The organism is Mameliella sp. AT18 (assembly GCF_028807275.1).
Lineage (GTDB): Bacteria > Pseudomonadota > Alphaproteobacteria > Rhodobacterales > Rhodobacteraceae > Antarctobacter > Antarctobacter albus.
The window spans coordinates 1-57,671 of record NZ_JARAMO010000086.1 but is presented as its reverse complement, the minus strand read 5'-3'; the positions used below and the strand labels follow the sequence as shown (position 1 = coordinate 57,671).

Here is a 57,671-nt window from a genome sequence, read left to right as displayed (position 1 = left end):
GTCCGTGCGATGGGCCGAGGAAAAGACATAGCCCGTGCCGATGCGGTTGAAGAGCGGCACCGCCCAGCTCCACCCGGCGCCCAGCGCGGTGGATTGCGTCGCGGCCCGGATCTTTTCGGGATCGGGATGCGGCACCTGCAGCGCCATCGCACGATCGTTGCCCAGGTAGTCCGCATAGCTGTCAAAGGGTTCGCCCAGCGCCTTCTGGATGACCAGCCCGCGAAAGCCGGTGCAATCGAGGACCAGCTGCACCGGGTGCCGGCCCGTTTCCCGCAAAACCAGCGCGGCGACAAATCCGCGCTCGTCCAGTTCGACATCGTCGACATCGTCCAGGATGTGTTCGATACCGTGGTCACGGCCCCGCTCTGCCAGGAGCCCTGCGAACTTGACCGCGTCGAGGTGATAGGCATAGCCCGCCCGGGGCATGGGATCCTCACCCTGCTTGTTCAGGGAAAAGGGGCATTTCCAGGATTCAAAGAGATCCATGAGCGGCGAAAAGGACCGGATGTAATCCCGGTTGCCCGCGCCGTAGGCCTGAAAATAGTGACCGGCCTCGACGCCCTCGATCCGGGGCGGGCTGGCAAAGGGGTTCATGTAGCGGATGAACCTGCCTTTGCGGTCGACGTTCCAGTCGTTGAACATCACCCCCATCTTGAACGAGGCGTTGCAGCGCCGCATGAACTCCTGGTCGTCTATGCCCATCTCGCGCAGTGTGACGGGCATGTGCGGCACCGTCGCCTCGCCGACGCCCACGGTGGGCACGTTGGGCGACTCGATCAGGGTGATCTTGATCTTTGGGGCGCATTTCGTCCGCAGGAAACAGGCCGCCAGCCAACCGGCCGTGCCGCCCCCCACGATGGTGATGGATGTGACCGGATCGCCCATGCCGCTGCCCTCCACGCAACTTACGCGGGGTCAGCCTAACGGCAGGCGGCGAAATGGCAAAGGGTCAGGTGAATTCCGGCCCGTGGACCCAAGTGGTCAGAGAATAGCGCTGGCCCCGCGATACCGGTGTCACCCGGTGCAACGTGAAGCTGGGGAACAGGATGGCGCTGCCGCGTGTCGCATCCGCTGTTTCCACCTGCCCGTTGCCGTTGAGCTCCAGCCGCCCGCCCTCGTAGGCGTTGCCTTCGCTCAGCTGTGCGACAAGCGTCAGCTTGCGCTTCTGGGCAAAGGTGCCGGCACCGATGTCGGAATGCCAGTCAAAATGCCCGCCCGCGTCCGAGGCATAGAGCGCCACCTGCGCCCGCTCGGCGAACTCGGTCAGGGCAAAGTTGAAATGCGCACGGTTCACGTCGCGAACGACTTCCATCACCCGGCGAAAGACCCAGGCGCCCTCGCCCTCTTCGTCCAGCCAGGTGATGCGGGCGACGCGGATGTTCTCATTCTGGCGCCCGCGCACCAGGCCGGCGTCGCTGAAGTCCTGCGCCTGGGTCAGGCGGATGATCTGGTCGCACTCGGTGTCGGAAAACATCCGGTCGAGAGAATAGGGTGACAGCATGCAGATGCCCCGATGGAAAGGATCTGAGCCGCATGCCACCGGCCCACGACGGATACCGGTCTGTTTGCGACATGAAAGGCCGAAAACGTCACATTTCTTTTGCAGGGCGTTTTGGAGTCCGGAATTCCGGACCGCACATTCGAACAAATAGCTTGACCAATGAGACACGCCCGCCTATTTGTCCCGGCATGACCACGCAAATGACATATCGCAGTTGTTGCTAACCTCCCTCCGGTAGGTAAACCCGCAAGGTGCGGGGCACGACTGCTAATCGTTGCGTTCTTTCCCAAGAATTTGGTTCGAGACCAATGCCTACCGCCATTGGATGCAGTGGCTGAATTGGTTATGGCGCCGGATTGCAAATCCGGAGCATGCGGGTTCGAGTCCCGTCTGCATCTCCAAACATCACCCCAACAAAACATGAGCTTAACAACCACATGACAGCTTCACGGTCCGGCCCGCAGCGGTGAGTAGGAGAAACAGGTTCGGGCTCTGCGTCGGGCGAGTTGACCATTGAACCTTTCCGAATCCCTGATCCGGGTGTTGAAACAACACGTTTCGAAACCCTGAAATCCGGAAAAATAACTCGGAAAACTCTGGAATATAAAACGGCGACAGATTCCCCTGCCGCCGCTCAAATAATTCACGCCTGAACCCCGCAGAATTACCGCCTATCGCCAATCACGGCTTTCAGCATCTCGCGCTCTTCACCGGTCAGGTCGGTCAGCGGCGATCTCACCGGGCCGGTGTCGAACCCGCGCAGGGCCACACCCGCCTTGATGGCGGACACCGCGTAGCCGGTCTTGCGGTCGCGGACCCTGGCGAAGGGATAGTAGAAGTCGGTCAGCATCCGTTCGCACTTGGCATCGTCGCCCGCCTGGAAGGCCGCGTGGAATTCCAGCGCGGTTTCGGGGACAAAGTTGAAGACGGCAGAGGAATAGGTATCCACGCCCGCCCCCCGGAACGCCTGCGCGAACAGTTCATGCGTGGGCATCCCGCCGACATAGGCCAGCCTGTCGCCCAGCCCGATTGTGATCCGGCGGACCGTGTCGATGTCGCCGGTGCCGTCCTTGAAACCGATCAGGTTGGGGCACTCCTCGGCCAGGCGTGCAAGCGTATCGGCAGAGACAACCGACTGGCCCCGATTGTAGACGATCACGCCCATGTTGGTGGCGTTGCAGACGGTGCGGATATGCGCCTCGATCCCGTCCTGCGGCGCACCGATCAGGTAATGCGGCAAAAGCAGGATGCCGTCACCACCCGCCGCCTCGATGCCCTGCGCCATGTCGCAGGCCATGCGAGTGCCATAGCCGCAGCCGGCGATCACCGGCTGGCCGGGCTGGGCGGCGCGGGCGGTCTTGACCACCTCAACCACCTCGGCAGGGGTCAGCGAAAACAGTTCACCCGTGCCGCCGGCGACGATCAGCCCGGCGATCTTGTGCGGGCTGAGCCATTCGAGATGGGCAGAAAAGGCACTGGGGTTGAACCTGTCATCGGCATCGAAGGGCGTTACCGGAAAGGACAGCAGGCCGGAACGGATGATGTCGCGCAGGGCGATAGGGTCGATCATGTCTTTGAATCCTCGTGCATTCAGTCTTCGTGGATGCCATCGCCGCAAAAGGCGCCGCCCTGGTAGAGCGCGTTGACATCGTCGGCGGGCGGCGGGTCCATTTCGGCGTCGATCTTGGCGCGGAACTGCTCGGCATTGTCTTTCGGCTGCCAGCCCAGGTAGGCCACTTCGCGGTTGTCCCACCAGGAGGCCCCGTTGGCCGAGGCGCCATAGACGATGGGACAGCCCAGCCGCGGCACCATGAAGACGCGTTCGATCAACTGCATGAAATCGTCAAAGCTCATCCAGGTGGACAACATTCGGTGGTTCTTGGGCTCCGGAAAGCAGGACCCGATGCGCACGCTTGCGGTCTCGATACCGTATTTGTCGTGGTACATGCTGGCCATCGCCTCGCCGAACACCTTGGACACGCCGTAAAGGCCGTCGGGCCGGGGCGTGCTGTTGGCGTCCAGCCGCTGGGTCTGCTTGTAGTAACCGATGGCATGGTTCGAACTGGCAAAGATGATGCGCGGCTTGACCGAGGATTTGCGCGCGCCTTCGTACAGGTGAAAGACCCCGTCGATATTGGCGTTGCGCACGGTGTCCCAGTTGGCCTCGACCGACTGGCCGCCCATGTGGACGATGCCATCGCAGCCCTCGACCAGCGCCTCGACCGCTGCCTTGTCGCCCAGGTCACAGGGCACGAGTTCCTCGTGCGGGGCGGCCTGCCCCAAGTCGGCGCCGGGGCGGTCGGACAGGCGGATGGTTTCTGCGATGGGCTTCAGCCGCTCGCGGCAGACGGCGCCGAGGTTGCCCGTAGCGCCGGTGATCAGCAGTTTCTTCAGCATGGTGTCCTCTTGGTCAGTGCGCGGTCCAGGAACTGCAGGACCGCATGGTGAATGGCCGGGGTTTCCTTGTGGCCGGTCTCCTGGTCGATCCAGGTCACCAGCTGGTCGGTCTGCCCGGTGGCGTCATAAGCAAGGCGCAGGTCCAGCGTCGCCTGCGCCCCGGCGGGGATGGCGGTAAAGGGATCCTCGCGGCCATGAGCCACGAATTGCGGACGCGGCGCAATCAGGCCGGCGACCTGTCCCATGTCCGTGTGGCGCAGCACCCCCGGCACGATCAGGTACAGGCCGTGACGGTCGTGGACTCCGGTTTCGATCAACCCCTCTATGCTGGCCAGCATGCACAATTGCGCCACCGCCGCCACCCGGGACTCAAGCGCCCCCACCCACATGGCCAGCGCGGCCCCCATCGACATGCCCAACACGGCGATGCGGGTGCTGTCGATCCGGGCATGACCGGCCAGCCAGTCGAAGGCCGCCAGTTGATCCCCGACCATCTGGCCGAACAGCGGCTGGCCCCGCCAGAACCCGGCCTTGGCCAGGGCGCTTTCGCTGCCTTCGGACCGGCGGTCGCCAAAGCCGGGCATGTCCATCGCCAGCACCGCGTAACCTGTGGCCAGAAGGTCGGGACCATAAGGGGACGCCAACCAACTTGCGCCCTCTGCCACTTCACGACGCCCCAGATCGAATTGCCCGCCGTGGGCGTGGCAATAAAGAACGGCGGGAACGGGCCCCTCTCCCTCCGGCAGCCAGAGCGTCGCGGGCTTTCCGTCCAGCCGCAGCTCGATCCGCGACCCGGTATCGGTCACCACGGCCCCTTGTACTTCGGCCACGGGTTCGGGCCGAACCTCGGGCAGCGCCAGCAAGTCGCGCAGCGTGGCGCGCAGGGTTTCGGGGTCGCCGCTCATCCTAGGTATAGGCCGTCGATCCGTCCGGGCGGATGGGCAGCTTGCGCTCCCAATGTATGTAGCGATCCGTCTTCAGGTAATCCTCGTCGATCTCGACACCCCAGCCGGGTCGGTCCGGGCGCAATTCCAGGTAGCCGTCCACCGGCATGTAGGGATCCCGGACATAGCCTGCCGCCTCATCGACCGGGGCAAGGTCGCGGCCGAGGAAGGCCGAAGTGCCGGGCAGCCGGTATTCGAGGATCTTGAAGTTCGGACAGGCGGCGGCGAAATGCAGGTTCACCGCCGTCGCAAGCGGCCCCATCGGGTTGTGCGGCGCGACAGGGACGTAAAAGGCCTCGGCGATGGCGGCGATCTTGCGCATCTCCAAAAGGCCACCGACTGCGCAGATGTCTGGCTGGATGATGTCTGCCCCGCCCGCCTGCAAAAGGCGCAGGAACTCGAACCGGGAATAAAGGCTTTCGCCCGTGGCCAACGGCACCCGCAGCTGCGATTTCAATGTGCCCCAGGCCTCGATATTCTCAGGCCGCATAGGTTCCTCGAAGAACAGCGGATGGAAGGGCGCCAGCGCGTTGCCCAGTTCCGCCGCCTGCCAGGGCTCGAAGATGCGCGCATGGGCGTCAAAGGCGAACTCGTAATCGGGGCAAAGCGCGGTCAGCTCTGCCACCCAGTCCGTGGTCGCCCGGATCACCTTGCCCCAGGGCTCGGCATGGATGTCGTTGCGATAGGGTGACAGCTTGAAGGCGGTGAAGCCGTGCGCCTCTTGCATGGCGGCGCAATGGTCGTGGATCTCACCCGCGTCCGGCGCGGAGTAGACACCGAGATAGACCCGCACCCGATCACGCACATGCCCCCCCAGCATCATGTAGACCGGCAGGCCCACGGCCTTGGCCGAGATGTCCCAGAGCGCGTGGTCGATGGCCGAGATCGCCGCCAGCCCCAGTGCGCCCGGGGGAAACCGGCTGTGCTGGTAGAGCTTGAGGATCAGACGTTCGATCCGGCGCGGGTCCTCGCCCTCGATCTGGGTATAGAGATAGTCCAGCAGCGGCGGCAGGGCCCGGTCGGGGCCGTGGTTATAGCACTCCCCCCAGCCGGTGATCCCCTCGTCGGTGTCGATGGCCACGACGACGCGCGGACGGTTGCCGTCGCGGGACATGAAACTGCGCAGGCCGGTGATCTTCATCGGGTCATCCCTGGAAACGAGGTTGCGGCAGGCCGGTGACGCCAAGGCCGGTAATCGCGAAAAGGCCACCGGCGTCTGGCTGGGCGGGATCGTCCGACAGCCCGGCACCGATGGAGGTGACGTAAATCGTGGCCAGATCCGGGCCGCCAAACATCGGCTTGGTGGGCTTTTCCACCGGCATCTCGATGGTCATCAGCACCTCGCCCTGAGGGGAAAGGCGATAGAGCTGCCAGCCGGAAACGCCCGCCTGCCAGTAACACCCCTCGGCGTCCACGGTGCCGCCGTCGGGGCGCCCCGGCACCGAACGCGTATCGAAAAATACCTCTGGTTCACCCGGTGTTCCGGTCGTCGTGTCATAATCGCAGGCCCAGATGGTGCGCACGCCCGGATTGCTGTCAGAGAAATACATCCGGCGCCCATCGGGCGAAAAGGCCAGCCCGTTGGTCGTAAAGATCCCATCGCGCCAGGCCGTCACCGCCCCGTCCGGGTCCAGCCGATAGAAGGCGCCCAGCGCCTCGGGTTCCCCGCCGTCCTTCATGGTTCCTGCCCAGAACCGGCCCTGGGCATCGGTCGCACCGTCGTTGAAACGGTTGTCCGGCAGATGTGCTTCCGGGTCGTGGATCGCCTCGCGTGCCCCCGTCTCCGGATCGAAGAGCCAGAAGCCGGATTTCGTCGCCAGCACCAGCCCGCCCTGCTCCCGCACCGCAAGGCACCCGACAGGTTCGCCGTATTCGATGGTTCGGTTCTCGCCCGTGACCGGGTCATAGCGATAGATGACGCCCGCCGGGATATCGACCCACCAGAGACATTGCGCCCGGTCGTCCCAGACCGCGCCCTCGCCAACCCCGGCGCCCACCGGCGCAACGCATGTGATCTCGATCCCCATCTACTCCCTCTTGAAGACCCGGTTTTCCGAGCCGTCGATATGCGCGCTCATGGCGGCGCGGGCGGCCGCCGCGTCACCAGCCTCCAGCGCATCCACGATGGCCTGGTGTTCGCTGCTCATGTCGCGCTTGCCCTTTGCATAGCCTGTCCGCCCCATCGAGCGGACGAACTTGCCGATGAACAGCATGTGCGGGCGTAGCATCTTCATGGTTTCAAGCAGGAAGCGGTTGTCAGACAACTTGGCAATCCTGAAGTGAAACGCAAGGTCGGGCTCGACCGTTGCCGTGCCCGCCTCGGCCAAGTCCTGCATATCGGCGATATAACCACGCAACTCGGCGATATCCGCCGCCGTGGCCCGCGCCGCCGCCAGCGCCGCCGTCTCGGTCTCGACAAAGCGCCGAAACCGGAAATAGGCGGCAATGTCGTCGATACTGCCCAGCGGCTCATACCCCGCACCCTCTCTGGGCGGGCCGACACTGACGAAAGATCCGGCCCCCTGCTTCGACACGATCAACCCATCCTCGCGCAAGCGGGCAAGGGCCGTGCGCACCACCGGGCGCGATACGCCATAGTCACTCGCCAGCTCGTTTTCGCTGGGCAGACGCTGCCCCAGCGAAAAGGTCCCGTTCCGGATCGCGTCAAGCAATTCGGAATAAACGCTTTCCTCAAGCCGCGTCCCGCCGCGTGTCGGTCTTGCCCCCTGTGCCTCAGCCATCTTCTTCTCCAGCAGCAGCGCCCCTCGGCACCTTACAACATTTAAAAATTAGTTTGACAAGTTGTCAACGTGATGCAGAGTCGGGTCACTGAAAAAGCGCGATTCACGCGTTCAGGGAGGAGAGACATGACCCAACACTGGCGAATTGCATCGCTGGCCTCTGCGGCTATCGGCGCCTTGCTGATGCCGCTGGCCGCCGCCGCATATACCGACGCGCCGATGCTGGCCGACAAGGTCGCCGCCGGCGACCTGCCCGAGGTGGACGCCCGCCTGCCCGACCAGCCCGAGGTGATCGAGCCACTGAACGAGATCGGCACATATGGCGGCACCATCCGCCGTTTCCTGTCCGGCTCGAACGACCACAACTCGATCTTGCGGTTCGTCATGCCCCAGGGCCTGACCCGGTGGAAACCGGACTTCTCGGGCGTGGTGCCCAACATCGCCGAAAGCTGGGAGGTCAACGAGGACAGTTCCGAATTCACCTTTCACCTCCGCGAGGGCCTGAAATGGTCGGACGGCGAACCTTTTACCGCCGATGACATCATGTTCTTCGTCGAGGATCTGCTGCAGAACAAGGAGTTCTATCCCAACGCCCCGGCCCGGTTCGTCGTCGGCGGCGAGGTGATGACGGCGGAAAAGATCGACGATTACACCGTCACCCTGAAATTCGCCGCCCCCTACGGCACCTTCCTGACCGAGCTGGCCACGCCGCTGGCGCAGGAACCGGTGCTCTGGGCCAAGCATTACTGCCAGCAGTTCCACCCGAAATACAACGCCGACGTCCAGCAGATGGTCGACGCGACAGAGGCGGTCGAGGACTGGCCCAGCCTCTACCGCCTGAAATGCGGCGAGGTCGAGGCGCCGAACCGCTGGGCCAATGCCGAACGCCCGACGCTGGACCCCTGGATCGTCACCGGCGACGGCTATACCGCCGGGTCCACCCAGGTCATCATGGAGCGCAACCCCTACTTCTGGCAGGTCGATACCGAGGGCAACCAACTGCCCTACGTCGACCGGCTGCAATGGGGCGTGTCGCAGGACGCGCAGGCGATCCTGCTGGAAGCGATTGCCGGCAACGTCGACATGCAGGCCCGCCGGATCGCGACGCTGGCCAACCAGCCGGTGCTGTACCAGAACCAGGACAAGGGCGGGTACAAGCTGTACCAGCGCACCGCGGCGGATTCCAACGACATGGCGATCCACTTCAACCACACGCACAAGGACCCCGAGATGCGGGCCTTCCTGACCAACAAGGACGTGCGGATCGCGCTGTCGCTGGGCATCGACCGCGAAGAGATCATCGACATCGTCTACCAGGGCGTCGGTGAACCCTGGCAGATCGGCCCCCTGCCCCAGCACATCCTCTACAACGAGAAACTGGGCCGCCAGCACACCGACTTTGACCCGGACCAGGCCAACGAACTGCTGGACGCCGCAGGCTATACCGAGCGCAACGACGACGGCATCCGCCTGTTCCCGTCCGGAGAGCCGATCATCTTCAACGTCAACTATCCGGGCGTCGAGGTGCCGCATTGGGGGGACAGCCTTGAGATCATCAAGGATCAGTGGTCGCAGATCGGCATCGGCCTGAACTCCAGCAGCGTGGAACGGTCGATCTATTACAACCGGGGCGAGGCCAACGAGCATGACTTCATGGTCTGGGGCGCGCCCGGTGGCCTGGACCCGACGCTGAGCCCGCGCGACGTGCTGGCGATCCACCCGCAGGCCTCTTGGTTTGCCATCCCATGGGCGCGCTGGCACCTGTCGGGCGGCGCGGACGGACAGGAACCCAGCGAGTCCATGAAAAAGCGCTTCCAGCTTTACGATGACTTCAAGGCCGAGGCCGACCAGGACAAGGCGCTGGACATCTTCCGCGAGATCCACCGCATCGCGGCGGATGAGTTCGAGATCATCGGCATCACCACCCGGCCCAGCGTCTACGGCGTCGTGAACGCCAAGCTGCGCAACGTGCCGGAGGCCCTGCCGGGGTCGTGGATGTACCCCGATCCGGGTCCGACCCTGCCGCAGACGTACTTTTACGCGGAGTGATCCGCCGCCGGGGTGCGCGGCATCTGCGCACCCCACCCACCCGACGCAGGCCGCGCGACCGTCACGGGCCTGACGCAAGAGGTTCCCCATGATCTGGCGCTATATCCTCAAACGGATCATCTGGATGATCCCGTTCATGTTCGCTGTCTCCGTCGTGGCCTTCCTGCTGATCCAGGCGCCACCGGGCGACTACCTGACCACCTATATCGCCAAGCTGGGCGAATCGAACGAACTGCTGGACCAGGCCTCCATCGACAACCTGCGTGCGCGCTTCGGGCTCGATCAGCCGCTCTATGTCCAGTATTTCAAATGGGTTGCGAACCTGCTGCAGGGCGATTTCGGCATGTCCTTCGAATGGCGCCAGCCGGTGTCCGACCTGGTGTGGGAGCGGATGGGCCTGACGCTCTGCCTCAGCTTCGCGACGCTGCTGTTCACCTGGGCCGTGGCCTTTCCCATCGGCGTCTATTCCGCCGTCCACAAGTATTCCATCGGTGACTACATCGCCACGACCATCGGCTTCATCGGCCTGGCAACCCCCAACTTCCTGCTGGCGCTGATCCTGATGTATATCGGCGTGGTCCACTTCGGCACGGACGTCGGCGGGCTGTTCAGCCCCGAGTACCAGAATGCCCCGTGGTCGGCCGCCAAGGTCTGGAACCTGGTCGAACATCTCTGGCTGCCGGTCATCGTTCTGGGCACCTCGGCCACCGCCAGCCTGATCCGCATCATGCGCGCCAACCTGCTGGACGAGTTGAACAAACCCTATGTCGACACCGCCCGCGCCAAGGGCCTGTCGGAATTTGCCCTCATCATGAAATACCCGGTGCGCGTGGCGCTGAACCCCTTCATCTCGACCATCGGCTGGGTGCTGCCCAACCTGGTGTCCGGCGCCGTGGTAACGGCCATCGTCCTGTCGCTGCCCACCGCGGGGCCGCTGATGCTGCAGGCGCTTCTGTCCCAGGACATGTACCTCGCCGGCGCCTTTGTCCTGCTGCTGTCTTCGCTGACCGTGATCGGCATGCTGATCTCGGACATCCTCCTTGTCCTTCTCGACCCGCGGGTGCGCTATGAGTGACACGACCACGAACACCACCCCCGAGGACGACCCGCACAGCGCGGCGCTGCCGGCGGAAAGCCATGTGCACGACGCCCCGGCCATCGACCCGGACAAGGCGCCCGACAAGGTCGCCATCGCCTCGCAGTGGCAACTGACCTGGTGGGCGTTCAAGCGGCACCGGCTGGCGGTTTTCGCGCTCTGGATCATCGGGCTCCTGTACCTGGTCTCAATCTTTGCCGAGTTCGTGGCCCCCGACGACCCGACGAAACAGAACCGGCGCGCGGTCTATCACCCGCCACAGATGATCCACCTGATCGATCGCACGGACGAGGGCATCCGCATCCGTCCCTACGTCTGGAAGATGGACCGCCAGCGCGATCCCGCCTCGCTGGCCGTCAGCTACGTCAAATCAGAAGAGAAGATCTACCTGACGCTGTTCGGACGTGGTGCCGACTACAAGTTCTGGGGCCTGTGGGAGACCGATCGCCACCTCTTTGCCACGCAGGACCCGCGCGAAAAATTCTTCATCTTCGGCGCAGACAGGCTGGGCCGCGACATGTTCAGCCGCATCCTCTATGGCACCCGGATTTCCATGTCGATCGGCCTGGTGGGTGTGGCAATCAGCCTGGTGCTGGGGATCACGCTGGGGGGTCTCTCGGGCTACTACGGCGGCCGCGTCGACGCGGTGAGCCAGCGCATGATCGAGTTCGTGCTCAGCCTGCCGACGATCCCGATCTGGCTGGCGCTGGCCGCCTCCCTGCCGCCTGACTGGCCGATCTACCAGCAGTATTTCGTGATCACCCTCATCGTCAGTCTCGTCGGCTGGACAGAACTGGGCCGCGTGGTGCGGGGGCGCTTCCTGGCGATGAAGAACGACGATTTCGTCATCGCGGCCCGGCTGGATGGCGCGTCAGAGGGGCGGATCATCTTCCGCCACATGCTGCCGTCGCTGTCGTCGCACATCATCGCCTCGCTGACGCTGGCCATCCCGCTGATGATTCTTGCGGAAACCGGGCTGTCCTTTCTCGGCCTCGGCCTGCAACCCCCGGCGATTTCCTGGGGTGTTCTGCTGAAAGAGGCGCAGAACATCATCTCGATCAGCCAGGCGCCCTGGCTCTTCATTCCGGGCGGCTTTGTCGTCGTCGCGGTCCTTGCCTTCAACTTTCTCGGGGACGGCATGCGCGATGCCGCGGATCCTTATGGCCACTGACATGCAACCCATCCTGCAGATCCAGGACGTGAACCTGGGGTTTTCCATGCGGCAGGGCGTCTTTGACGTTCTGCACGGGATCAGCTTTGACCTGCACCGGGGCAAGACAACCTGCGTCGTGGGCGAGTCCGGATCGGGCAAATCCGTGACCGCGCGGACGATCCTGAACATGGTCCCGCCGCCGGGCAAGATCAACGGCGGGCGCATCCTGTTCAACCCCGACGGGACAGAGATCGACCTGACCGCGCTGGACCCGCGCGGCCCCGCGATCCGCCAGATCCGCGGCGGAAGGATCGCGATGATCTTTCAGGAGCCGATGTCGTCGCTCAGCCCGGTCCACACCATCGGCAGCCAGATCATCGAGGCCATCCGCCTGCACCGCGACGTGTCGAAAAAAGAGGCCCGCGACCTGGCCATCGAGGTCCTGAAACAGGTTGAGATCCCCAACCCGGACAAGGCGGTGGACCGATACGCCTTTGAATTCTCGGGCGGGATGCGGCAGCGGGCGATGATCGCGATGGCGCTGTCCTGCCGCCCCGACGTGCTGATCGCGGATGAGCCGACCACCGCGCTGGACGTCACCACCCAGGCCGAGATCCTGGACCTGATGAAAAACCTCCAGACCGAACTTGGCATGGCGATCATGTTCATCACCCACGACATGGGCGTGGTGGCCGAGATCGCCGACGAGGTCGTGGTGATGGAAAAGGGCCACGTCGTCGAACAGGGCGACATCCACCAGATCTTTGACACTCCGCAGCACCCCTACACGCAGAAACTTCTCAACGCCGTGCGGCGACTGGAGGAACCGGCGGCGGCCAAGGTCCGCCCGGCGGGCGACAGCGGCAACATCCTGCGGGTCGAGAACCTGCAACTGCGTTTCGAGAAGAAAGAGGGCTTTTTCCAGCGCGTGACGGATGTGACCAAGGCCGTCGATGGCGTCAGTTTCGACCTCAAGCAGGGCGAGGCGCTTGGGATCGTAGGTGAAAGCGGATCGGGCAAAACCACCGTGGGCCGCTGCATCGCGCGTGTCTACGATCCGAACGCCGGTGTGATCGACTATGCCGGGCGCGACCTCATGGCTGCGAACAAGAACCAGCTGCGCGACACGCGCAAGCAGATCCGCATGATCTTCCAGGACCCTTTCGCCTCGCTGAACCCGCGCATGACGGTCAAGCAGATCATCGCCGAACCGCTGATCGTGAACGGCATCGCAAGGGGGCAGGAGCTTGAGGATCGCGTGGCAAAACTGCTGACCGAAGTCGGGCTGGACCCGGGCATGATGGAACGCTACCCGCATGCTTTCTCGGGCGGGCAACGACAGAGGATCGTCGTCGCCCGGGCCATCGCGCTGGAACCCCGGCTGGTGATCGCGGACGAACCGACCTCGGCACTGGACGTGTCGATCCGTACGCAGGTGCTGGACCTGCTGCTGAAACTCCAGGCCGAGATGGGGCTGTCCTTCATCTTCATCAGCCATGACATGGCGGTGATCCGCTATTTCTGCGACCGGGTGGCGGTGATGTACCGTGGCAAGATCGTCGAGATCGGCGAGACTGAGGAGATCATCACCAACCCGCAGCACCCCTATACCAAAGCGCTACTGTCCTCGGTCCCGATCCCCGATCCGAAACTGCGCGGCACCCGCCAGCGCCACCGCTACGTGGCCGAAGCATGACCGAAAAGGACCAGCTTGCCCCCGGCATGGCCGAGGCGATCCGGACGCATGAAAACTTGTCCGACTCCGAGGCCGCGAGCTTTTGGGCCGAGGGCGCCGACTGGGCGCCAACCGAAGACACCGACTATACCGGAGCAGCGGGCCAGTCGCAGGCGGCGCGTGTCTACAACGGCGCCGCCTCCGGCCCGGTGATGCTGTATATCCACGGCGGCGGCTGGACCGGCGGCTCCATCGCGCTGAATGAACGCGCCTGCCAGATCATGGCGCGCGACAGCGGCTGCACGGTGATCTCGATCTCTTACCGGCTGGCACCCGAACACCCCTTTCCCGCCGGGCTGGAGGATTGCCGCGCGGCGCTGGACCAGTTTCGCGACCGCTATCCCGACCGCCCCTTCGTGCTGTCCGGGGCCTCTGCCGGGGGCAACCTGGCGCTGGCCCTGGCCTTCGACGCCCCCGTTCAGGGCCTTGTCCTGTTCTATGGCGTCTTCGGCGACGATTTCGAAACCCCCAGCTATCGCCGCTATGCCGAGGGGTTCGGCCTGACCCGCGCCCGGATGCAGGAGTTGTTCTCGCTCTACGACCCGCAGGGCGCCCATGCCACCGACCCGCGCCTGTGCCCGCTCAAGGCGAGTGACGGCCAGTTGCGCCTGCTGCCGCCCAGCTGCCTGATCGCCGCCGGGATCGACGTGCTGCGCGATGACACGACCACGCTGGCCGAACGGCTGACCCTGCTTTCCATCCCCCACAACCTGCACGTCGAACCCGGCGTGACACATGGTTTCATCAACCGCGGGCGCCTTGTGCCCGCCGCCGACGCCTGCCTGACGCGGGCGGCGCGCTTTCTTGCCGATCCGGAGCAGCCATGAAAATCGAGACGATCACCGCCAGGACCTTCCGCCACAAGACCAGCATGGTCCGCGACAGTGACGGCCACGGCCACCCCGGACCCGAAAGCGACACCACCTCGGGCCTGCTGACCATCACCACCGATGACGGCCACCAGGGCCATGTCGTCACCAGGCCGCAGGACATAGCAAAACCGCTGCTTGACCGTTTCGTGCGGCCCAACCTGATCGGACAGGACCCGCTCTGCACCGAACAGCTCTGGTACAAGGTCTACAAGTGGCAGCGGCTGGGGGGCGGGTTGTTGACCGACCGCGTGCTGGCAGCGGTCGACCTCGCGCTTTGGGATCTCAAGGGCAAGGTATCGGGCCAGCCGGTCTGGAAGCTGCTGGGCGGCGCGCGGCCCAGGATCCTCGCCTATGGCTCGACCATGTGCGGCGACGACCTGGAAAACGGGCTGGCAACGCCCGAGGATTACGCCCGCTTTGCCGACTGGATGGTGAATACCCGCGGCTACAAGGCGGTCAAGCTGCATGGCTGGATGCCCCCAATGCCCGGCGCGCCCGATCCGAAAAAGGACTACCAGGCCTGCGCCGCCGTGCGCGAGGCGGTGGGACCGGATGTTCCCCTGATGCTGGACCCCCATCACTTCTATTCGCGAACAGAGGTCCTCTGGCTGGCCAACAAGCTGGCAGAGCTCGATTTTCGCTGGATGGAAGAGCCGATGGAAGAGGCATCCATGTCCTCTTACAAGTGGCTGACGCAGAACACGCCCCTGAACATTCTCGGCCCCGAGACCATGACCGGCAAGCACTGGACCCGCGCCGAATGGGTCAAGCACGATGCCTGCGACATCGTCCGCGCCGGCGTCTGGGACGTGGGCGGGATCAGCCCGGCGATGAAGATCGCCAACATGGCAGAGTGTTTCCACATGTCGACCGAGATGCACGGCACCGGCGCCGGCAACCTGTCGGTCGCGCTGGCGATCCACAATACCAGCTTCTATGAACGCGGGCTGCTGCATCCGTTCATCGACTACGACGAGCCCAAGGAATACCAGAACCGCATCGACGACGAGATGGACGCCGAGGGCTATGTCCACGGGCGCGAGGATCCGGGCCTGGGTCAGGATCTGAACATGGATTACATCGAGGGGAACCTCGTGAATGCCTGACACCCGCATCGCCGAGCTTCGCGTCACCCCGATCGCATTCTACGACCCGCCGCTCCTGAACAACGCGGGCTGTCACCAGCCCTTTGCCCTGCGCTCGATCATCGAGGTCGAAACCGAAGGCGGCGTGATCGGCCTTGGCGAAAGCTATGGCACCCGTGCCGTGCTGGACGGGCTGGCGGCGTTGGCCCCCTTGCTGCCTGGTCTGGAGGTGACCGACCTGAACGGCCTCTGGGCGCACGCCCGGCAGGCCGTGAGAGGCGGCCAGGAGGGCTATTCCGGCGATGAACGGCTTTTGCCGCGCGTCGTCGGCGCGGTCGAGGTCGCCCTGTGGGACGCGCTGGGGAAAACCACCGGGCGGCGGGTCTGCGACCTGCTGGGCGGGCAGGTGCGGGACGAAGTACCCTTTTCGGCCTACCTCTTTTACAAGTTCGCCGGCCATTCCGGCGCCGATCCCGACGATTGGGGAGAGGTGCTGACACCGGAACAGCTTGTCGATGAGGCGCGCCGTTTCAAGGAATTGCATGGTTTCGACGCCATCAAGCTCAAGGCCGGCATCCTGCCGCCCGAGGAGGAAATCGAAGGCTTGCGCGCCCTGCGCGCCGCCTTCCCCGAGGCGCCGCTGCGGATCGACCCGAACGGCGGCTGGACGGTCGAGACCACCCTGCGGCTCTTGCCCCAACTCGAGGGGCTGATCGAGTACCTGGAGGATCCGACCGTCGGGATCGAGGGCAACGCGCGCGTGCAGGCCGCCACGGATATTCCGCTGGCGACCAACATGTATGTCGTCCATCCCAGCCACCTGCCCGCCAACATGGCGCAGGACGCCTTTCGCGCGATCCTCAGCGATCACCATTACTGGGGCGGGTTGCAGGCCAGCCGCGAGCTGGCGAAGATCTGCGAAATCTGGGGGCTGGGCCTGTCGATGCATTCGAACTCTCACCTGGGCATCAGCCTGGCGGCGATGACCCACCTCGCCGCAGCCACCCCGAACCTGACCTATGATTGCGACACGCATTCGCCCTGGCAGACGGACGAGGTGATCGAGGGTGGCAAGCTGGCCTTTCGCAACGGGCGGCTGCGCGTCCCCGATGGCCCCGGCCTTGGCGTCACGCTGGACCGGACCGCTTTGGCCCGCCTGCACCAGAATTACCTGGACGCCGGGATCACCGAACGCGACGATGCCACCGAGATGCGCAAGCACTGGCCGGACTGGCAATTCGGTCGGCCAAAGTTCTGAGTCCGGGCCGGCCGAAACACGCCACTCACATTTTTTTCATTCTGCAGGTTTCGCCGAATCGCCTTTTAGGCGACTCTAGTGGTTGATTTTCAATCGGAGTTGATCATGCGGCGTCCTGGAATTTTCGCTTTGGTTCTGTGCCTGTGCCAGGTTCTGGCCCCCCTGACCGCCGCCCAGCAGGCGGCCGATCCGGTATATGACCTGGGAGGGACCGCCAAACCCGCGGACCTGCCCCTGCCCGGCAGCCTGCCGCTGATCGACTACGAAAAGGTCCTCTTTCCCTGGATCGCCCGTCGCGAATACGTCGGGCTGAACTGGAAGCGAGACAAGCGGTGGCGCGACACCGGGCCCTTTGTCTTCAACATGAGCTTTGGCATCCACCCGGCGGTGCGCATGTACTACTCGCCCGAGCTCATCACCTGGCTGGAAGGCGGACGGACCGGGGCCATTCCGGACGGCGCCATCGTCATCAAGGAGATGGTGACCCCACCCGCCGCCCGCTACAACGAGTACCGCGCCGCGCTGGTGGCGCAGTACCCGGACGATCCCGCCAAGGTCGACGCCGAACTGACCGATTACGCCTATGACACCGGCGGCCTGAACTGGACCGTCATGGTCAAGGACAGCTCCCTGTCGCACGGCGGCTGGTTCTTTGCCTCGGTCTATTTCGCAGACAAGGACGACATGGCCGCGCGCAAGCCCGTGATCGACAGTTTTGAACCGCCCTACAGCCCGCCCCTCGGCGCCGGGGGCGACGGGATGTGCATGCGCTGCCATGCCTCCGCCGCCGAGGAGCTGATCTTTTCCGCGCTGGAAAACGTCGAGGGCTATCCCGACGATCCGCTGATCTTTCGTGTCGATGATAGCTGGCGCGACCTGCCCAAGCCGCAGAAACCGGCCTTTGGGGCCGACCTGTCGGCAATGATCACGTCCTACCTGAGTGACGCCCATGATCCGGGCGCGATGCGCGCCGCGCATGTGGCGGCGGCCAAGGCCTCGCCGGTCGAGGTAAACAAAGAATTCACCGCCATGTTCCCGCCCACAGACGGGATCGACATCGCGCGGGCGCAGTTGCAGACCCTGCCCAGCGAATGGCTGGACCACGTCCCTGCCCGCCCGAACGACACCCAGCATTTCCTGACCTCGGACAATTGCGTCGGTTGCCACGGCGGTCTCGGCGGGGCGCCCTCGGGCGTGACCATGTTCATCAAGACCGGGTCGGAATATGGCAAGGGCTACAACATCTCGGAATACGGCGAATGGCGCTGGTCACCGATGGGCCTCGCCGGGCGTGACCCGATCTTCTACGCCCAGTTGGAATCCGAATTCGCCCTGTTGAAACAGGCCGGCGCGGGCGAACTGTCGGATAACCTTGGCACCACCTGCCTGTCCTGCCACGGCGCGATGGGCCAGCGACAGCTGGAAATCGACGCCCATGACAACCCCGATCTGGGGCTGGACGGCAATGTCTTCAAACCCGACTACGCGCTGCTGCACACACCCCTGACGACCGAGCAAAAGGACAAGCAGATCGCCGACGGGACCTATGAGTATCACGTCTATGGCAACCTGGCGCGCGAGGGTATTTCCTGTTCGGTTTGCCACCACATCGCCCCCCCGGAACGGGCCGAGGGACAGCCGGACTACAACCCCCTGGACACCTACCTGATGAACGGCACAACCGGCGTTTTCCGCATGACCCCGGCGGACAAGCTGATCGGCCCCTTTGCCGATGTCCGCCAGAAGCCGATGGAAAACGCGATGGGCATCACCCCGGTGCATGACGACTACATCAAGGACAGCGAGATGTGCGGCGCCTGCCACACCATCAACCTGCCCAACGTGGACGCCCCCACCGATGCCCCTCTGCCCGGGTTCACCGCCGCCGAACAGGCGGTTCTGAACAAGGCCGCGCAGAACGCCGTCAGCTTTCTGTCCGATCAATACGGCGCCACCTACCGCGAACCGCTGGTCAAGTTCCAGCACTCGGTCGAACAGGCCACCTTCCTCGAATGGAAGAACAGCCAATACGCCGACGCGGGCACAGCCCGGTCCTGCCAAGATTGCCACATGAAGGGCAATTTCGAAACGCTGGACGGCAAGATCAAGATCGACGGCCTCACCACGCAGATCGCCTCGATCCAGGACACGAACCTGCCCGACGTGCCGCATGCCCTGCCGCAGGACGAGATCGAGGTGCCCTTCCGCGACAATTTCAAGCGCCACAGTTTCGTGGGGCTCAACGCCTTCATGGTCGCCATGCTATCGCAGTTCGACGAGGAAATGGGGCTGGGGCCGAAAGACCCCATGACCTACGCCACGAACGGCGCCCGGTTGTCGATGGACACGATGGCCCTGCAGGCGCGGGACGAAACGGCGGATGTGAAGATCCAGAGCCTGACCGGCAGCGGCGGCACCCTGACGGCACTTGTCACCGTCGACAACAAGACCGGGCACCGCCTGCCCTCGGGCGTCGGTTTCCGCCGCGCCTTCCTCGAGCTCCGCGTGACCGATGCCACGGGCAAACAAGTCTGGTGTTCGGGGTGCACAAATGGCGCCGGAGTCATCATCGGGCCGGACGGCGATCCACTGAATACAGAGTTCCTGGATTTTGTCCCGGAGGGCGCGACAGAGGCTTTGTATCAACCGCATCACGACCTGATCGACGACCAGACACAGGTGCAGATCTACGAAGAGTTGACCCAGAACGCGAACAAGCAGTTCACCACCAGCTTTGTCCACCGGGTCTATCACCCCAAGGACAACCGCCTGCTGCCCTGGGGCGCCGCGAAACCGGGGACAGAGGCCTTTGAGAAACGGTTCGGAACGTCAGACGTGACTGCCGCCTTCATGAAGGCCACGATGCCCGAAGGCCGCGCAGCAGAGGACCCGGGCGTGATGGCGGGCAAGGACGAGCTGACCTACAAGATCGCCCTGCCCGATGGTGTTGACCCCAAGAGCGTGACCGTACATGCCACGCTCTATTCGCAGGCGATCCCGCCCTACTACCTCAAGCAGCGCTTCGAGACCGCCCCAGACGGGCCGGCGACGCAGCGACTGTATTACCTTGCCAGCCGGCTCAAGACCGAGGGCACGCTGATCGAGAACTGGAAACTGAAGATCCAGGGCGACACGGCGCAACTGCCCTGACGCCCGGTTCCGCCGGGCGGATCTTTGGGCCATGATGAAAGAACCCCGGCCGGGATGCTGGCCGGGGCCGTGGTCATGGATGGATTGGCACATTGGATTTCAAGAACTTCGGGGGGCTGGCCGCCCTTCTGGCCGTGATCTGGGGCGTGGAGGCAGTCAACCTGCTGACCGGCTACGCTCTTAATGGCTGGCTGGGCCTCAAACCAAGGTCGCTGGGCGGGCTGGACGGCATCGTCTTCATGCCGCTGCTGCACGGCTCCCTCACCCATGCAGCGGCCAATACCGCGCCGCTGGCGGTGCTGGGCGCGCTTCTGATCTTGACGGCCCGTTCGGTGGCGCTCATGGCTTCGCTGCTCATCGTCCTCCTTGGCGGCCTGGGCGTCTGGGTATTCGGCACCGCGGCGATCCATGTCGGCGCCTCGGGGCTGATATTCGGCTGGTTCGGCTTTCTCGTGGCGCGTGGACTTGTCGAAAGACGCCTTGTGCCGTTGCTGGTGGCGGTCGGCGTTGCCGTGATCTATGGCACGATGGCCTGGGGCGTTCTGCCGGGACAGCCCGGAGTCAGCTGGGAATCCCATTTCTTCGGCGCGCTGGCCGGAGTCGTCGCAGCAAGGGCCTTGCGCGGGACGGGCTGAACGGGCGGCGGGCACGGCAAGACGGAATTTGGCCGACCCGCATGTTTTGAAACTGCAATCTGTCCGGCGATGGACGGACCCCAAAAGTCTCGCCAGTCAAATAGTGTATTCCGGGCACCACATTTAGCGTCTATACGCAGCCCTCTGGAATCGAAGACCTGCCATGTCTATATCAGAATTGCCTGAGACATCGTGAACATGTTTCACAAATTTATAACAGGAACCAGTTGACCCTGGGTATTGTAGAAGTGGCGAGGGGCCTATGTCAGACGCATCCACACCAAAGGCAAAAAAGATTACGACTGCCCAGGAATTTGTCTCGCAAAATGCGCAGACCAGGCAGACAGAGGTCGCGAAGGCCAAGGATGAGCCTTCTGGTGCGGAGCGCTCCTTTGCAGCCATCCAGGACAACACTTTCTACAAGATCATGCTTGACGAAGGCCTGGCGCCACAAGACAAGCTGGCGCGGGTAACACAGGCACTGACCTTCACCGACGATCGGTCCGAAGCGCGCGAAAACTTGAATGAATTCAATGCCTTCAAAGAATATCTCCAGTTCGAACGCAAGCGCATGGCGCAGGAAATCATCGCGCTCACCGACACCGAGGCTTTCGGCGAACTGAAGGACGTCTTCGAACAGATCAATACCGCCCTTTTGACATTCGAAGACCAGATCGCGCCGCTGACGGATATCGTCGATGCGGTTTACACGTTGCGCATGAACGGAGTGACTTACGACATCTTCGAGGAATTGTTGCGCGAACGCGAACTGGAAAAGGAGCGCACAACCAAAAAGGCAGACCTCAAGCAAACGCTGAGCCAGTTGGAGTCCAAAGTCCGTGGATTGAAGACTGACAATGGCATGCTGCGCGAGGACAAGGGTTTTTTCGGACTTGGCGGCACCAAGAAAAGCGCGCTGGAAAAGATTGCAGCCAACGACGCGCTGATCGACGAACATACCGACGCGATGCAAAGCCTGCACGACGAGATCAAGATACTGGAGACGCAGGGCCCGGCCAATTCGGAATTCGCGGAATTCGCCGCGGAAAAGGAGAAACTGCGCGAACTCCTGGACATCACTTCGGATGAACACAAGGCCCGGCAAGAGGCGCTGGTCGGCTCGGCCCAGGATTTCATCGACACCACCGAAAACAGGGTGTCCTCGGTTCTGGGGCATTTCACCAAGATGAACGGCCAGATCGACAACCTCGACGAGGCCAATTTCACCATGCGCTCGATGTACGCGATCCTGTCCGACGCGACCAAGCAGGTCGATGGCGCCAACGAAACCCGCCGGCAGCAAATCCGCTCTGCCATCGACGCCGCGGAAAGCGATCTGGAACGTCTGGGACAGGAACGGCTGGAACGCGACATCAACGACTACATCTCGAACCTCGGTCGCTCGAACGTGGACACCACTTCGGTCCTGGCTGAACTGACCGCGTCGGGACACCGGATACACTCGATGAAGGATGCGAACGCGCAGCAGGTGGCCAAGACCCGGCAACTCCACACCTCTGGTGTCGCGGGCGTCGCAGACCAGCTTTCGACGGTTCTGCAGGCGGTTTCGGCTGCGGCGCTTGGTGAAAGCTCGGAGGCTGCCAAGATGTCGCTCGAACGGATGAACCGCACGACGTCCGAGCTTGGCCAGCGTGAGGTGATCCGCGTCGCCCTAGGGACGAAAGAGATCAACCAGGACCTGACGAATGCCCTGTCCGAACTCTCGGAATACGGCGAGACGATCAAGGCCGCGACCCATATCACCCGAGAAGGGCTGACCGAGACCAAGGACCTCCTGGCCCAGATCGAACGGCAGACCGCCGAGACGCAGGCCGCGGTCAAGGAATCCCTGTCGGTGGCGGCAGACGTGGCCGGCGGCAAGGGCGGCACGCGCAGCCCTTCGCCGGCAGACGTCGCGCAAGAAGCCGAAGAGCGGAACGCACCGCCCAACCCCTTTGGACTGGGCAAGTCCTGACCTGTTCCGCATCCCGCCCTGGTCTGCCCCTCGTCATCTGTCCTGCCGGAGCCGAGCATGCCTGACACCGTCAAAGATTTCCTGATCCGCGGCGCCGATCTGCTTGGCCGCCGCAGGAATTTCCGCCTGGTCGGGCGCGGTTCCGAACTGCGCCAGATCTGCGGGATGCTCATGCGAAAACATGCATCCAACGTGCTGATGGTCGGGCCTGGCGGCGTGGGCGCCTCGTCGATCTGCCTGGGGCTCGAGGCCGCCAAGGCCGATGCCTCCTTGCCGTTCGACATCCTGTCCAAGCGGTTTTTCTGGCTCGATACGGACGGCCTGTTTTCCTCGGGGTCGCACGCACGCATCACTGAAGGCTTCGACAAGCTGCGGCGCACCCTGCTGCGTACGGCGCAATCGGTCCTGGTCATCGACGATTTCCGCGATTTCATCGACGCCGCCCGCAACAACGGCTGCACCCATCTGATCAACGCCATCATGCGCGATGTGATGCAGGGACGCTATCAGAGCATTCTTGAGGCACGGGACGAAGACCTTGAAATCGTCCTCAAGTGCCATTCGAACATGCGCGAAGTCTTTACCCTGATGGAGGTACGGGAACCCGCCGGCGACGCACTGCGCGAGATCATTCGCGTCGGATCCGAACGGTTGACCGCGCACCACCGCGTGCCGGTGTCCGAAGATGCCATAACCGCCGCGCTTGACCTGACGGCCAAGTACCACGTTTCCGACCTGTCTCTGTCGCGCGCCCAACCCGAACGGACACTCAACCTGATCGACCGCGCCCTGACCGCTTATCGCCAGTCGGCCCATGACACGCCGCCGCATCTGGCCAGGCTGCAGGCCACTCTCTCGGAGCTTGACACCGCGCTGGCCAAGGGGGCAACGCCCCAACTCCAGGCGCAGCGCGCCACTCTTGTCGCTACGCAGGCAGAGGCCAGGGCCGACTGGACCGCCAAGATCGACAAACTGTCTGCGCTGCGGCGCGCCCAGAAGTCCGGCGAGGAACTCTTGCTGGCTCTCGAGGAACAGCTTTCGGAGGAACGCGCACGAGCCGAAAAATCTCCTGAACCCGTTGCTGCAGAGCCGCCCGCCTTTTCCGCCCGGCTGACCGGAGCAGGCTTCGGGTCACGCGAAGAGGCACGCATTCAAGGAGAAATCCGCGAAGCCTCCCAAGCGATCGAAGGCAATAAATCCGCCTTCGAGGCGCTGGAAGCCGAAATGAACGCCGGACTCGAGCTATCGGCACAGGCCGTGACACTGGAGTTTTCAGCGATTTCGGGCATCCCCGCGGACAAGCTCAATCAGGACGAACGTGAAAAACTGCTGTCCCTCGACGCCACCCTGAAAGCCCGGGTCTTTGGCCAGGATCACGCGGTCGACACGCTTGTCGGTGCCGTTCTGATGGCCAATGCCGGGCTCAAGGAGCCGGACAAGCCACAAGGCTCGTTCATGTTCTGCGGCCCCTCGGGCGTCGGCAAGACCGAAATCGCCAAGGCGATGGCGATGGCTCTGAAGGACAGCGAAAAGGCCATGCTGCGCTTCGACATGTCCGAATACATGGAAAAGCACGCCCTCGCCAAGCTGATCGGGGCCCCTCCGGGCTACGAGGGATACGAGGCCGGGGGCATCCTGACCAACTCGGTGCGCCGGAATCCGCATGCGATCATCCTCTTCGACGAGATCGAGAAGGCGCATCCCGACGTCTTCAATGTCTTCCTGCAGGTGTTGGACGATGGCCGCCTGACGGACAACCGCGGGTTGACCGTCAGCTTTGCGAACACGCTGATCCTGATGACGACAAACATCGGCCAACCGTACTTTCTGGATCAGACCCTGACCTACGAAAGCGCCATGTCCGAAACGATGCTGGAGCTGGAAAAGACCTTTCGCCCGGAATTCCTCAACCGTTTCAACGGGCGCCAGAACATCATCGGGTTCAAGGCCTTGCCGTTGGCATTGATCGAAAAGATCGCCGCACGTGAGATCTCCAAGGTCAATACGCGCATCCAGTCCTCTGGCCATGCAGTCTCAATCAAGATGGCGCCCGAGCAGGTCTCGGCCCTGTGCGCCGATCAGTACAACCCTGTCCACGGCGCGCGTGGCATCCCCGGTTTTTTTGCGTCCCAAGTCTATCCGCAAGTGGCCCGCAAGATCCTGTCGAGTCCCGACACCGAAGGCACGCTCGTCATCGGTTATTCTGCGGAAGACGGCGGCCGCGTGGAGCTGACATATGGCTGACGACGATCCGGTAACCCGTGCAGAGCAACTGATCCGCGAACGCAAAGCGGAAAAAGCCGCGCAGCAAGACCGTGGGACGCGGGGTCTTGGCCCCATCGGCGTATTCCTGGATCGTTTCATCGGCACGGCACGGATCGTCTGGCAACGCTACCTTCGACCGACTTGGCACGTCTTCAACCGTCCGTTCCGCTGGTATTGGCGCCTGTGCCGCTGGATGTTCCGAAAGTTCTCTTTCCGAGGCGAGCAATACAGCAAGCCGCGCGGCGCCGCGGCCTTTGTCGCCTTGTCGCTGTTCACGATCTTCCTGGGGTTTCACCTGGTCGTGCATGCTATTCCCATAGGCGCACGCCTGGCCTATGACGCGGCCGCAATCACGCTGTTTTCGCGCGAAGAGGTGCTGATCTTCAGCCAGCCCGACCCTGTCGAGGGCCGCCCGGGTGAATTGACCGTCTATGCCTGCCGCAAGTACCCCTGCGAGGCGCAATTCGACTCGGTCGAGTTTCGGATGCGAGACAGCCTCTTTCTGGATGTCCGGTCGTACCTCAAGTACTTCCAGCCACATGACCCCGGCGAACTGGCCGGTGCCTTCGTATCCGAGGAAAACGGGTGCAAGGTCAGGTACTACGGGCGGCGCGTCAAATCGCTTGATATCTACCCGATGATTTTTCGGGCCGTCTGCCAGCCCATCAACGGGACAAACGCTACGGACGTCCTGGACGGGCTGGCCTCTGCGCGCCTGCGCTGAACCACGCGGCGGAATTGTCCTGAATTGGCCATCTTCCACCTCTCTTGCCGCTCCAGCGGGCGCAACAGGTTTCAATCGGATACCTGGCAAGCGACTGCGCTTAGCCCGGACGCCGTGATCACCCCTGCAGTGGGCACCCAGGGGCCGCCTCGCGGACCAACAGCCCCCTGGGATCGGCGGCAAGCGGCTCGTACCAGCGTTCGTTCGGCGTCCCGCCTTCGAGAGTGTTCAACGCCTCGATTAGCTCTTCAGGACCATAGCCGTGTGACGTCAATTGGCGGACCGCCTTCTCGAACCCGGCGCGCGTAATCGCGGCGCCTTCGTCCTGACTGTGCAGCAAGGCAAAGCACAACACTTTGTCGCTATCCCAGGTCAAGACGTATCGGACCTTGTCCTGAGCCGGGTCAGACGCGGGACTGAACCACAAGGCGCGGCGCCCGATCCCCGGACGCAGTTGATGGCCGACATATTCCGCCACTTTGGTGTTCGTGGCCATGCCGGCGATGACTTGCCGGGGCGTCTCCGTCAGGTCAAGCGGGTACCATGCCTGGTCAACATGCGGGCGGTTGCCGCGAAACGTCCACGGCGGAGACTTGTCGCTGTAGATCACCAAACCCGGCGGGGTCATGTCCACACGCCCGGACCTGGCACAGGCCGTATCCGGGCGTTGAGCTACCAGGGTCACCGCCCCCCAGGGACCAAGAAGAGACTGCGTTTGCACCTGGAGATGCCGGGGCGTGCTTCCCGGCAATCCGGGCTCCAGCAATCTGGCCAGCTCATCCACCCCTGTTGTCCCGGCCAAGGTCACCCAGGCACAGCCCCGCGACCCAAGCAAGAGAACTTCCGAGGCTTTGGGATCGTCGAAAATGGCAACCACGGTCCGACGCGTCTGGTAAGGAAAGTCCAGCCAAAACGGTGCCGCTTCGCCCGGTTTTGCCGAAGTGGCCAGGACGGTGGCGAGGCGCTCAAGCAAAGCGGCATTAAGCGGGTCTACGCCGGGCCGTGCCCGCGTCACCAAGGGCCGAAAGCTCGGGTCCGCGGTCGTGGCAATCGCCAGTGAACCGCAGGGATCGTCGATGATGCGCGCCCCCGTCGCCAGCGGGCCTGACAGGGAAAGCCTCGCAGCGCAGGCTTTTAGCCCGGCCTCGCTGAACCATGTCAGGGTGGAAAGCCGATGTTCATCTGCCAGCGCAGTCGCCTCGACAGACCGGGAACGATTGCCGGCGATCACCGCCAGCTCTCCCTGACCTGACACAAGAGCGGTCTTACCCGCCGCATCGTGAATCGCCCAGTCACAGGGCGCCTTGCCCGACAACAACCAGTCAGCCAAGCCGCCGATGACCTCGGCCTCCGGGTCAAGCCTGGCACGACAGAGGAACTCCTGATCGGTGACGCCCCCCCAGAGCTCCTGCACCGGATCCGACTTTGCCTGTTGGGCAATAACAAGGTTTGGCACTGTCGGGCTTCGCCCGGGGCGCAGGTGCAGCGCATGGTAGTCCGGTTTCGCGCGCACGGTGCGCACTGCATACCCCAGGTGGCGCCTTGCGGTGTCACAGCTGCGACCGGCCAGGCTGACCAAGACCTGCTCTCCTTGGCGGGTCACGTCCAAAGGCCCCGGTTGCCCCAAATCCAGGCTCAGACTGGTCGGTGACGCACGACTACAGGCGGCAAAGACCCCAGCTTCGGGACCGATAAAGGCCCGCAGGTCTTTACCACGTTCCAGCACGCCCAACAGAAACCCGGCAACCCAGTCGACCTCACCCGCAGGGACTTGCTCCGGCCAAGCCTCCGGCGTCACCAGCAATCGCGAGTCTCCTTGCGCGGGCTGAACCCACCCCCGCACCAGCAGGTCCGCCGCCTGGTCAAGAATGACAAGCGGCCCCGACGAACGGGCAATATGGCTTTGGTCGGGAACAGACGCGTCGGCGTTGTTCTCAAGGTATTTCGCGATCCGGTGCAGATCATCTTCCGGACTCACGGGATCTGTTCCGAGATAGGCAAACCGGCGAATGACCTCCTGTTGCCCCGGCACGTTCAGATGCCTGCCGTCAAAGAAAACGCCCTGTCGTGCCCCAACCGTCAGAAACGCGCCACGCGGCTTGAAATCTGCCACCCCGGGAAGGTCGACCAGCAGAAGCTGGTGGTCGGCGTCTTCAAGGTCGGCCCCGACAAAGCCGCCAAGACGCTCGACCGTCAGATCCGGCGCTTGCCGCCAGATCAGCCGCTCGGCCCCGACCGGCGGGCGGCTGGCGGCTATCAGTGTGCCATCCCCTGTCGCCACGACCTCGAAGGTCCCGATCCCGGCGTCAAGCGCCGGGCCCGACATCTGCGCCAGTCGTGCGGCACGGTCGGCGGCACCCGCGGCAATGTCTTCGGCCGGGCCCGACATGGTCACTTGCGCCGCCCCCCGGAATGACACGACGACGGCCTCTGGCATTTCAGTGGCCAGAAAGACCAGTCCCGGGCTGACCGGGTGACAGGATACGGCGGACACCGACGCCCCGAAACGATCCAACCCCGCCACGGTCATCGCCCCCAGCTCCACAGGGATGCGGCAAGGAGTTTCGAATGTCATTGCGGGGGCGAGATCGGCATCAAGACGGTTCAGCACCGACAGAAGATCGCGTTCAGGCTCCCCTTCCAGCGAAAAGAGAACGGGCGCCCCAGAGGGCGCCCCGATCATCCAGAACTGGTGATCCGATGCCCCCCAATCGACGCCATCGGCCATGAGGCTCTGCCGTGCGGTTCGAATGAAAGGAGACGGCAACGATGTCTCGGACACGTGAAAGGCAGGACCGTTTTCGCCATTGGCAAAGACCGCCTGATGACGGGTCAGGGACGCGCCGCCGACAGGGAAGGCCAGCAGCACCGGCGCGACCGGCTCTGCCCATTCGCCCCCCACCAGCGGCGTCACGGAAAACGCCGCCCCGCGGGCCGCGATCCGCCCCAGAAGCACCGAGCGCATCGCCCCTTCGACCTCGGAAAGGTCACCGGTGACCTGCGTCAACGGCAGGACACCGAGAGAGCGCAGGTCCGTACCGCTGGCAGACCGCGCATAGACCTTGCCTTGGGGCAACTCTCCCGCCGCGATGGCACCGCCCGCAACCCCAAGGCTGAACCGGGCAAGACACAGGGCGTCTGCGCAGTCCGCGAAATGGACCCTTGCAAGCCCTGCCGACAAGCCGTCTACATGGTCGGGATACTGGCGTGGCGCGTCCTCCAGCACCACGATCCGCACTCCCTGCCCGTCCTGCGGCGCCAAGACCGCCATGCCGTCACCGTGCGACGTCACACCGACAAGCTGGCGGCAATCGGGCCGGCAATAAAGCGTCGCGTCCGGAATCCGATCGTCGCCCGCCACCTTGGCCAGCTCCAGCAAGGCACGTTGTACCCCGTCCCTCACCGCGCGCGCTCTCGGCTCTTCCAGCTGGTCGAACAGGCGCGTGTCCAGTCGCAGGCTCGCATTGCCTCCGAACAGGTCGAACTGCCGGTAGGAAATGCGGACCGGCGGCGGCGATACCGGAGAGGCCACCTGCGCGTGGCGGCTGCGTTGCAACATGCTCTTGATCTCGGGGCCGGGCGATTTTCGATCCGGGTACTCGATCCAAATCTGCGGTCCCCCAGACCCGTCGACAAGGTTGATGCTGCGCCGTTCGACCGTCGGGCAGGCGGTCTGATCCGGTTGATCGATGACACCGACCACCAGGTCGACCATCATCCGTTTTTCCTCCTCGGTCAGGGGGCGACTGACCTCGGCGGAAACCTCACCCAGCACGCAGTTCAGCGGCTCTGGCACCGTCGGATCGGAGTTTGGCAGGTGAAAGCCCGCAACCCAGGCCAGTTTTCCGCCCGGCCGTGTCACCTGAAGGACGACAAGCCCAACCGGATCGATATGTGTCGGAGCCGTGCCGGGGGTGACGACAGACAGGTCATCCCGCTGTCCGATCCGGTCGCGCAAGGCCTCGACCAGCGCGCCTTTCATCGCATCGCGAACCGGGGCGGGCGTTGTTACGCGCGGGGCCGTCTCGCTCAGCGCCAGCAGATCCAGCGGCTGATCAGCACCCAGGCGATAGAGCAGCCCCACCCCGGACGCCTTGCGGGCGGCGGCGATGCGCCAGGTCACCGCCTGCGGATCATCGCAGGGCGCGGCCGTCTGCGCCGGCAAAAGCTGGGCCGACGGCCAGTTGGCAAGCGCGCCGCGCACCTGCGGCGCGGTCGCAAGCGCCCCGTCGAGATCGAGGCAGGCCCAGCGTCCATCGTCGGCGATGACATGCGCTGGCCCGTCCCGGGTCAGGCGCAGAACGCGGGCGCCGGGCTGCGCCCAGGGGTCGCCGGTTGGCAACCTATCGTTCAGCCTGTCCGGGCTTTCCTCTGCCAACCGGGCAAAGATCGAAACCACACTCTCCATACCCGCCCCGCGCGGCTCTTGCAGGACCAGGGGCAAGGTGACGGCGGTTTGCCCGCCCAGAGCAAGCCGCACCAGTTCGGCGGCACAGGCCCCGCCGGGGCCGCACAGCTGCTGGCGCACTTCGGCAACCGGCGGCTCGTTGCGCAGCAGCGTCAGGCGACGCGCCCCGGTTTCCAAAAGGTAGCGCACGGCCGCCGCGATGTTGCGATCATTGGCGAATGCGCCGTCAAGCTCGACCGAACGGCTCTTGCCGTCGCTCAGGAAATACACGATGCGCCCGTTGCCCTCGTGACGCGGCAACGGCGTTTGCCAGGCCTTGTCGACCTCGACACCGGGGATCGTGACCGCGCTGCCGGTGATCGTCGGCGCGGGGGCGTCGGACGTATCCAGCTCTTTCGCAAGCGCCGGCCAAGCATGGCGCGGCGGCGGTGTCGCTGCAAACCGCGCGATGGCGCCGATCTCATCGACCCCATCCTTGCCAGGCATGAACCTGTGAAACAGCAGTGCGTCACCGGTCGTTTCCGCAAGATACAGGCTGCGGGCAACAGCTGCGCCGCCGCGATCGACAGTGACCCATTCAAACAGCTCAGGCCCGCTCTTGTCCGGGCTTTCGAGCATATCCCCGGCCAGCGCCAGCAAGGCCCCCTCCCGTTGCAGCGCCAATGCAAGACCCGTGATTTCCGTCACCTGCGGGTCAGGGCCGAAGTATTCGGGAACCGACAATAGTTCCGGCGTCTGGCATTTCCGGAACGCGGACGTCCTGACGCCGACAGCCTGATCTGTCACGAAACGCACCCGTACGCCGGGCGCAGCACCGCCCCGGAAGTTCCTGACCTCTAGTACGTAACTGGGGTCTCGTCCGGAAGTTTCCCAGACAACACGTGAATAGCGGCCGTCGGCGTCATCGTTACTGGCAATCAGATTTCCATCGGGCGTGTAGACACATATGTAGGGATCGGCTCTCACTGCGAATTCGGACAAAGAAACCTGGACACGATGACTTCCGCGGGGAACATCAAGGTCAACCCAAAGCGACTCTTCACCTGTTTCCTGGACGGCAGCTTCGGGGGCATCAGCGGTCAAGCCAGCATGCCGCTTCTCTCCGATCACCATTTCTTTTCCGACCGCTCTCCGAATGACCATTCGCCCGGGCACACCATTGGCATCACCGATGGCATAGGCCCAGGCACTGATGGCCGGGTCGTAGTCGACGATCCGCACCTTGTGATAGGTCTCGGGCGACTGCGGGATCCGGTCATAGAGTTCCAGCGCCACGTCCCGTTCCAGCATCGCGGTGCCCGGTCGACGCAATACCTCTGCAAGCGCTTCCCAACGCTCGCCCGTCCAGCGGTACGGCCACAAGCCCGTAGGCCGTTCCACGAGCATCCGGGCGTCATCCAGCACCTCGACCGCCCGCACGTCCTTCGTCAGAACGCCGACCGCCGCCGTCGCCCGGGCGTCGTCCATCCGGTTCCCCGCCTGGCGGATCGTCCAGGCAGCGTGTTCGGAGCGCAGGGACCAAAGCCGCCCGCCCGAGGGGTGCGGCCCCTCCAGCGCCTCGATCTGCGCGGAAATCGACAACAGCCGCGCGCTCTTAAGACCGGAGGGGTCCGCCCGCCCGTAGACCCGCAGAAACCCGTTCATCATGTCGGACTGGGCGGGGACAAAATCCATGCCGGTGACAAAAGCCATTTCCGATGCGGTGACATGGAACCCACTTTCCACATGCGCCAGCGCCAATCGCGCCTTGTTCTCTGCGCCCGGCAGGACAAGGGGATAGTACCCGCCCGGCACGGCGCTCAGGGCGCGCGCGCTCTCTCCTGGCGCACAGCCCTCTCCCCCAAGATTGCCCGGTGCAAACCGGCCCGAGAGGCGGTCGTCGATCCAGACACCGCAACCGAACTCGGACTCAGGCCCAAAGCGCACGCCAGAGGTGCAGCCGGTCTCGCAAGGTATGATCGGAGGAATGGGTGTCGGCGTTGGCGGAACCGGGGTCGGCTCGGGGTCTTCGCCCCCGCAGCACCAGGGTGGCGGCGTCACCGGCGGGTCAATGGGCGGGTCCATCTTGGACACCCGCTCGAATCCCTTTTCGCCGCTCTTGGACAGGATCTCCGCCGTGGCGAGGCGCTTGCTCTCGGGGTCGAACCGCGCAAGCGTGCCCTCGTCGCAATTCCACAGCGCCCGCACCGATTGCAGGACCGTTTCAGGATTGTCGATGTCCCCTTTGCGCATCCCGGTCAGCCAGAAGATCTTGGACTTCATTTCTCCCCCGGGAACCGGGGCGGCGGAGGTACCACACGCGGCCTCCGGGTCCAGCGCGCCGCGCATGGCGATCAGCAATTCGTCCACCCGCTGAAACCCGATCATGCCACGCAGGCCGTGGTCGGCCTGTGCATCCACAATGCGGGCCCGCAGCATCAGCCGGCCGTAATCGCCGTCAGGCTCTTCGGGGCGCACGCCCATCTCGCTGATCAGCGCCCCATGAAAGCCAATGATATCCCGGCGCAATTCGGCATCCAGGTTCGACAGGCCCGACAGCGGGCGCCCATCCGGCCCGGTGATACGGCAGGGTTCATAGAACCCGCGACGGGCGACTTTATCGCCGCTGTACAGGTAGACGATATCGCCCCGACCGGCGGCACAGCCGCCACCTTCGGCGATGGTCCCGCCCTGCAACTGGCTGTAACCCGCTGGCAAGAGCGACAAGGTACGCCCCAGCGGTTTGCCGTCGGGGGCGAAATGGCCATCAGCAATTCGCGCCACAGCGACCTTCTCCTCGTCCGGCGTGCCGCGCGGACCGGTGCCGATCTGGACCAGTCCGGCAGCGTCGCCCTGCAACGGCAGGAACCACAGTTCGGCGGTCTTGACGCCCAGGATGCCGGGGGTTCCACCCGGGGGAACCACTGCCGGCACCCCCTGATCGGGGGCAGGCGCATCGGCAGAGTCGCCCAGACCATCGCCCGGGTCGCTCGCCCCTGTGCCCTCGGCGCTTTCGCCCATGTCGCCGTCACCATCGCCGCCCATGCCATCGCCACCGGACCCGAAATCGCCAAAGGGATTGATGGTCACATTGCCGCTCAGCAGTGCGGCCAGGGCCTTGTCCAGGTTTTCGAAATTCGGCGTCAGCAGATCCTTGATGAGATCGGCGATCTTGTCGGGGTTCAACGCGTCGAGGCCCGGAAAGACTACGGTCAGCCGCAGTCCCAGCACGCTGAGCCGCGTCCGCAGAAGGTTGGTGCGCGCCATCAGATCCGCGGCAAATGCATCGAAACCTGCCACGGACATGCTGGTCTTTGCCATCGCCTCGGGCCGTGAAAAACCGGACTGGGTGCGCACGGCGCCGTCGCCCTTGGCGAACCCGACATCGAACATCAGCGTGCTGTCGAGAATGCCCTCGTCCAGGTCCAGCAGGAAGGTCCCTGCGCCCACCGGCGCACGGAACACCTTGACGTCGCCATCGGCCTCGACCGTCAGGGTCCGGCCGTCCATCTTGAATTCCGATCGCATGGCAAAGATGTCGGACACAGCGCCGCCGATCTCGGCGCGCTGCTCGATCAGGGGGATACCGAGGTCCATCAAGCCCTCGTTGCTGCCCAGCGGGATGATGCTGAGCAGGGTCAAAGAGCCTTCGGTCTCGACCCTCAGTGGCCGTTCGATATCCACCGTCACGCTGCCGCGGTAATTCAGCAGGTAGCTGGCACTGCATTCGCCCACGGTGATGGCGGCAAAGATCGACAGCTTGGTGTCCTCGATGGCGCCCCCGTTCGGACAGATCGCAATCGGAGGTATCGGGATCGAAATGCCGTCGGGAAAGGCAATTGCGAACCGGTTGGGACCTTCGACGTTCAGGCCGTTGTCCGACAGAACGACCGTCGGCGCGCTGATCGCGAAGAAACCGGCAATGTTTGCCTGGCTTTCTATCACCAATTCGGTGGGCAACCCTCCGCTGAGCGGACGCGGATACAGTTTGATGATCTCGATACCATAATCACCGACAAGATCGTTGATGGCCGAGGCCAGTTGCTCGGTGACCTTGCTCGCCAGGACCTCTGCGTCGACATCCACGTCGACCTTCAGGTTACGGTCCAGCGTGATCCTTGCGGGAACCGTTTCACTCAGGCCGAGATTGGCAAAACCGGCCTCGGCGGTGACGGCGATCTTGCGCGTGACCGGGTCATAGGCTGGCCGGGTCACGATTGTCAGTTCAAGAATTGCCAGGTCGATCCGGTCCCCGGCATTCAGAACGCCGGACTGTCCCAGAGCATTGGCAAGGGCCTGCATGACCAGGTCTTCGGGATTGGCGCCCTTGGTGTCACACTCCGGCGCGCCGACCTTCGGGAATGCCTTGACGTCCAGGGTGCAGCGCAGGACGAAATTCGCCCGCAGGTCCAGCAGGTCCAGTTGCGCGATAAAGGGCAGCGACAGCACGAATGTAGTGTCATTCTGGGACAGGGTCGCCCCTCCCTCGTAGCGAAGGACCTCGCCGGACAGGCTGCGCGCAAGTTTGCGCGCCAACTCGTTCAGGCAATCGTCATCCTGCGTACCGGGACAGGACAGGGACAGCCTTGCATCGGCGGGATCCGCCCAATGCCGCCATTGCCGTTCGGCCCATTTCACGGCCTGGGTCCTTACCTGGTCCGCCGGGTCGTCACCGTCCGAAAAATCAAGGCTCAGGTCACCCGCGTCGATCAGGGTCGAATTCCACCCGAAATCCGCCTTCAGCGCCAGACGTTGATCCAGCCAGTCGAACTGGGCGACCATTTCCGCCCCGGTCACGGTGCCGTCGCGGACGTCGGGCCCGGTCAGGGCACCGCAGTCCGCATCGCGGCCCTTCAACCGGCAGGCGACATCCCCGCCCAGCGTGGCATCCAGCGTATGCCGGGTGCCATCCAGCACCGTCCCGCCCCCCTGGGCCAGGGCATCGTAAAGCTCGTCCAGCGAGAGCGCGCTGCCCAGCTCTTTGCTGACCTCATTCAGCGCAACCTCGGCCGCTGCTGCGGCCAGGGCCTGCGCGCAGGCGCGGAACTGGCTTTCCAGAGCGTCCAGCCCCGCATCGCCGCTGCCAAAGCGCACCATCCCGTCCAGTGAGACCACGCCCGTCGCCCAGAGCGTCCCCCCGGTCAGTTGACACGCCCCGTCGTCACCGCCGATCCGCCCAAGCAGGTCGGCCCCCATGACCTCGTAATCCGCGATCAGCTCCTCCAGCGAGACCTCGATCCGGGCGATCACGGCACAATCGGCCAGGTCCATCGAGCTGGCACAGGTTCCCTCGAAGCCAAGCTCGACGCCTTCAACCGATACCACCTCCTCGGGCAAAAGGGCCTCGACCTGGTCTTCGAGACAATCCCTGAGTTCACGAGAGGTCACCTCGCGGTTGCCCCCGTCTCCGGCCCAGACGAAGTCGAGGTTGATGTTCCGCCCGCAGACATTCAATTCTTCGGGCAAGGTCACATAGCAATCCGAAACCGGTGACCCGGCGCCGACGCCGGCCGCACTGCAAGCCCATTCGATCAGCTCTGGCCCGCGCAGCCGGATCGTACCTTCGCTGTTGACCGCACCGCCACAGATCTCTGGCAGGGCGACCAAAGTGCCCTTTTCGATGGTCTGCCCCAACTGAAGCAACGGCGCCGCCGTATTGCAGAAGTAATCCGCCCCCTCTTCAAGGGCCGCGCCGACATCTCTGGCCCAGTCTTGCCAGGGGCCGTCTTGCGCCAGCGCCATGTCCTGCAGGTCTCTCCAGGCATCCTGCGCCGCCCCGCTTGGATCGATCGAAATGTCTATGCCGCGCGTGGACAACCTGACACCGTGGATGCGGACACCGCGCGGCATCTGCGCGCTCAACGACCGCTCGATATAGGCGTAAAGTTCCGCATTCTCGGGCCTGTCCGACGGCAGGGTGAAATGCCCGTCACGCAGGGTAACCTCGATCAATCCTTCCACGCGGCGCAACCCGTCGAACAGCGGGCTGCGCGACGTCACCAGGACCTCAAGCTCAAAGACGTCGGTGTCCGCGCTGTCCTGGGTGACGCCCCGCAAGGCCAGTTGCCAGCTGCCGTCGACACTTGTCACGCTGACCTTGCCATCGACCACCAGCCAGGGATCGGGCTGCTCGGGCCTCAGGCAGAAATACCCCGACTGTCCGCGCATCGGCGCCGTCGAGCCGAAATCGACACGATGCACATAGGCGTTGAGGCAAGGTTCCCTGTTGCGACCGGACAGGTTCATGCCCTGGGGCGGCTTGCCCGGTTCGCCCACCTCGGTGAAGACAAGCAGTTCGTCGGGAACGCCACCCAATGCCGCACGCAGCAAATCCCCGGAATCGAAGGTGGGGGCCTTTACATGGACCAGTTCGATCCCCCGGTCCGACGGGACCAGATCGAACACATAGGCGCCCCGCAACTCGGGCAGGCCCAGATCATCGGTCAGCGACCGGAAGGCGCTGGCAGAAACGGAAATGCGCAGGCCGGTGACCACCTCTCCGCCGTGAGTCCGGCGAACCACCGACGCCTCGGCATGTTCAGAGAAAAGATCGCGCAATTCCGTTGCCGCGTCGATCTCTGCCACGCCCCGGGCAAACACCGGCGCGATCTGTGTCAACAGATCTTCTATCGCGGCTTCGGCAAGGGCCAGCGCGATGTCACGGGCCACCTTGTCCGCCTCTTCGAAAGAGGGGCAATCGGCGGCGGGTTCCGACATCGGCACGCTGAGACAGTAGGTCCTGTTCACTGGATCGGGCACGGCAAACCGCAGCTGCAGCCCGTGGTCGGGATCGAAACGGGCATCTTCCAGCGGCGCGAGGTTCAGCGCCCCGAAATCCTGCATCCTCAAGCCCGACGCCTGAACGATGCGCTTCAACTGGGCGGCGACCTTGTCGGGATCTGCCTCGATGCGCGCCTCGGCGACGGCCTTGCGCATTGCATCGCTCAGTTGCAGCCGCACCGCGTCAGGCGAGGTCTCCTCGCCGATGACGATGGTTTCGCTCAACCTGGCCGTCACTGTCGCGACGCCAAGGACCTGCTGCAATTGGTCTGCGCTCGTGGCGCGCTCACCGCAAATCGCCAGTTCCAGGTCCGCTTCGATCCGGATCGCCCAGGTGCCCTCCTCGACCGTCAAGCTTCGGGTCACGCCCTTGGACAGGATGCCCATGTCGAACCCCGGCAACCGATCGGGCCCACCCGTGGGTCCGCATTGGACCTCCTCTCCGGCAAGAGCCACCGCATTGTCGAGCAGCGCCGCCCCTTCAAGCACAATGGCCGCCGTGCTCAGACGGCCGATCAACCCGTCCCCCTTGTCACCCAAGGTCTTCAGCGCTGCCAGCACGCGGTTCGCCGCCGCGATCCTCTGGTCCTCTTCGTCGCCCAGCGCCTGGACCGCGATGTCCGACAATTCAGCCCCTGAAAGGACGGGCTCACCCCGTGCCACAAGGCTGCACAACGGCTCCAGCTCCTCCGCCCGTTTGCCGTCGATCAGCAAACCGACCTCGGCCAGCACCGCATCCCCCAGTTGCCTCGCAACAGAGCCGGCACGGTCAAGCCCCGGATCACTGATCCGGCACAGTCCGGCCAGGGCCTGGTCGACGCCTTCCGCGATCTCGGCAGGAATACGGATACGGTCCAAGGCAGTGCGCACGTCGTCGATCGCATCTTCCCGGATCGTCGCCAAAGCGCCCTCGACCAGCGCATCAAGGGCCGCCTTGCCCTCCTCGCCCAGCTTGTCCGAGGCCGCCTGCCAGTCAGCCAGGGTCCGATCCGGGTCCAACTTGCAGATCTCGGCGATCTGCGGAACATCGACGGCCTTTACGAACCTCTCCCAGGCCACCTGCATCCTGTCCCGAGCACATTCCGGACCAGTGCCCGGGGTGCCGGCGCGCGGGCATCCGGGCAAGGAACGCGGCGCGTCGGCAAGAGCCCTTTCCAACCGCAGGGCCGGGCCGGAGATGGCATCGCGGGCCTGGTCACACAGGGTGTCCAGTTGGTCGGTGACCGCCTGCGCTCCACATACCCGCGCCACGGCGGAGAGGCGTTCCGACATCAATCGCAGGCGTTGACGGTCAAGCCCGCCGCGTCGCGCATTCTCCGTGACATCGGCCGCTGCCATCAGGCGCGCGGCCTCGGCACAGGACTCCACTTCGGCGGGAATCGCCTCGACCTTGGCCAGCATCAGCCGCAGGGTCAGGATCCGGGCCTCGAACGCCTCTGTCAGCGCCGCCGTAAAGGCCGTGTCTTGCCGGGCGCTGGCCGTCACCTCTCGGGCCAGCGCGCCGAAAGCGCCGTTCAGGACCTCTCCCGCCTCCGCCTGCGCCGCCTCGGCCAGCCGTTCAAAGGCCGCGACACAAAGCGCTCCATCCACCCGGGTGGCGGCGATCATCTCGACTGGCAGTCGTTCGAGGCAGACGGCCTCAGTTACCGGCATCGAGAACAGTGTTTCGAGTTCAACGGCTTGCGCGTTCGCATAGGCAGCAGCAAATTGCATCGCAGCCTCTGCTCGGTCTTCCAGTGTCTTGTCCGGATCGACGACGACCTTCAGAGCGTTATTCATCTCACGGTAGTCAGGCTCCTGTCCCAACGCGTTACGCAATTGGGCAATCGCCGGTTCGCGCTCGATCTGCTGCAAGGCGCGCGCTATTCGGCGCAAGGCCCGGTCCGGGGCTTCGCTGCCCCGGTGTTTCATCCACTCACGCCCGATCCGAGACACCGCCTCAAATGCGGTCGGCGCGGCGCTCCGCCACCACAGTTCAACCTCACGCCGACTCTCATTGGTGCGCTCTTTCTCGGGAACGGTCGGAGGCGGCAGGCGCGTAGCCAGCGATACGCCCGCCACTTGGTGCAATTGCGCCGCGATTTCGGCCGACACCCGCCATGCACGGCGTTCGGCATCGATCAATCCCGACAGGCAGTCCGTACGCCCCAGCGCCTCCAGGGTCAGGGGCCCCTGCCCACAAAGATCCGCGACGAGCGGCAGGCTGGACTGCAGGTTCTGCATCTCCTGGAACAGGAACATAAGGTCCAGCGAGACCTCCTCTGTCCTCCGGATCATGTCAGGTCGTCCAAGCCCCGCCGCCAGGGCCTGCGTCGAGGCGCGAATGGCCGCGATATCCGCGCCTCCCGTGCTTTGTGCAGAAACGGGGGGGACCGGGGCCGCGAACAGGAAGGCACCACAAAGGACGGCACGCGCCATCCGGCGCCAAGTGTCACTTAAAGACAATTTTTCCTCCCTTGGTGGTGATCTCACGTTCCTTGGTTCCACAGGGGCTGTATTGCTGACCATCCTTGCACCGTTGCAACGTGCAGATATCCAGTGGCGCAAGCCCCTGTTCGTCCGTGCTTGCCAGGCTGATCACGTCGTCGACCGTCATGCAGAACGGCGCGGGCGACCAGAACAGGTCGCCGAACTTCAGGCCCATCCGAATGGTGACCAGGCTGCTGCCACGGTCCGCCACCATCTCTTCGAACACGGGTGTGTTCGCCAGGAAAGGCGTCAGCTCCAGCGGGCCATTGTTGCCGATGAACAGGGCGGCGGACAGCAGGCCGGCCCCGCCGCCTCCGGTTTGCACCGATGTACGGTACTTGACCGGGGCCTGGTCCCTGGTTGCCGACAGTTGCGCCTCGCAGCGCTCCGTGTCGAAACTGGCCCCCATCGCACAGCCCGCCTTGTCCGGCACGGCAACACGCAGCCCCAGGGACATGCGCGCAAGGGCAGACTGCACGTCGGCCTTGTCGCTGAACACTTCGAAGGTGAACATCTGAAAGGGTTTCTTCTCGACACCGCTGTCGGCCCCGAGCTTCAGCGTGATCAGCACGGTCAGGATCACCAGCGCCCCGAACAAGCCGAACAGAAGGTCCATCATGGACATCCAGGCAAATCCGGCGCGCCGCCTGGGCATCTCAGTACTCCCTCTCGAAACGGTAGACCTTGTCGCCGTTTGACTCGAACACCATCGATGCCCGACAAGACGAGAATTGACGGGTTTGGTAATGCCCGCTGGACACGAGTGTCGCCTCGCAGGGCGCCGCATGGACGGCAGGCACATGCAGCGTAAAGCCCATGCAAGGCGCTGCATCGCCCGCCGCCCAGACCGAGAAGGCGACCGGCAAATCATCCCCGTCCGTGCCGAAATGCTCTGGCGCGCTGCGCAATGTGCGCACCTGGAAATCCAAGGACACACATGCCTTTGTTGGTGCTTCGATGCTTGGCGCCTGTCCCAACCGGCTGGCCGCCCCATCGAGGTACACGACCACCAAGTTTTCCATGTCCTTGGGATCGGCGGTAGAGGTCGCCGTCGCCCGTGCGGTCGGTGTCGCCGGCTCCCGGTCGCCGCTCTCAAGGATCTTGCGGTGCGGAGTCAGCGTCACCTTGGCCTTGCGGTCCGTGAGGGCAGCCATGAAGATCATCAGGATGATCGCCCCGCCCAGGGCACAGGTTACCGTATCCAACGTGGAGAGGCCGAAGATTTCCGGCCTGCTCCGGGGGCGTTCGAGATGGCGGAAATCGGACATGGCGGCCTCGTGGATCACTCGCCGTTCTGGTCAAAGAACTGCTGTTCGGGCGCCGGACCCGGCGTGTTCACCAGGGCATAGGGCACGTCTCGCATGTCCCGATCGACCATGCGGTCGATCAGCAGGTTGGAGAGACTGCGGCGCGCCTTGTCGACGACCTCTCGCACCCCGGATTCCGACCGGACCAGCGCCCAGTAGAGGAGCGCGGAACACAAGAGAGCCATCGAGGTCGTGTCGAAGGCCACGCCCAACCCGTCAACGACAAGCTGGATCTTTTCCTCGAACTCGCTCGCCTCGCCGTCCGCTGATCCGGAGAACAGACCTTTGGCACGGACAAGGCTGGCGCTGATCCCGTAGATGGTGCCCAGGAAACCGACGGTCGGCATCAACCACATCAGGTAATGTCCGGTCTCCAACCTGTCGGACAGATCGTTGCCATATTCATAGACCGCAACCCGCATGCGCTTTTCCGCGTCGCCGACACGGCCCGTGTGCGCTCCGGCCTTGAGCACGTCGAGGATGAGATCCAACGGCCCGACCAACTTGCGATTCCGGGTTGCGCCCAGCAACTTGTCCCGCACCGAGGACACTGTTGCGTTGAACCGCGCGGTCTTGGAGTTCTCGACGGTGAACGGGTCCAGCCGCAACAGGTTGGTCGGGTAGATCGGCTCGCTGCTGTTGCGGTTGTCGCCTTGCACGATGAAGCTGATCGGATGTTGCGCAACGCGCGGGTCACGCTGTTCAAAGCCGTTCTCGTCCTCGCTCAGCCGAAAGTTCAGATCGACGTTGTATTCATCAACCTCCGGCCAGGACTCGCTTTCGATCCTGCGGAAAAGGCGATTGCGGCGCAGGATTCCCATCGCGATGATCAGCAGCAGCAGGGTGAATTTCTGCACCGGCCCGACATCCGGAGAGATTGCCGCCATGAAACTCATCGGGTGGTCCCGCCACTTGCACGGAACGTAAGTCGGTTTCTCGCCGCTCGAGGCCCCCGGGCCCGGTGTGTCCGGATCCCAGCCGAACGCCGCGATCAACATGGGTTGGCCGGGCTTCGCATCCGGTTTTGGGATCGGCAGTTCCCCGTCCGTGATCGCGCAGGCGGGCGGAATGGCACCAACGGTCCGGCCGGCATATTCCCGGAAAGACAATGCCGCATTGCGATTGCGCATCACGACGTATTGCGTTTTCGTTTCGCCCTGCTCACTGGCCGGCTGGACATCGACCTGCTTGGTCAACCACTCGATTTGAAGACCGGTTGCCGCTTCGGGTCGATAGGCGGTCAGAAAAAACAGCAGGAATAGCGCAAATACCCACGACACCGCGATTGCCGGAATCGCAAAGAACAATGAATTCGCGCGAAGATATTTCTGCAAGCGCTTGTCAAACGTGGAATTGGCGCGCCTGCGCGACTCTTCATAGGTTCTTTCAAACACATGCCTCTCCCTGCGCTATCCGCAGACTGTGAAAATCCTTCCGATCTATGGCCGCAACACGATTTGGCCGAACTGGAAACGCAAGTCGGGTCGTCAATCTATAAGGGATTGCGCAGCCGCCAGCCTGCCGGCCAGTCCCCCGGGTCCGGGTCCGGCGGTCAATTCAGACGCAACCCCAATGGTTCAAGAAGGGCGTCGATCCCCGGCGGAGGATCGGATTCATCGGGGCCGGGTTCGTCCACGCCAGTGGGTCCGACAAGAACGGACACCTCGACGACCTCGCATCTCTGCAATACCGGATTGTTGCCTGCCTCGCGGATCGCGGCCAGCAACCTGTCCATATCGGCATTGGACAGCCTGAGACATCCATGCGTTGCCCGCAGCTTGCCCGACGAGGACAGATCGCCCCCATGTATCAGCAACCCCGTACGCCCGTTGCCTTCTGCAACCTTCGCATCCCCGGACTCGGGTTTCAGCACCAGCGCACCATTGGGTCCGTAGCTGCGGTCGGTATAGGCAGTTCCGGACCCGGTCGACACCATGCGGGGCACGGAATAGCCACCTTCCGGCGTATCGCCAAAAGGCAACACCGGGCTGCGCGCAGGGTTTCCCTCTTGGGCCGCGCGACCATTGTCAGCTTTTCCGTAAACGGTCAGATCCTCGGTGAGCGTCTCACCATTCGCACGCTTCAACCTCAGGATACCCGCTTGCCAGCGATCCGCAGGCAAATTCACTTCGATCACCAGATCGGTGGAATTGGCCATCCCGCTGCGCGGGAGCAAAGCACCAATCACCCCACCGAATAAAACCCAACGCCTTGTTATCATGGAATCCCCCGAGTCCATCATATATCGATCAATAAGAAAATAACTTCGATTCGCATCAAACACTCTGACAACCATAGCACGACCATCAGTTCCAACAGAGTATTTTTACGAAACTCATGAGGCGGGACACTGCCAGCGCCTGAATATCCCCAAAAGTGACCAGACAAGCGGTTGCGCGCCGCGCATATTTCGGAACGACCGCAAGGTGGCGGCCTTTGAAATCCGCACCCCCCGCCTTGCCATCGCTACGCGCCGGCGCAGCGAATGGCGCCGCTTTGAGATATTCGCCTCAGGGGGCGAGTGCCCAGTGCACCCACCCTTTCGGCGCCACGTCATGCTCCCTTGCCGCGCACGCCGCCTCCTGAACAACCGGGCGGCCAAAGGCCCGGCTGTTGGCTATGACTTTGCATAAAAGGCGCAGAACGACCACGCGCCCGGTCACACGCCACAAGACATCGGCGACGCGGGCATTTCATTCGGGCGCCGTGTCGGTCCGAAGAAAACCAGCCCACGCTCACTGCGTGGGCTGGTTCATCGGCACAGGCCAGAAAACGGCCTCCACGGAAACACATTAAGGGTAGAGGCTGGTTCAGAGCGATCCGGTCGCGTTCAGGCAGTCGCCCGCCATGAGCGCCTGCGCCTCGTCGATCAGGGCCTGTCCATCCAGGCCCTTTTCCGCCAGATCAGCGACCCAACCATCATAGACCGGCTGAACGAGCTCGCGCCATTCGGCGGCATCCGCCTCGGAAATCGTGACGATGTTGTTGCCCATGTCCACGGCAACGGCACGGGCCGGCGCGTCCGCATCCGCCTGTGTGCCTCCGGCAAAAACCGAAAATTCCAGCCCGGAATTCTCGTCGATCACCTTTTGCAGGTCCTCAGGCATGGAGGCATAGACATCGGGGTTCATCGCCAGAACGAAGGTCAGTGTATAAAGCGCCGGGCCTTCGAACTCGGTGTGGTTTTTCACGAGCTCGGGCACTTTGAGGGCCGAGGTGACCTCCCAGGGAATCGTTGTCCCGTCGATCACGCCCTTGGACAGGGCTTCGGACACCGCCGGCACCGGCATCCCGACCGGCTCTGCCCCGGCCAGTTCGAGCAGCTGGTTGACCAGCCGCGAGCCGCCACGGATCTTCATTCCTTCCAGGTCCGCCGGGGTCTTGACCGGCGCGTTGGTGTGAAACGCACCCGGGCCATGAACCCAGGTTCCCAGCATCTTGACGTCCGAGAACTCGCCATCCTTCATGGCGGAGTCGTACATCTTCCAGTAGGCACAGGAGGCTGCACGGGCATCCGAAACCATGAAGGGCAGTTCAAAGACCTCGGTGCTTGGAAAACGCCCCGGCGTGTAGCCCACAACCGTCCAGATGATATCGGCCACCCCGTCGACCGCCTGGTCGTAGAGCTCCGGCGGAGCGCCCCCCAATTGCATCGAGGGATAATGCTCGATGGCGATACGACCATCCGAGGCCGCTTCGATTTTTTCGATCCAGGGCAGCAGGATTTGCGCCGGCACCGCCGCCTGCTGCGGCAGCATCTGGTGCAGGTTCAGTGTCACTTCCTGCGCCGCCGCCGGCCCGGCAAGGGCCATGAAGGCGCCAAGGCACAGCGCTCGTCCCGAGCATTGCTTAATGAAAGACATGGTTTCCTCCGCTGTTGTCTTCTTGGTGCTGTTATCCGGTTATCCCTGAACGTCCGGCAGATGCACGATCACTCCATCCAGTGCCTCGCTCAGGGCGATCTGGCAGGACAGGCGCGAAGTGTCGCGCACTTCGCCCTCGGCAAAGTCCAGCATGTCATCCTCGGCATCATCGCGGCGCCCGACACGGTCCGTCCAGGCGTCATCGACGTAGCAATGGCAGGTGGCGCAGGCCATCGCACCGCCGCATTCCGCGATGATCTCGTTTATGCCGTTGTCGCGTGCTGCCTGCATGATCGAGGTTCCGGGGGCCGCGCCCACGGTCCGGCGGTTGCCATCGGGATGCACAAAGGTGATTTCAACCATTCTCTTGCCTTTCTCAGTTCAGCGTGACCGGCAGGTTCAACGGGCCGCGAAACCCGAACCCGTGCCAGATCACCTTTTCGTCGGGCACCAGTTCCATGTTCGGAAAGCGCTCGAAGATCATCGGAAGCATGATCTCGCCCACCGTCTTGCGCGCGACCTGCGCGCCCGAGCAGTGATGCGGGCCGCTGCCAAAGGCCTGATGCGGTGCCTTCTTGCGGAACACGTCGAACAGGTGCCCATTCTCGAACAGGTCTTCGTCGTGGTTGGCCGAAGCCTGGATCGTCATCAGGGTCACGCCCTCGGGAATGTCGATGCCGTCGATCTGATGTGCCTCCGTGACGCGGCGCGACGAGGCCTGGATCGGTGCAACCCAGCGCACGCCCTCCTCGAAGGCGTCGCTCCAGGCCTCTGTCCGCTTCACCTCTTCCAGCTGCTCCGGGTTACTGAGCAACCCGTAGAGAATCGTGGCCAGCGCGTCGCGCGGCTCGTTTATGCCGCCGCCGATGGCGATCTTGATGTTGGAATGAATCTGCCCGATCGGCAACGGGTTGGCCGCGTTCAGCATGATCGAGAAAGCCGAGTTGTTGGGCTCTGCCCTGTGGCGCGCCTCGATCCGATCGAAATAGGCGTTCATCTCGGCGTTGGCGGCATCGCTCTTGGCAAAGGGGTCCTCGGCAAAGCCGAAATTGCCCGCCCCGTCGATCAGGGTCTGCGACCAGCGCATCATGTCGGCGTCGCTGGCCTCGTCGAGGCCGAGGATATGCGCGAGGATGCGCGCCGCAACCGGACCGCAAAGATCGGTGAACAGGTCTACCCTCTCACCGCGGGGAAGGCGATCGAGATAGTCCGACGCGATCTTTCGATACAATTCTGCCCAGTCGGACTTGATCACCTTGGGTGACAGGGCCTTTTGCATCGCCATGCGCTCGGCCCGGTGTTCGGGGCCGTCCTTGCGCATCAACGTATGGGCCTGAAAGGCACGCTGCATCGGTGTCACGGGATCGTCCGAGCTGTAAAGCTCGGCGTTGTCCTTCACCATCCTGGTGTGTTTGGCCTTGGTCAGCATGATCCGCCGCGCTGCGGGGACCTCGACGATCGGTGTCTCCAGGCGCATGCGCCGGTAGATCGAATAGGGATCGCGGGCGAGATCGGCCAGCGAGACCGCTTCGTTGATTGGTGCTTGTGCCATGCCCCTCCTCCCAAGATTGCACAGTCGATGCCGCTTAATGCCCCTGCGGCTTTCATCCATCAACAAGATGGAATAGATCATTACGATCAAAAAATTCGATCCGGTTACACCATGCAGACGCCACGAGACCCCCTGTCCGTCGATTTTCGCACCCTGCAAATGCTGTTGCGGGTATATGCCCTGCGGTCCTTCACCCGCGCCGCCGAGGAGCTTGGCGTCAACCAGTCGGCGGTCAGCTACACCATCGAGAAGCTGCGAGGCGTTTTCCACGATCCGCTGTTCGTGCGGCAAGGCCGCGCCATCCATCCGACGCCGCGTTGCGAGGAAATCGTGCAGGAGGCGGCGCGGCTGGTTGGCGAGTTCCGCCAGCTTGCGGCTCCGGTGGATTTCGACCCGGCGACATCGCAGCAGCGCTTTACCCTGGCATGCAATTATTACGAACGTGTCCTTTGGGTGCCACAGATCGTTCATACCATCCGCGCACAGGCGCCGGGCATCACCTTGGACATTATTGACGCGTCGGACATCGGCCACGAACGGCTGTTGAACCGCGAGGCGGACCTCCTGATCGGCCCTTTCGAAAGAGACGACCCGGATTTCTACCGCCGCCGTCTGTACCACGAGCGCTACGTCTGCTTGATGAACCGGGATCATCCCGCGGCGGGCACCAGCCTCGACATGAAAACCTACCTGTCGCTGCTGCACGTCGTGGTCACCTACGGTGGTCGCTGGACGTCTCGCTATCTGGTCGACCTGAAAGAGCTGGGGCATGCGTTGAAGATCGGCCTGCGCGTGCCCAGCCCGGCAGGACTGGAGCAGCTGGTTTCAGGTTCAGATCTGGTGGCAACAGTGCCGCAGCGTCTTTCAAAGGTTCTCGGCCACTCGGTGCAGGTCTCCGAGTTCCCGCTGGCCACCCGTATTTCCATCGATCTCGTCTGGACCGCGCCGCACCACCGTTCGGCACCGCATATCTGGCTCAGGGAGCTGATCCACAGGGTCGTCCAGGCATCGCTTTGAGGTCAGGGCACATGGCCGCCCGACCGGTCCGTTGGTCGATTCGGAATGGATGTTTCGCCCGCTCCGCGCCGGTGACCTCCTAGCGCGCGCCGGCGCCCAGCCGCCGCGAGATGTCCGCCGCCATGGCGACAAGCCGCTCGCGGCACTCCTCGGCCGTGGCGACAGAAGTGCCGGTCAGCCGGTGGATGAAGGGAATGGTGACCGCAGCCGTGACCTTCCCGGAAAAATCGAAGATCGGGGCCGAGATGTTCTGAACCCCTGCGATGGTCAACGAGGGTGACTCGCAATAGCCCATCTTTCGCACGTCCGGCAGATCCTTAACGAAAGCACTGTATTTATCTGCGGGTTCGCGGCCGACTTCGGCGATCAGTGCCTCCAGCGCCGGTTTGTCCATCCAGGCAGCCAGCACCCTCCCAGAGGCGGTGTCGTAGATCGGGATATGCGCCCCCAGCCGGACCGAGGTAATGTTGATGTCCTGGCAATCCACCTGCGCAATCACCAGCACCCGCCCCGTATGGATGATGCCAAGATGGATCGACTGGTTCAGCTGGTCCGCCAGCCGCTGCATCGCATCCCCGGCGATCGAAGTGAGGCGCCGGATCGGCGGGTGCCTGTGGGCCACCTCGAACATCTTCGTGGTGAGCTGGTAACGGTCGTAATCAGCGTTCAGTTCGACATAACCGCGTTGGCGCAGGACCATCAGCATCCGGAAAATCTCCGGGGTGGTCCGGCCCAGCTGCTTGGCGATCTCCACCTGGGTCAGCCCCTCTGCCTCGGAGGCGAGCAGTTCGAGTATGTCCAGCCCCTTGGAAAGCGCCGGGGCACGGTATTTCTCCTCTTCGGGCCGCTCTTCTGTCGTGCTGGTCATCCTGCCCCCGGGCGTTTCCATGCCGATGTGCTCCGGCGTTTATACCTAGTGCGGCGCTGCGCTGACAACATGGCAGACCGCGCCTCTATTAAATATAAAATCCTCTTTCACTTGTGAAGTCTCCGCGCTATTCTGGCGCAAACAGGAGGAAAACCTTGACCGAAGCCTGCACCCTGAAAGGCATGACCTGGTCCGACCCGCGCGGATACGATCCGCTTGTCGCCGCCAGCGCCGCCTTCCAAGAGCGTTACCCGCATGTGACCATCACCTGGGACAAGCGATCCCTCCAGGGGTTCGAAAGCACCCCGGTCGAGGAACTGGCGCAGGCCTATGACCTGATGATCATCGACCATCCGCATGTTGGCGAGGTGGTGGCCGACGGCTGCCTGCTGCCGATCGACAGACACGGCGCCCCCGAGGTGCTGGCGCGGCTGGAGGCGGAAACCGTCGGCAAGAGCTATCACAGCTATTTCTACGGCGGGCACCAATGGGCGCTGCCGGTCGATGCCGCCTGCCAGGTGCAGGCGATCCGCCCCGACCTGCGCCCCACCCCGGCCACACGCCTGACAGAAGTCATGGCCGAGGCCCGCGACGGCCGCGTGCTCTGGCCCCTGCGCCCGCCGCATGTGCTGATGTCCTTCTTTACCCTCATGGCCAATATCGGCAGCGCATTCCCGGTGACATGCGGCCTGCCCATCGACCGCGCCGCGGCAAAGCGCACACTGGAGGCGATGCAGGCCCTGGCGGACCTCGTGGACCCGGCCTGTCACGGCATGGACCCGATCGCCGCACTGGATGCGCTGAGCGAGGGGGATCGCTTTGCGCTGATCCCCTACACATACCTCTACGCACCCTATGCAAAGGACGACTACCGCCCGAATATCGTCACCTACCACGACATCCCGGCAGAGGGAGAGAGCGGCCCGCTCGGCTCGGCGCTTGGCGGCACCGGCCTTGCCGTCTCGGCCCGCACGACACACCCGGAGATCTGCACGGAATTCGCGCTCTGGGTCGCTTCGGCAGAGGTGCAGCGCGGGCTTTACACCGCGAACAACGGCCAGCCCGGCAATGCTTTTGCCTGGGCGGACCCGCGGGTCAACGCCCGCTTCGGCAAGGCCTATCACCAGACCCGGATGAGTCACGAAGCTGCCTGGCTGCGGCCCCGGCACAAGGGCTACATGGGGTTCCAGGAAGCGGCCTCGCACATCATCCTGGATGCCCTGACCGGAAAGTGCGCCCACGAGGTCGCCCTTGACGCGCTGCAATCCCGTTTCACCGAGAGTTTCGACGGATGACCGACATGTTGCCCCTCGACGGTCTCAAGGTCCTCGACTTCTCGCAATTCCTGGCCGGGCCCTACTGTGCCCTGAAACTCGCCGACCTCGGCGCCGACGTGGTCAAGGTGGAACGCGCCGGCATGGGCGACCTGTCGCGCTATCTCTACCTGACCGATACGAAGATCGGTGGCGAAAGCACGATCTTCCACGCCATCAACCGCAACAAGCGCTCGCTCGCGGTGGATCTGAAATCGGCGGCCGACCGCGACAAGCTCTGGACGCTGGTGCGCGAGGCAGACGTGGTGCTGCAGAACTTCCGCCCCGGGGTGATGAAACGGCTGGGCTTTGGCTACGAGGCGGTGAAGGCCGTCAATCCGACAGTGGTTTACGGCACTGTAACCGGCTACGGCTCCGACGGGCCTTGGGTCGATCTTCCGGGGCAGGACCTGTTGGCACAGGCGCGGTCCGGCGTCATGTGGCTGTCCGGGGCGCGTGATGACGGGCCGGTTGCGATGGGCCTGCCGATTGCCGATGTGCTGGCTGGGGCCTCGCTGACGCAGGGGGTGCTGGCTCTTCTATATCGCCGTGCCGTGAAAGGCATCGGCGGACAGGTGGAAACCTCGCTGATCGAGGTGCTGGCCGATCTCCAGTTCGAGCTTCTGACCACCTGGCTGAACGACGGCCACCGCACGCCGACACGCTCGGCCAACAACCCGGCTCATGCCTATCTTGCCGCGCCCTACGGCGTCTACGAGACGGCGGACGGGCATGTGGCCATTGCCATGGGCAAGCTGGACCTGTTGGCGCAGATCACCGGGCTCGACCCGGAGATCGCCGGGCGTGACGCCTTTGCCTGCCGGGACGAGATCAAGGCCGGATTGGCTGCGCGCCTGAAGACGGCGGAGACGGATCACTGGATGGCGAAATTCGTCGAGGCCGACATCTGGGCCGCACCGGTGATGGACTGGGATGGCGTCGTTGAAAGCGGTGTCCTGCAAACGCTGGAGATGGTGCAGCCAATCTCGCGAGGGGAAGAGGTCAACATGCAGACAACCCGCCTGCCGATCCGCATCGACGGAGTTCGCCCCGCCTCCACCACCGCCGCCCCTGAACTGGGCGACGCCAACGCCCTGCTCGACTCCGGCTGGTAGGTTCGCGGGACAAAAAAACGGGCCCGAGGGCCCGTTTCAATCCTACTCCTCCCTGAAAGCCCGGTCACGCGGCAGCTTCGGCCTTCTCGTTGACAAGGTAGTCCATCAGGCGTTCCGGGCTGGACTCGCCGTAGGGGTCTTCGCCGTGGTTGTCGGAAATGCCCGGCTCTTCGAACCAGGCTTCGACCACGCCGTCGTTGATGATCGCCGCATAGCGCCAGGACCGCATCCCGAAGCCGAGGTTGTCCTTCCGGACCAGCATCCCGACGCGGCGGGAAAACTCACCGGACCCATCGGGGATGACCTTGACCGACTCGAGGTTCTGCGACTTGGCCCACTGATTCATCACGAAGCTGTCGTTGACCGACATGCAGTAGATCTCGTCAATGCCGAGGTCACGGAAGGCCTGGGCGTTCTTCTCGAATCCCGGCAGCTGGTAGGTCGAGCAAGTGGGCGTAAAGGCCCCCGGCAGCGAAAAGAGGATGACCCGCTTGCCCTTGAAATAATCGGCAGTGGTCATGTCCTGCCAACGAAATGGATTCGGGCCTTCGATGGCATCGTCACGCACGCGCGTGTGGAAGGTGACGTCGGGCAGGGAAGCACCGGCTTTCATGGTACAAGTCCTTTCGATTGGGAGGATTTTCGGATCATGCCCATAGAAGGGACAGGCCCGGAGTGCAATCCGGCACGCGAGGTAAATGGCCCGGCTGAACGCAGACCCGCTATGCATGCACAGGCTTTGATCCGGCGCCCGTTTCGACGCCATTCCCTGGCCCATAAACCCACATGAAAAAGGGCGCCACGGCGGGCGCCCTTGTCCGGTCCGTTGCAACGGCGTTCAGTCGTCGGCCACGCAGACCTGACGCTGTTCGCCCAGCTTCTCGATCCCCAGACGGACCTTGTCGCCAGCCTTGAGATATTTCGGCGGGGTGAAGCCCAGGCCCACGCCCGGAGGTGTCCCCGTCGAGATGATGTCGCCCGGTTCCAGCGTGAAGAACTGCGACAGGTAGGAAATTAGGAAGGGCACCCGGTAGACCATTGTCGCGGTCGACCCATCCTGCATCCGCTCGCCGTTCACGTCGAGCCACATGTGCAGCTTGTCGAAGTCGCCAACCTCGTCCGGCGTCACCAGCCAGGGACCGGTGGGGCCGAAGTTGTCCGAGGACTTGCCCTTGGACCACTGGCCCGACCGCTCGATCTGGTAGGCGCGTTCCGAAACGTCGTTGATCACGCAGAATCCGGCGACGTGGTCCATGGCGTTGGCCTCGTCGACGTATTTGGCCTTTTTGCCGATGACAAAGCCCAACTCCACTTCCCAGTCGGTCTTTTCCGAACCGCGCGGGATGATGATCGGATCATTCGGGCCGCAGATGGCCGAGGTGTACTTGGCAAAGATCACCGGTTCGGGCGGCACTTCCAGCCCGCTTTCGGCGGCATGGTCGGCATAGTTCAGGCCGATGCAGATGAACTTGCCGGTGCGCCCGACGCAGGCCCCGAGACGCGGCGTGCCCTCGACCTTCGGCAAACTTGCCGGGTCGATCGCCTTCAGCGCGTCCAGCCGGGTCAGCGCGTCGCCCGCGATGTCGTCCACATGGGCCGACAGGTCACGCAGCGTGCCGTCCTCTTCGACCAGCGCGGGTTTTTCCGCGCCGCGCTCTCCGTATCGTGCAAATTTCATGGGGGAACTCCCTAGTTTCCGGTTCAGGCGGTCCAGCCGCCGTCGATGACGTGGACCTGCCCCGTGGTGAACCCGCTCTCATCCGCCGCCAGGTAGGCGACCAGTGCGGCGATCTCCTCGGGCTTGCCAATGCGGCCCATGGGCTGACGCCCGATAAAGGTCTTGAGCGCGGCATCGTAGTCGCCGGTCGCCCGCAGTCGGTCATGCAGCGAGGGGCTATCCACGGTACCGGGCGCGATGGCGTTGCAGCGGATGCCTTGGGTGACGTAGTCATTCGCGATGGCCAGCGTCATGCCCGCCACGGCCGCCTTGGAGGCCGAATAGACGAAACGGTTGACCGGGCCGGTCACGGGCCCCGCCACCGAGCTCATGTTGATGATCGAACCGCTTTTCTGCTCCAGCATCGCGGGCAGGAAGGCGCGGATCATGCGGTACTGTGCCTTGGCGTTGAGATCGAAAGCGAAATCCCACTCGTCCTCGGTCGACTCGAGGATGGTGCCGTTGTGCACAATCCCCGCGCAGTTGAAGAGCACGTCCGCCGTGCCGACCTCTGCCGCGAAGGCTGTGATGGCCCCGGCGTCCAGCACGTCCAGCCGCCTGGCCTCGATCCCGTCGATCGCGTTCAGCTCGGCAAGTGCCGCCTCGTTGATATCGGTGGCGATCACCCGGCCACCCTCGGCCGCCAGCCGCTCTGCCGTCGCGCGGCCGATCCCCTGACCAGCGGCGGTGACGACGCAGGTCTTTCCTTTCAGTCTTTTCACGTTTGTCTCCTTCTCACGCAGCGGGCAGGCAGGCCGGCCCGATGGGCGCAAATGATTTGTAGGTCAGGATGAATTCCCTGTGGCCCATGGCCTCTGACTTGGTCTGTGCACCTGCGGCGGTCGCGACTACGAGGTCGCGGATCTCCTGTCCGACGGCCTCGATGCTGCGCACCCCTTCGATGATGTCGCCCGCGTTCACGTCCATGTCGTCGGACAGGGCGCGATAGGTCTCCGGGTTGGCACAGATCTTGATGACCGGCGAAATCGCCGATCCGACGACAGAGCCGCGCCCGGTGACGAAGAGCGACAGATGCGCGCCGCTGGCGATCATCTCGACGATCTCGGCATTGTCCGAGATGTTGGGAAAGCCGAAACGCACGTCGCCGTCCGGCACCACGTCCATCAGGTAGAGGCCCCCGCGCGGGGGAATGTCGCCCGGTTTGATCAGCCCGGAAATCGGCGAGTCGCCGGATTTGACATAGGCGCCAAGGCTCTTTTCCTCGATGGTCGAGAGCCCCCCGGCCGCGTTCCCCGCCGCGAAAGAGCCATAGCCCAGCGTCGCGTAATAGCGTTCCGCCTTCTGCACACTCTCGCGCAGGGCCTGGCCCAGTTCCGGCGTCACCGCGCGGTCTGCCATGATCTCCTCGCAGCCGATCAGTTCGCCGGTTTCTTCGAAGATGCAGGCGGCCCCCTCCTGCACCAGCATGTCGAATGCCTTACCCGCCGCCGGGTTGCCCGAAATGCCCGAGGTGCCGTCGGAACCGCCGCAGACCGTGCCGACGATCAGCTCGTCGATGCCCATCGGCACCCGCTGGATATCCGCGATCTCGCCCAAGGCGCCGCGCACCCAGTCGCGACCGGCCTCCACGGTTGAGGCCGTGCCGCCCGCCTTCTGGATCACCAGCGTCTTGACCGGACGACCGGACTCGGACACCGCCGTCGAGGCACGCACCTTGTCGAAACTCTCGCAGCCCAGCGAGACGAACAGCACCGCGCCCACGTTCGGATGGGTGCAGAGCCGATCCATCATGTTGGCGGCGTAGTCGTTCGGGAAACAGCCCGGAAAGCCGATCAGCTGCACGTCGTCGTCCGGGAACCCGGCGACGATTTTCGATGCCACGAAATGCGCACATTCCACAAGGTAGGCCACGACAACCGTGTTGCGGATGCCTTTGCGGCCATCGGCCCTGGGATAGCCTGTCAGGTCAGTCATTGTGCCACCCCCGCGCTGACGCCATCCGCATCCTGCAAGGCATGGGTCGGCGTATAATCGGAGCGGATATTGTGGACATGCACATGCTCTCCCGCCGCGATTGCCTGCGTCGCCACGCCGATCGGCATGCCGTATTTCAGGATCTTGTCGCCTTCCTCGATGTCGTGCCGCGCGATCTTGTGCGCCAGCGGGATCAGGCGCGAGAGCGTCACGGGACCGACTTCAAGCGCAACCTCCAGCCCCTCGGGCGCGACCTGACGCGCGACAAGTACGTTGTCCGTCTCGTGCAACAACAGAAACGGACCGCTCACGATTTCATCTCCACCATGTAGATGTGATCGGCCACCAAGGCCGTTTCACCGCTGTGTTTCAGAACGGTCAACCGTTCCGAAACGCGGCCATAGCCCGGACGTTTCTCCATCACTTCCTTGCCGATGATCTCGACCTTGCTGCGGATCGTATCGCCGATGAAGACCGGCGTGATGAAACGCATCCGGTCATAGCCATAGGAAAAGGCCACCGGGTTGATGATCGTCGCGGTCAGGCCGACCCCGATGGTAAAGACCATGGTGCCATGCGCGATCCGCTTGCCGAAGGGCAGCGTCTTGCAGAATTCCTCGTCCAGGTGATGCGGAAAGAAGTCGCCGGAATGGCCCGCATGGACAACGAAATCGGTCTCGGTGATGGTCCGGCCCACGGTCTCGCGGCCCTCGCCGATCTCGTAGTCCTCGTAGTATTTGACCTGCTCAAGCATCAGGTGCCTCCTTGATCGGGTGCATGGGCCGGGCAGAGCTTTCATAGGCTGCCTCGACCAGTGCCATAGTGTGCCAGGCGTCTTCGGCGGAGCCTTCGAGCCTGTCGTCCAGCCCCGCGACAAAGCGCTGAACCTGGGCGAACCGCCCGTGGAAGGCGGCGATGAACCAGTTGCCTTGCAGGTCCACCTGTTCCCAATCGCCGCCGGTATTCAGCCACAGCTCGTCCGGCTCGCCGTTGGGATAATCCAGGTTCACGCCGAGCTTCATGTAAGCCGCGCCCTTGGTGCCGCAGATGCGGAACTCGCAGGCCTGGAACTTGCGCCCGAAACTGTGGTTGTGGTTGATCGACAGGGCACAGCGCGCCTTGTCGCCATAGTCCAGCATCATCGCCGTGCGGGTGTTGGACACGGTCGAGGACGGGTGCCCCATGGTGCGGGCATGGACGCCCTGCGGGTTGCCCATCAGGTCACGCACGAAGTCCAGGTAGTGGATCGAGTGCAACAGGATTTCGACCCGCGGCAGATCGGCCAGGAACTCCCAGAGATGCCAGGGCGTGTCGAGCGCCAGCCAGGCATCAAAATCGACGATCTCGCCCAATAGACCGCGCGCCACCGCATCCTTGAGCGCCAGGCTCATCGGGGCAAAGCGCAGCTGGAAGTTCACCGCCGCCTTGATGCCCTTGCGGCGCAGGATGCGGATGATCGCATCGGCCTCGGCCAGATCGGACCCCAGCGGTTTCTGGATGATCGCCACGGCCCCATCGGGCAGGGCTTCGAGGATGCCGGGGATCGCCACGGGCGGCACGGCGAGGTCATAGACCGCGTCCCCCTGCCCCACGGCCTCCTCCATCGAGGCAAGCGCCTTGGTGCCCCATGCCTCGGCGACCTCGACCGCCTTTGCGCTGTCGGGATCGAATATCCCCGCCACCGGCACGCCAAGATCGCGATAGGCCGGCAGATGCGCATCGGTCACGATGGACCCTGCGCCAAAAATCACCACAGGTTTCGGGCTCTCCGGCATCTCGACGCTCTGCCGCAGTTGAGCCAGGTCAGTCATGGTGAAACACCTCTTCCATCTCGGCCCACCACTCACCTTCGCCCCGCGTATCCAGCGGGCGTTGCAGTGGCTTGTTGATCGCCCACCAGTCCTGCGTGACCGGATCGGCGGCCATCTTTGCCATGTCCGCCGCGAAATCCTCGCCCACGTATTCGAAGTAGGAGAACATCAGGTTCTCCGGCTCCTTGAGAAAGATCGAGTAGTTGCGGATGTTGCAGGCGGTGATCATCTCCAGCACCTGCGGCCAGACCTCGGCGTGCAGTTTCTTGTATTCCGCGATGGCCTCGGCCCCGATGCCGATCAGTTGCCCGTGTCTCTGCATGCTATTCCTCCCGGATCTCGATGCCGCTGCCCTCCGCGGTCTGCGCGGAGAGCCGGTCCATGTCCCAGTCGATCCCCAGCCCCGCGCCGGTTGGTGCCAGCGCCAGGCCACCGTCCCGCGCCATCGGCGCGGCCACATCGTCAAGCTGGGGGATGTATTCCAGCCAGGGCGCGTTCGGCACCGCGCAGACAAGGCTGACGTGCAGTTCCATCAGGAAATGCGGGCAGATGGCGATGTTATGCGCCTCGGCCATATGCGCGATCTTGAGCCACGGGGTGATGCCGCCCACACGGGCCACATCCGCCTGAACGATGCCGCAGGCCCCCTGCGCTATGTAATCGGCGAACTGGCCGGGGCTGTAGAGGCTCTCCCCCACCGCCACCGGCACCCGCGTTCCGGCCTGTAGCCGGGCGTGTCCCGCGATGTCGTCCGAGGGCAAGGGTTCCTCGAACCAGCCGATGTTCAGCGCCTCCAGCATCGGCGCGCGCCGCAGCGCCTCGGCCGCGGTCATCGACTGGTTGGCGTCGGTCATGATCTCGTAGTCATCGCCAAGGGCCTCGCGCACGGCGCCAAGCCGCGCCGCATCCCCGGCCACGGTCGGCTTGCCGATCTTGACCTTGGAGCCGCGAAACCCCTGTGCCTGTGCCGACTGCGCATCCTCGACCAGCGCCTCCGGCGCGATATGCAGCCAGCCGCCTTCGGTCGTATACATCGGGACCGAGGTTTTCGCGCCGCCCGCCAGCAGGTGTAGCGGCAGGCCCGTCCGGCGACCCCGAAGATCCCAAAGCGCCGTGTCGATGGCTGCAAGGGCCAGCGACATGATCGGCCCCACCGCCGTCGCATGGGTCCAGAACAGCAGGTCGCGCCAGATCGCCTCGATCGCGTCCGCCTCCTGCCCCATCAGCCGGGGCAGCAGGGTATGTTCCAGCAGAGCCAGAACCGAGGGGCCGCCATCGCCGATGGTGTAGGAATAGCCCATGCCGCGGGCGCCGTCGGCGTCCGTCACTTCGACAAAAATCGTCTCCTGGCTCTTGAACGACTGGATGGCATCGGTGCGCAGGACCTTGGGCACAAGGTCCACCATGAAGGCGCGGGCGTGGGTGATCCGTGCCATGACTCAGCTCCTCAGCGCCGCGCCGCTCTCGGCGTCGAAGAGGTGGCACTTGTCCAGCATGACCTGGAAGGTCATCCGCTCGCCAGCCTCGACGGGGCGCGGATTCAGCATCTTGGCCTGCACCTCTGCCCCGGCCAGTTCGGCAAAGAGCAGGGTTTCCGTGCCCAGCGGTTCGGTCAGGTTCACGCGCATGTCGATCTGCGCCATATGCTCGGTCGGCGGCAGGGAATGGCCCACGGGCATGACGTTGTCCGCCCGCATCCCCAGTTGCACCGCCTGCCCTTCGCGTGCCTGGTAGCCTGGCGGAACCGGCACGGTGGTCCCGTCCTCCAGCACGACGGCGCCATCACGCACGACCCCGTTCAGCAGGTTCATCGGCGGCGAGCCGATGAAGGTCGCGACAAAGGTGTTCACCGGATTCTCGAACACGTCCAGCGGCGTGCCGATCTGCTCGATATGACCGTCACGCATGATCACGATCCGATCCGCCAGCGTCATCGCCTCGACCTGGTCGTGGGTGA

General features: G+C 63.9%; 42 protein-coding genes and 1 tRNA gene (1 of these 43 running past the window's edge). 16 read left to right on the top strand and 27 right to left on the bottom strand.

Annotation, left to right across the window (positions count from 1 at the left end; genetic code table 11):
- Window positions 1-885 carry the 5' portion of a tryptophan halogenase family protein gene (locus tag PVW46_RS12200; RefSeq protein WP_083242273.1) on the bottom strand. It extends 726 nt beyond the left edge of the window, so only the first 885 of its 1,611 coding nucleotides appear in the window; the start codon lies at window positions 883-885; the stop codon falls past the left edge of the window.
- A 64-nt stretch (window positions 886-949) separates the two neighbouring features.
- A complete protein-coding gene (locus PVW46_RS12195) occupies window positions 950-1,501 on the bottom strand; it encodes a prolyl hydroxylase family protein (protein ID WP_069209393.1) in 552 nt (183 codons plus the stop codon).
- A gap of 324 nt (window positions 1,502-1,825) precedes the next feature.
- Between PVW46_RS12195 and PVW46_RS12190 the strand changes: the two genes are divergently transcribed.
- A tRNA-Cys gene (locus PVW46_RS12190) sits at window positions 1,826-1,902 on the top strand.
- A 263-nt stretch (window positions 1,903-2,165) separates the two neighbouring features.
- On the opposite strand, the gene PVW46_RS12185 is transcribed toward PVW46_RS12190, so the two are convergent.
- From PVW46_RS12185 to PVW46_RS12160, 6 genes are read right to left on the bottom strand one after another with little or no spacing between them, the layout of a single operon-like run.
- On the bottom strand, window positions 2,166-3,068 hold the full coding sequence (locus PVW46_RS12185; protein WP_198549993.1) for a 5-dehydro-4-deoxyglucarate dehydratase: 903 nt from the start codon (window positions 3,066-3,068) through the stop codon (window positions 2,166-2,168).
- Window positions 3,069-3,091: 23 nt separating this feature from the next.
- Window positions 3,092-3,898 carry an NAD-dependent epimerase/dehydratase family protein gene (locus PVW46_RS12180; RefSeq protein WP_172430876.1) on the bottom strand — a complete coding sequence of 269 codons (807 nt, stop codon included), beginning with the start codon at window positions 3,896-3,898 and terminating at the stop codon, window positions 3,092-3,094.
- Window positions 3,892-4,803, bottom strand: coding sequence for an alpha/beta hydrolase family protein (locus tag PVW46_RS12175; RefSeq protein WP_083242274.1), 912 nt, complete (start codon window positions 4,801-4,803; stop codon window positions 3,892-3,894). The genes PVW46_RS12180 and PVW46_RS12175 overlap by 7 nt, the downstream gene beginning before the upstream one ends.
- Before the next feature lies 1 nt (window position 4,804).
- The gene (locus tag PVW46_RS12170; protein ID WP_069209394.1) at window positions 4,805-5,983 is read right to left on the bottom strand and encodes a mandelate racemase/muconate lactonizing enzyme family protein; all 1,179 of its coding nucleotides are present in this window, start codon (window positions 5,981-5,983) and stop codon (window positions 4,805-4,807) included.
- A 4-nt stretch (window positions 5,984-5,987) separates the two neighbouring features.
- Complete coding sequence (locus tag PVW46_RS12165; RefSeq protein WP_069209395.1) at window positions 5,988-6,869, bottom strand: SMP-30/gluconolactonase/LRE family protein; 882 nt, start codon at window positions 6,867-6,869, stop codon at window positions 5,988-5,990.
- Window positions 6,870-7,583 (bottom strand): FadR/GntR family transcriptional regulator, encoded by a 714-nt coding sequence (locus tag PVW46_RS12160; RefSeq protein WP_274576048.1) that lies wholly within the window; start codon window positions 7,581-7,583, stop codon window positions 6,870-6,872. It lies immediately after the preceding gene.
- Between the two features lie 126 nt (window positions 7,584-7,709).
- Here PVW46_RS12160 and PVW46_RS12155 point away from each other — a divergent pair, with 126 nt between their 5' ends.
- The 12 genes from PVW46_RS12155 (at window position 7,710) to PVW46_RS12100 (ending at window position 25,580) form a co-directional block, all read left to right on the top strand.
- Window positions 7,710-9,632 (top strand): ABC transporter substrate-binding protein, encoded by a 1,923-nt coding sequence (locus PVW46_RS12155; RefSeq protein ID WP_069209397.1) that lies wholly within the window; start codon window positions 7,710-7,712, stop codon window positions 9,630-9,632.
- 88 nt (window positions 9,633-9,720) lie between these two features.
- Window positions 9,721-10,707 carry an ABC transporter permease gene (locus PVW46_RS12150; protein ID WP_043141498.1) on the top strand — a complete coding sequence of 329 codons (987 nt, stop codon included), beginning with the start codon at window positions 9,721-9,723 and terminating at the stop codon, window positions 10,705-10,707.
- Window positions 10,700-11,899: an ABC transporter permease gene (locus tag PVW46_RS12145; protein ID WP_083242275.1), complete on the top strand. Its 1,200-nt coding sequence runs from the start codon at window positions 10,700-10,702 to the stop codon at window positions 11,897-11,899. The genes PVW46_RS12150 and PVW46_RS12145 overlap by 8 nt, the downstream gene beginning before the upstream one ends.
- 1 nt (window position 11,900) lies before the next feature.
- Window positions 11,901-13,577, top strand: a complete 1,677-nt coding sequence (locus PVW46_RS12140) for an ABC transporter ATP-binding protein (RefSeq protein WP_274576047.1) — start codon at window positions 11,901-11,903, stop codon at window positions 13,575-13,577.
- Entirely contained in the window at window positions 13,574-14,443 is an 870-nt protein-coding gene (locus tag PVW46_RS12135) for an alpha/beta hydrolase (RefSeq protein ID WP_069209399.1), read from the top strand. Before PVW46_RS12140 ends, PVW46_RS12135 begins: the two co-directional genes overlap by 4 nt.
- Window positions 14,440-15,594 carry an enolase C-terminal domain-like protein gene (locus tag PVW46_RS12130; protein ID WP_069209400.1) on the top strand — a complete coding sequence of 385 codons (1,155 nt, stop codon included), beginning with the start codon at window positions 14,440-14,442 and terminating at the stop codon, window positions 15,592-15,594. The genes PVW46_RS12135 and PVW46_RS12130 overlap by 4 nt, the downstream gene beginning before the upstream one ends.
- The gene (locus PVW46_RS12125; RefSeq protein WP_069209401.1) at window positions 15,587-16,831 is read left to right on the top strand and encodes an enolase C-terminal domain-like protein; all 1,245 of its coding nucleotides are present in this window, start codon (window positions 15,587-15,589) and stop codon (window positions 16,829-16,831) included. The genes PVW46_RS12130 and PVW46_RS12125 overlap by 8 nt, the downstream gene beginning before the upstream one ends.
- A 105-nt stretch (window positions 16,832-16,936) precedes the next feature.
- Complete coding sequence (locus tag PVW46_RS12120) at window positions 16,937-19,981, top strand: hypothetical protein (protein ID WP_069209423.1); 3,045 nt, start codon at window positions 16,937-16,939, stop codon at window positions 19,979-19,981.
- A gap of 92 nt (window positions 19,982-20,073) precedes the next feature.
- Entirely contained in the window at window positions 20,074-20,616 is a 543-nt protein-coding gene (locus PVW46_RS12115) for a rhomboid family intramembrane serine protease (RefSeq protein ID WP_139132290.1), read from the top strand.
- 427 nt (window positions 20,617-21,043) lie between these two features.
- Complete coding sequence (locus tag PVW46_RS12110) at window positions 21,044-22,591, top strand: hypothetical protein (RefSeq protein ID WP_274576046.1); 1,548 nt, start codon at window positions 21,044-21,046, stop codon at window positions 22,589-22,591.
- A 57-nt stretch (window positions 22,592-22,648) separates the two neighbouring features.
- Window positions 22,649-24,835, top strand: a complete 2,187-nt coding sequence (locus PVW46_RS12105) for an AAA family ATPase (protein WP_069209404.1) — start codon at window positions 22,649-22,651, stop codon at window positions 24,833-24,835.
- A complete protein-coding gene (locus PVW46_RS12100; RefSeq protein WP_069209405.1) occupies window positions 24,828-25,580 on the top strand; it encodes a hypothetical protein in 753 nt (250 codons plus the stop codon). The genes PVW46_RS12105 and PVW46_RS12100 overlap by 8 nt, the downstream gene beginning before the upstream one ends.
- Window positions 25,581-25,698: 118 nt before the next feature.
- On the opposite strand, the gene PVW46_RS12095 is transcribed toward PVW46_RS12100, so the two are convergent.
- The 8 genes from PVW46_RS12095 to PVW46_RS12060 all read right to left on the bottom strand — a co-directional run bounded on the left by PVW46_RS12095 (window position 25,699) and on the right by PVW46_RS12060 (window position 45,938).
- The gene (locus PVW46_RS12095) at window positions 25,699-39,024 is read right to left on the bottom strand and encodes a hypothetical protein (protein ID WP_139132292.1); all 13,326 of its coding nucleotides are present in this window, start codon (window positions 39,022-39,024) and stop codon (window positions 25,699-25,701) included.
- Between the two features lie 154 nt (window positions 39,025-39,178).
- Window positions 39,179-39,871, bottom strand: a complete 693-nt coding sequence (locus PVW46_RS12090) for a hypothetical protein (protein ID WP_069209407.1) — start codon at window positions 39,869-39,871, stop codon at window positions 39,179-39,181.
- Between the two features lies 1 nt (window position 39,872).
- A complete protein-coding gene (locus tag PVW46_RS12085; RefSeq protein WP_133066174.1) occupies window positions 39,873-40,484 on the bottom strand; it encodes a hypothetical protein in 612 nt (203 codons plus the stop codon).
- Window positions 40,485-40,498: 14 nt separating this feature from the next.
- Window positions 40,499-41,419 carry a MotA/TolQ/ExbB proton channel family protein gene (locus tag PVW46_RS12080; protein WP_157923316.1) on the bottom strand — a complete coding sequence of 307 codons (921 nt, stop codon included), beginning with the start codon at window positions 41,417-41,419 and terminating at the stop codon, window positions 40,499-40,501.
- A gap of 656 nt (window positions 41,420-42,075) precedes the next feature.
- The gene (locus tag PVW46_RS12075; protein ID WP_083242278.1) at window positions 42,076-42,819 is read right to left on the bottom strand and encodes a L,D-transpeptidase; all 744 of its coding nucleotides are present in this window, start codon (window positions 42,817-42,819) and stop codon (window positions 42,076-42,078) included.
- Window positions 42,820-43,333: 514 nt separating this feature from the next.
- Window positions 43,334-44,386, bottom strand: coding sequence for a TRAP transporter substrate-binding protein (locus tag PVW46_RS12070; RefSeq protein WP_069209410.1), 1,053 nt, complete (start codon window positions 44,384-44,386; stop codon window positions 43,334-43,336).
- A gap of 39 nt (window positions 44,387-44,425) precedes the next feature.
- The gene (locus PVW46_RS12065; protein WP_043141456.1) at window positions 44,426-44,749 is read right to left on the bottom strand and encodes a 2Fe-2S iron-sulfur cluster-binding protein; all 324 of its coding nucleotides are present in this window, start codon (window positions 44,747-44,749) and stop codon (window positions 44,426-44,428) included.
- A 13-nt stretch (window positions 44,750-44,762) separates the two neighbouring features.
- A complete protein-coding gene (locus PVW46_RS12060) occupies window positions 44,763-45,938 on the bottom strand; it encodes a cytochrome P450 (protein ID WP_043141454.1) in 1,176 nt (391 codons plus the stop codon).
- A 27-nt stretch (window positions 45,939-45,965) separates the two neighbouring features.
- Here PVW46_RS12060 and PVW46_RS12055 point away from each other — a divergent pair, with 27 nt between their 5' ends.
- Window positions 45,966-46,955, top strand: a complete 990-nt coding sequence (locus PVW46_RS12055) for a LysR family transcriptional regulator (RefSeq protein ID WP_274576043.1) — start codon at window positions 45,966-45,968, stop codon at window positions 46,953-46,955.
- A gap of 79 nt (window positions 46,956-47,034) precedes the next feature.
- On the opposite strand, the gene PVW46_RS12050 is transcribed toward PVW46_RS12055, so the two are convergent.
- A complete protein-coding gene (locus tag PVW46_RS12050; RefSeq protein WP_043141937.1) occupies window positions 47,035-47,823 on the bottom strand; it encodes an IclR family transcriptional regulator in 789 nt (262 codons plus the stop codon).
- A 155-nt stretch (window positions 47,824-47,978) separates the two neighbouring features.
- On the opposite strand from PVW46_RS12050, the gene PVW46_RS12045 reads away from it, so the two are divergent.
- Complete coding sequence (locus PVW46_RS12045) at window positions 47,979-49,118, top strand: extracellular solute-binding protein (protein WP_274576042.1); 1,140 nt, start codon at window positions 47,979-47,981, stop codon at window positions 49,116-49,118.
- Window positions 49,119-49,123: 5 nt separating this feature from the next.
- On the top strand, window positions 49,124-50,251 hold the full coding sequence (locus PVW46_RS12040; protein ID WP_274576041.1) for a CaiB/BaiF CoA transferase family protein: 1,128 nt from the start codon (window positions 49,124-49,126) through the stop codon (window positions 50,249-50,251).
- Between the two features lie 64 nt (window positions 50,252-50,315).
- Here PVW46_RS12040 and PVW46_RS12035 read toward each other — a convergent pair whose 3' ends face one another.
- The 10 genes from PVW46_RS12035 to PVW46_RS11990 form a co-directional block, all read right to left on the bottom strand.
- A complete protein-coding gene (locus PVW46_RS12035) occupies window positions 50,316-50,864 on the bottom strand; it encodes a peroxiredoxin (protein ID WP_069209413.1) in 549 nt (182 codons plus the stop codon).
- A gap of 225 nt (window positions 50,865-51,089) precedes the next feature.
- Complete coding sequence (locus PVW46_RS12030; RefSeq protein ID WP_069209414.1) at window positions 51,090-51,929, bottom strand: fumarylacetoacetate hydrolase family protein; 840 nt, start codon at window positions 51,927-51,929, stop codon at window positions 51,090-51,092.
- 23 nt (window positions 51,930-51,952) lie between these two features.
- Entirely contained in the window at window positions 51,953-52,690 is a 738-nt protein-coding gene (locus PVW46_RS12025; protein ID WP_069209415.1) for an SDR family oxidoreductase, read from the bottom strand.
- A gap of 13 nt (window positions 52,691-52,703) precedes the next feature.
- Entirely contained in the window at window positions 52,704-53,903 is a 1,200-nt protein-coding gene (locus tag PVW46_RS12020; protein ID WP_043141435.1) for a UxaA family hydrolase, read from the bottom strand.
- Window positions 53,900-54,214, bottom strand: coding sequence for a UxaA family hydrolase (locus PVW46_RS12015; RefSeq protein ID WP_274576040.1), 315 nt, complete (start codon window positions 54,212-54,214; stop codon window positions 53,900-53,902). The genes PVW46_RS12020 and PVW46_RS12015 overlap by 4 nt, the downstream gene beginning before the upstream one ends.
- Entirely contained in the window at window positions 54,211-54,657 is a 447-nt protein-coding gene (locus PVW46_RS12010; protein ID WP_043141428.1) for a MaoC family dehydratase, read from the bottom strand. The genes PVW46_RS12015 and PVW46_RS12010 overlap by 4 nt, the downstream gene beginning before the upstream one ends.
- On the bottom strand, window positions 54,650-55,714 hold the full coding sequence (locus PVW46_RS12005; RefSeq protein WP_069209417.1) for a Gfo/Idh/MocA family protein: 1,065 nt from the start codon (window positions 55,712-55,714) through the stop codon (window positions 54,650-54,652). Before PVW46_RS12005 ends, PVW46_RS12010 begins: the two co-directional genes overlap by 8 nt.
- Window positions 55,707-56,036 (bottom strand): L-rhamnose mutarotase, encoded by a 330-nt coding sequence (locus PVW46_RS12000; protein WP_069209418.1) that lies wholly within the window; start codon window positions 56,034-56,036, stop codon window positions 55,707-55,709. The genes PVW46_RS12005 and PVW46_RS12000 overlap by 8 nt, the downstream gene beginning before the upstream one ends.
- A 1-nt stretch (window position 56,037) precedes the next feature.
- A complete protein-coding gene (locus PVW46_RS11995; RefSeq protein WP_069209419.1) occupies window positions 56,038-57,150 on the bottom strand; it encodes a mandelate racemase/muconate lactonizing enzyme family protein in 1,113 nt (370 codons plus the stop codon).
- Between the two features lie 3 nt (window positions 57,151-57,153).
- A partial coding sequence (locus PVW46_RS11990) for a TOBE domain-containing protein (protein ID WP_338020523.1) occupies window positions 57,154-57,671 on the bottom strand: 518 nt, incomplete at its 5' end.

Bases quoted from the DNA above. Each gene is read 5' to 3' on its own strand.
- PVW46_RS12195 (WP_069209393.1), bottom strand. From the start codon at position 1,501: ATGCTGTCACCCTATTCTCTCGACCGGATGTTTTCCGACACCGAGTGC.
- PVW46_RS12180 (WP_172430876.1), bottom strand. From the start codon at position 3,898: ATGCTGAAGAAACTGCTGATCACCGGCGCTACGGGCAACCTCGGCGCC.
- PVW46_RS12175 (WP_083242274.1), bottom strand. From the start codon at position 4,803: ATGAGCGGCGACCCCGAAACCCTGCGCGCCACGCTGCGCGACTTGCTG.
- PVW46_RS12170 (WP_069209394.1), bottom strand. From the start codon at position 5,983: ATGAAGATCACCGGCCTGCGCAGTTTCATGTCCCGCGACGGCAACCGT.
- PVW46_RS12165 (WP_069209395.1), bottom strand. From the start codon at position 6,869: ATGGGGATCGAGATCACATGCGTTGCGCCGGTGGGCGCCGGGGTTGGC.
- PVW46_RS12160 (WP_274576048.1), bottom strand. From the start codon at position 7,583: ATGGCTGAGGCACAGGGGGCAAGACCGACACGCGGCGGGACGCGGCTT.
- PVW46_RS12155 (WP_069209397.1), top strand. From the start codon at position 7,710: ATGACCCAACACTGGCGAATTGCATCGCTGGCCTCTGCGGCTATCGGC.
- PVW46_RS12150 (WP_043141498.1), top strand. From the start codon at position 9,721: ATGATCTGGCGCTATATCCTCAAACGGATCATCTGGATGATCCCGTTC.
- PVW46_RS12145 (WP_083242275.1), top strand. From the start codon at position 10,700: ATGAGTGACACGACCACGAACACCACCCCCGAGGACGACCCGCACAGC.
- PVW46_RS12140 (WP_274576047.1), top strand. From the start codon at position 11,901: ATGCAACCCATCCTGCAGATCCAGGACGTGAACCTGGGGTTTTCCATG.
- PVW46_RS12135 (WP_069209399.1), top strand. From the start codon at position 13,574: ATGACCGAAAAGGACCAGCTTGCCCCCGGCATGGCCGAGGCGATCCGG.
- PVW46_RS12130 (WP_069209400.1), top strand. From the start codon at position 14,440: ATGAAAATCGAGACGATCACCGCCAGGACCTTCCGCCACAAGACCAGC.
- PVW46_RS12125 (WP_069209401.1), top strand. From the start codon at position 15,587: ATGCCTGACACCCGCATCGCCGAGCTTCGCGTCACCCCGATCGCATTC.
- PVW46_RS12120 (WP_069209423.1), top strand. From the start codon at position 16,937: ATGCGGCGTCCTGGAATTTTCGCTTTGGTTCTGTGCCTGTGCCAGGTT.
- PVW46_RS12110 (WP_274576046.1), top strand. From the start codon at position 21,044: ATGCTTGACGAAGGCCTGGCGCCACAAGACAAGCTGGCGCGGGTAACA.
- PVW46_RS12105 (WP_069209404.1), top strand. From the start codon at position 22,649: ATGCCTGACACCGTCAAAGATTTCCTGATCCGCGGCGCCGATCTGCTT.
- PVW46_RS12100 (WP_069209405.1), top strand. From the start codon at position 24,828: ATGGCTGACGACGATCCGGTAACCCGTGCAGAGCAACTGATCCGCGAA.
- PVW46_RS12095 (WP_139132292.1), bottom strand. From the start codon at position 39,024: ATGATCCGGAGGACAGAGGAGGTCTCGCTGGACCTTATGTTCCTGTTC.
- PVW46_RS12090 (WP_069209407.1), bottom strand. From the start codon at position 39,871: ATGCCCAGGCGGCGCGCCGGATTTGCCTGGATGTCCATGATGGACCTT.
- PVW46_RS12085 (WP_133066174.1), bottom strand. From the start codon at position 40,484: ATGTCCGATTTCCGCCATCTCGAACGCCCCCGGAGCAGGCCGGAAATC.
- PVW46_RS12080 (WP_157923316.1), bottom strand. From the start codon at position 41,419: ATGAGTTTCATGGCGGCAATCTCTCCGGATGTCGGGCCGGTGCAGAAA.
- PVW46_RS12075 (WP_083242278.1), bottom strand. From the start codon at position 42,819: ATGGTTGTCAGAGTGTTTGATGCGAATCGAAGTTATTTTCTTATTGAT.
- PVW46_RS12070 (WP_069209410.1), bottom strand. From the start codon at position 44,386: ATGTCTTTCATTAAGCAATGCTCGGGACGAGCGCTGTGCCTTGGCGCC.
- PVW46_RS12065 (WP_043141456.1), bottom strand. From the start codon at position 44,749: ATGGTTGAAATCACCTTTGTGCATCCCGATGGCAACCGCCGGACCGTG.
- PVW46_RS12060 (WP_043141454.1), bottom strand. From the start codon at position 45,938: ATGGCACAAGCACCAATCAACGAAGCGGTCTCGCTGGCCGATCTCGCC.
- PVW46_RS12055 (WP_274576043.1), top strand. From the start codon at position 45,966: ATGCCGCTTAATGCCCCTGCGGCTTTCATCCATCAACAAGATGGAATA.
- PVW46_RS12050 (WP_043141937.1), bottom strand. From the start codon at position 47,823: ATGACCAGCACGACAGAAGAGCGGCCCGAAGAGGAGAAATACCGTGCC.
- PVW46_RS12040 (WP_274576041.1), top strand. From the start codon at position 49,124: ATGTTGCCCCTCGACGGTCTCAAGGTCCTCGACTTCTCGCAATTCCTG.
- PVW46_RS12035 (WP_069209413.1), bottom strand. From the start codon at position 50,864: ATGAAAGCCGGTGCTTCCCTGCCCGACGTCACCTTCCACACGCGCGTG.
- PVW46_RS12030 (WP_069209414.1), bottom strand. From the start codon at position 51,929: ATGAAATTTGCACGATACGGAGAGCGCGGCGCGGAAAAACCCGCGCTG.
- PVW46_RS12020 (WP_043141435.1), bottom strand. From the start codon at position 53,903: ATGACTGACCTGACAGGCTATCCCAGGGCCGATGGCCGCAAAGGCATC.
- PVW46_RS12010 (WP_043141428.1), bottom strand. From the start codon at position 54,657: ATGCTTGAGCAGGTCAAATACTACGAGGACTACGAGATCGGCGAGGGC.
- PVW46_RS12005 (WP_069209417.1), bottom strand. From the start codon at position 55,714: ATGACTGACCTGGCTCAACTGCGGCAGAGCGTCGAGATGCCGGAGAGC.
- PVW46_RS12000 (WP_069209418.1), bottom strand. From the start codon at position 56,036: ATGCAGAGACACGGGCAACTGATCGGCATCGGGGCCGAGGCCATCGCG.
- PVW46_RS11995 (WP_069209419.1), bottom strand. From the start codon at position 57,150: ATGGCACGGATCACCCACGCCCGCGCCTTCATGGTGGACCTTGTGCCC.